54 protein-coding genes and 1 tRNA gene (1 of these 55 only partly in view) are annotated in these 56,658 nt (G+C 63.0%); 24 read left to right on the forward strand and 31 right to left on the reverse strand.

The window, feature by feature from the left end; translation table 11 throughout:
• Positions 1-480: 480 nt before the first annotated feature.
• From ACP153_RS20370 to ACP153_RS20390, 5 genes are all read right to left on the reverse strand, one after another.
• Positions 481-1,689 (reverse strand): IS91 family transposase, encoded by a 1,209-nt coding sequence (locus ACP153_RS20370; protein WP_424972062.1) that lies wholly within the window; start codon positions 1,687-1,689, stop codon positions 481-483.
• A gap of 6 nt (positions 1,690-1,695) precedes the next feature.
• The gene (locus ACP153_RS20375) at positions 1,696-2,610 is read right to left on the reverse strand and encodes a tyrosine-type recombinase/integrase (RefSeq protein WP_424972061.1); all 915 of its coding nucleotides are present in this window, start codon (positions 2,608-2,610) and stop codon (positions 1,696-1,698) included.
• A 193-nt stretch (positions 2,611-2,803) separates the two neighbouring features.
• Positions 2,804-3,925, reverse strand: a complete 1,122-nt coding sequence (locus tag ACP153_RS20380) for an AAA family ATPase (protein WP_424972854.1) — start codon at positions 3,923-3,925, stop codon at positions 2,804-2,806.
• 16 nt (positions 3,926-3,941) lie between these two features.
• Positions 3,942-4,754 carry an RNA ligase family protein gene (locus ACP153_RS20385; RefSeq protein ID WP_424972855.1) on the reverse strand — a complete coding sequence of 271 codons (813 nt, stop codon included), beginning with the start codon at positions 4,752-4,754 and terminating at the stop codon, positions 3,942-3,944.
• Between the two features lie 729 nt (positions 4,755-5,483).
• Complete coding sequence (locus tag ACP153_RS20390) at positions 5,484-5,957, reverse strand: YHS domain-containing (seleno)protein (RefSeq protein ID WP_424972856.1); 474 nt, start codon at positions 5,955-5,957, stop codon at positions 5,484-5,486.
• A 668-nt stretch (positions 5,958-6,625) separates the two neighbouring features.
• On the opposite strand from ACP153_RS20390, the gene ACP153_RS20395 reads away from it, so the two are divergent.
• The 3 genes from ACP153_RS20395 (at position 6,626) to ACP153_RS20405 (ending at position 9,095) form a co-directional block, all read left to right on the forward strand.
• Complete coding sequence (locus ACP153_RS20395; RefSeq protein WP_424972857.1) at positions 6,626-7,195, forward strand: carboxymuconolactone decarboxylase family protein; 570 nt, start codon at positions 6,626-6,628, stop codon at positions 7,193-7,195.
• Between the two features lie 110 nt (positions 7,196-7,305).
• The gene (locus ACP153_RS20400) at positions 7,306-8,310 is read left to right on the forward strand and encodes a haloalkane dehalogenase (RefSeq protein ID WP_424972858.1); all 1,005 of its coding nucleotides are present in this window, start codon (positions 7,306-7,308) and stop codon (positions 8,308-8,310) included.
• Positions 8,311-8,687: 377 nt separating this feature from the next.
• Positions 8,688-9,095, forward strand: a complete 408-nt coding sequence (locus ACP153_RS20405) for a hypothetical protein (RefSeq protein ID WP_424972859.1) — start codon at positions 8,688-8,690, stop codon at positions 9,093-9,095.
• A 141-nt stretch (positions 9,096-9,236) separates the two neighbouring features.
• Here ACP153_RS20405 and ACP153_RS20410 read toward each other — a convergent pair whose 3' ends face one another.
• From ACP153_RS20410 to ACP153_RS20425, 4 genes are all read right to left on the reverse strand, one after another.
• A complete protein-coding gene (locus tag ACP153_RS20410) occupies positions 9,237-9,785 on the reverse strand; it encodes a VOC family protein (protein WP_424972860.1) in 549 nt (182 codons plus the stop codon).
• A gap of 50 nt (positions 9,786-9,835) precedes the next feature.
• On the reverse strand, positions 9,836-10,516 hold the full coding sequence (locus ACP153_RS20415) for a glutathione S-transferase family protein (protein WP_424972861.1): 681 nt from the start codon (positions 10,514-10,516) through the stop codon (positions 9,836-9,838).
• A gap of 36 nt (positions 10,517-10,552) precedes the next feature.
• Entirely contained in the window at positions 10,553-11,101 is a 549-nt protein-coding gene (locus ACP153_RS20420; RefSeq protein ID WP_424972862.1) for a thioredoxin family protein, read from the reverse strand.
• A 114-nt stretch (positions 11,102-11,215) separates the two neighbouring features.
• Positions 11,216-11,800, reverse strand: coding sequence for a TetR/AcrR family transcriptional regulator (locus ACP153_RS20425; RefSeq protein ID WP_424972863.1), 585 nt, complete (start codon positions 11,798-11,800; stop codon positions 11,216-11,218).
• An 86-nt stretch (positions 11,801-11,886) separates the two neighbouring features.
• Between ACP153_RS20425 and ACP153_RS20430 the strand changes: the two genes are divergently transcribed.
• The 8 genes from ACP153_RS20430 (at position 11,887) to ACP153_RS20465 (ending at position 18,835) form a co-directional block, all read left to right on the forward strand.
• Positions 11,887-12,558: a haloacid dehalogenase type II gene (locus ACP153_RS20430; protein WP_424972864.1), complete on the forward strand. Its 672-nt coding sequence runs from the start codon at positions 11,887-11,889 to the stop codon at positions 12,556-12,558.
• 114 nt (positions 12,559-12,672) lie between these two features.
• On the forward strand, positions 12,673-14,238 hold the full coding sequence (locus tag ACP153_RS20435; RefSeq protein WP_424972865.1) for a winged helix-turn-helix domain-containing protein: 1,566 nt from the start codon (positions 12,673-12,675) through the stop codon (positions 14,236-14,238).
• Between the two features lie 162 nt (positions 14,239-14,400).
• Positions 14,401-14,979, forward strand: coding sequence for a hypothetical protein (locus ACP153_RS20440; RefSeq protein WP_424972866.1), 579 nt, complete (start codon positions 14,401-14,403; stop codon positions 14,977-14,979).
• On the forward strand, positions 14,979-15,647 hold the full coding sequence (locus ACP153_RS20445) for an ABC transporter ATP-binding protein (protein WP_424972867.1): 669 nt from the start codon (positions 14,979-14,981) through the stop codon (positions 15,645-15,647). Before ACP153_RS20440 ends, ACP153_RS20445 begins: the two co-directional genes overlap by 1 nt.
• Positions 15,644-16,813, forward strand: a complete 1,170-nt coding sequence (locus tag ACP153_RS20450) for an ABC transporter permease (protein ID WP_424972868.1) — start codon at positions 15,644-15,646, stop codon at positions 16,811-16,813. Before ACP153_RS20445 ends, ACP153_RS20450 begins: the two co-directional genes overlap by 4 nt.
• 17 nt (positions 16,814-16,830) lie before the next feature.
• The gene (locus tag ACP153_RS20455; protein WP_424972869.1) at positions 16,831-17,601 is read left to right on the forward strand and encodes a DUF4198 domain-containing protein; all 771 of its coding nucleotides are present in this window, start codon (positions 16,831-16,833) and stop codon (positions 17,599-17,601) included.
• Positions 17,598-17,933 carry a hypothetical protein gene (locus tag ACP153_RS20460; protein WP_424972870.1) on the forward strand — a complete coding sequence of 112 codons (336 nt, stop codon included), beginning with the start codon at positions 17,598-17,600 and terminating at the stop codon, positions 17,931-17,933. The genes ACP153_RS20455 and ACP153_RS20460 overlap by 4 nt, the downstream gene beginning before the upstream one ends.
• Positions 17,934-17,959: 26 nt before the next feature.
• Positions 17,960-18,835 (forward strand): metal ABC transporter substrate-binding protein, encoded by an 876-nt coding sequence (locus ACP153_RS20465; protein WP_424972871.1) that lies wholly within the window; start codon positions 17,960-17,962, stop codon positions 18,833-18,835.
• Positions 18,836-18,932: 97 nt separating this feature from the next.
• Here ACP153_RS20465 and ACP153_RS20470 read toward each other — a convergent pair whose 3' ends face one another.
• Positions 18,933-19,841: a LysR family transcriptional regulator gene (locus tag ACP153_RS20470; protein WP_424972872.1), complete on the reverse strand. Its 909-nt coding sequence runs from the start codon at positions 19,839-19,841 to the stop codon at positions 18,933-18,935.
• 120 nt (positions 19,842-19,961) lie between these two features.
• On the opposite strand from ACP153_RS20470, the gene ACP153_RS20475 reads away from it, so the two are divergent.
• The 5 genes from ACP153_RS20475 (at position 19,962) to ACP153_RS20495 (ending at position 24,684) form a co-directional block, all read left to right on the forward strand.
• Positions 19,962-20,264, forward strand: coding sequence for a DUF1330 domain-containing protein (locus ACP153_RS20475; protein WP_424972873.1), 303 nt, complete (start codon positions 19,962-19,964; stop codon positions 20,262-20,264).
• Between the two features lie 57 nt (positions 20,265-20,321).
• Positions 20,322-21,098 carry a CmcJ/NvfI family oxidoreductase gene (locus tag ACP153_RS20480; RefSeq protein WP_424972874.1) on the forward strand — a complete coding sequence of 259 codons (777 nt, stop codon included), beginning with the start codon at positions 20,322-20,324 and terminating at the stop codon, positions 21,096-21,098.
• Between the two features lie 229 nt (positions 21,099-21,327).
• A complete protein-coding gene (locus ACP153_RS20485) occupies positions 21,328-22,482 on the forward strand; it encodes an iron-containing alcohol dehydrogenase (protein WP_424972875.1) in 1,155 nt (384 codons plus the stop codon).
• A 105-nt stretch (positions 22,483-22,587) separates the two neighbouring features.
• Complete coding sequence (locus tag ACP153_RS20490; protein WP_424972876.1) at positions 22,588-23,019, forward strand: acyl-CoA thioesterase; 432 nt, start codon at positions 22,588-22,590, stop codon at positions 23,017-23,019.
• Between the two features lie 108 nt (positions 23,020-23,127).
• Positions 23,128-24,684 (forward strand): trimethylamine methyltransferase family protein, encoded by a 1,557-nt coding sequence (locus ACP153_RS20495; RefSeq protein WP_424972877.1) that lies wholly within the window; start codon positions 23,128-23,130, stop codon positions 24,682-24,684.
• A 72-nt stretch (positions 24,685-24,756) separates the two neighbouring features.
• On the opposite strand, the gene ACP153_RS20500 is transcribed toward ACP153_RS20495, so the two are convergent.
• The 5 genes from ACP153_RS20500 to ACP153_RS20520 all read right to left on the reverse strand — a co-directional run bounded on the left by ACP153_RS20500 (position 24,757) and on the right by ACP153_RS20520 (position 31,186).
• The gene (locus tag ACP153_RS20500; protein WP_424972878.1) at positions 24,757-26,628 is read right to left on the reverse strand and encodes a BCCT family transporter; all 1,872 of its coding nucleotides are present in this window, start codon (positions 26,626-26,628) and stop codon (positions 24,757-24,759) included.
• 85 nt (positions 26,629-26,713) lie between these two features.
• Positions 26,714-28,054, reverse strand: a complete 1,341-nt coding sequence (locus tag ACP153_RS20505; RefSeq protein ID WP_424972879.1) for an NAD(P)/FAD-dependent oxidoreductase — start codon at positions 28,052-28,054, stop codon at positions 26,714-26,716.
• Positions 28,051-29,547, reverse strand: coding sequence for an aldehyde dehydrogenase (locus ACP153_RS20510; RefSeq protein WP_424972880.1), 1,497 nt, complete (start codon positions 29,545-29,547; stop codon positions 28,051-28,053). The genes ACP153_RS20505 and ACP153_RS20510 overlap by 4 nt, the downstream gene beginning before the upstream one ends.
• On the reverse strand, positions 29,544-30,467 hold the full coding sequence (locus tag ACP153_RS20515; protein ID WP_424972881.1) for a dihydrodipicolinate synthase family protein: 924 nt from the start codon (positions 30,465-30,467) through the stop codon (positions 29,544-29,546). Before ACP153_RS20515 ends, ACP153_RS20510 begins: the two co-directional genes overlap by 4 nt.
• Before the next feature lie 8 nt (positions 30,468-30,475).
• A complete protein-coding gene (locus tag ACP153_RS20520) occupies positions 30,476-31,186 on the reverse strand; it encodes a GntR family transcriptional regulator (RefSeq protein ID WP_424972882.1) in 711 nt (236 codons plus the stop codon).
• Positions 31,187-31,308: 122 nt separating this feature from the next.
• Here ACP153_RS20520 and ACP153_RS20525 point away from each other — a divergent pair, with 122 nt between their 5' ends.
• A complete protein-coding gene (locus ACP153_RS20525; protein WP_424972883.1) occupies positions 31,309-32,262 on the forward strand; it encodes a GlxA family transcriptional regulator in 954 nt (317 codons plus the stop codon).
• A gap of 174 nt (positions 32,263-32,436) precedes the next feature.
• A complete protein-coding gene (locus ACP153_RS20530) occupies positions 32,437-33,258 on the forward strand; it encodes a DUF2189 domain-containing protein (RefSeq protein ID WP_424972884.1) in 822 nt (273 codons plus the stop codon).
• Positions 33,259-33,327: 69 nt separating this feature from the next.
• Here the strand turns inward: ACP153_RS20530 and ACP153_RS20535 are convergent.
• The 6 genes from ACP153_RS20535 to ACP153_RS20560 all read right to left on the reverse strand — a co-directional run bounded on the left by ACP153_RS20535 (position 33,328) and on the right by ACP153_RS20560 (position 38,442).
• Positions 33,328-33,402, reverse strand: a tRNA-Gln gene (locus ACP153_RS20535).
• Between the two features lie 133 nt (positions 33,403-33,535).
• A complete protein-coding gene (gene kdsA, locus ACP153_RS20540) occupies positions 33,536-34,369 on the reverse strand; it encodes a 3-deoxy-8-phosphooctulonate synthase (protein WP_424972885.1) in 834 nt (277 codons plus the stop codon).
• 16 nt (positions 34,370-34,385) lie between these two features.
• The gene (locus tag ACP153_RS20545; RefSeq protein ID WP_424972886.1) at positions 34,386-36,131 is read right to left on the reverse strand and encodes a capsule biosynthesis protein; all 1,746 of its coding nucleotides are present in this window, start codon (positions 36,129-36,131) and stop codon (positions 34,386-34,388) included.
• On the reverse strand, positions 36,109-36,768 hold the full coding sequence (locus ACP153_RS20550) for an ABC transporter ATP-binding protein (RefSeq protein WP_424972887.1): 660 nt from the start codon (positions 36,766-36,768) through the stop codon (positions 36,109-36,111). Before ACP153_RS20550 ends, ACP153_RS20545 begins: the two co-directional genes overlap by 23 nt.
• A 287-nt stretch (positions 36,769-37,055) precedes the next feature.
• Positions 37,056-38,108: a permease gene (locus tag ACP153_RS20555; protein WP_424972888.1), complete on the reverse strand. Its 1,053-nt coding sequence runs from the start codon at positions 38,106-38,108 to the stop codon at positions 37,056-37,058.
• On the reverse strand, positions 38,080-38,442 hold the full coding sequence (locus tag ACP153_RS20560) for an ArsR/SmtB family transcription factor (RefSeq protein ID WP_424972889.1): 363 nt from the start codon (positions 38,440-38,442) through the stop codon (positions 38,080-38,082). The genes ACP153_RS20555 and ACP153_RS20560 overlap by 29 nt, the downstream gene beginning before the upstream one ends.
• A 73-nt stretch (positions 38,443-38,515) precedes the next feature.
• Here ACP153_RS20560 and ACP153_RS20565 point away from each other — a divergent pair, with 73 nt between their 5' ends.
• Entirely contained in the window at positions 38,516-39,112 is a 597-nt protein-coding gene (locus tag ACP153_RS20565) for a uracil-DNA glycosylase family protein (RefSeq protein ID WP_424972890.1), read from the forward strand.
• Entirely contained in the window at positions 39,109-39,894 is a 786-nt protein-coding gene (locus tag ACP153_RS20570) for an SseB family protein (protein ID WP_424972891.1), read from the forward strand. The genes ACP153_RS20565 and ACP153_RS20570 overlap by 4 nt, the downstream gene beginning before the upstream one ends.
• Before the next feature lie 4 nt (positions 39,895-39,898).
• On the opposite strand, the gene ACP153_RS20575 is transcribed toward ACP153_RS20570, so the two are convergent.
• The 8 genes from ACP153_RS20575 to ACP153_RS20610 all read right to left on the reverse strand — a co-directional run bounded on the left by ACP153_RS20575 (position 39,899) and on the right by ACP153_RS20610 (position 49,180).
• Positions 39,899-40,837 (reverse strand): 2-hydroxyacid dehydrogenase, encoded by a 939-nt coding sequence (locus ACP153_RS20575; protein ID WP_424972892.1) that lies wholly within the window; start codon positions 40,835-40,837, stop codon positions 39,899-39,901.
• Positions 40,838-40,844: 7 nt separating this feature from the next.
• Positions 40,845-41,984, reverse strand: coding sequence for a rod shape-determining protein RodA (gene rodA / locus ACP153_RS20580; protein WP_424972893.1), 1,140 nt, complete (start codon positions 41,982-41,984; stop codon positions 40,845-40,847).
• Complete coding sequence (gene mrdA / locus ACP153_RS20585) at positions 41,981-43,924, reverse strand: penicillin-binding protein 2 (RefSeq protein ID WP_424972894.1); 1,944 nt, start codon at positions 43,922-43,924, stop codon at positions 41,981-41,983. The genes rodA and mrdA overlap by 4 nt, the downstream gene beginning before the upstream one ends.
• Positions 43,921-44,460, reverse strand: coding sequence for a rod shape-determining protein MreD (locus tag ACP153_RS20590; RefSeq protein ID WP_424972895.1), 540 nt, complete (start codon positions 44,458-44,460; stop codon positions 43,921-43,923). Before ACP153_RS20590 ends, mrdA begins: the two co-directional genes overlap by 4 nt.
• Positions 44,453-45,352 (reverse strand): rod shape-determining protein MreC, encoded by a 900-nt coding sequence (gene mreC / locus ACP153_RS20595; RefSeq protein ID WP_424965372.1) that lies wholly within the window; start codon positions 45,350-45,352, stop codon positions 44,453-44,455. Before mreC ends, ACP153_RS20590 begins: the two co-directional genes overlap by 8 nt.
• 35 nt (positions 45,353-45,387) lie before the next feature.
• Positions 45,388-46,425: a rod shape-determining protein gene (locus tag ACP153_RS20600; protein ID WP_424965371.1), complete on the reverse strand. Its 1,038-nt coding sequence runs from the start codon at positions 46,423-46,425 to the stop codon at positions 45,388-45,390.
• A 196-nt stretch (positions 46,426-46,621) separates the two neighbouring features.
• The gene (locus ACP153_RS20605; protein ID WP_424972896.1) at positions 46,622-48,199 is read right to left on the reverse strand and encodes a 2-isopropylmalate synthase; all 1,578 of its coding nucleotides are present in this window, start codon (positions 48,197-48,199) and stop codon (positions 46,622-46,624) included.
• Between the two features lie 183 nt (positions 48,200-48,382).
• Complete coding sequence (locus ACP153_RS20610; protein ID WP_424972897.1) at positions 48,383-49,180, reverse strand: hypothetical protein; 798 nt, start codon at positions 49,178-49,180, stop codon at positions 48,383-48,385.
• Positions 49,181-49,306: 126 nt separating this feature from the next.
• On the opposite strand from ACP153_RS20610, the gene ACP153_RS20615 reads away from it, so the two are divergent.
• Together ACP153_RS20615 and ACP153_RS20620 are read left to right on the forward strand one after the other, a co-directional pair.
• Positions 49,307-49,972: an SDR family oxidoreductase gene (locus ACP153_RS20615; protein WP_424972898.1), complete on the forward strand. Its 666-nt coding sequence runs from the start codon at positions 49,307-49,309 to the stop codon at positions 49,970-49,972.
• Positions 49,969-51,501, forward strand: coding sequence for a cryptochrome/photolyase family protein (locus tag ACP153_RS20620; RefSeq protein ID WP_424972899.1), 1,533 nt, complete (start codon positions 49,969-49,971; stop codon positions 51,499-51,501). Before ACP153_RS20615 ends, ACP153_RS20620 begins: the two co-directional genes overlap by 4 nt.
• Positions 51,502-51,507: 6 nt before the next feature.
• Here ACP153_RS20620 and ACP153_RS20625 read toward each other — a convergent pair whose 3' ends face one another.
• Complete coding sequence (locus ACP153_RS20625; protein ID WP_424972900.1) at positions 51,508-52,971, reverse strand: MORN repeat-containing protein; 1,464 nt, start codon at positions 52,969-52,971, stop codon at positions 51,508-51,510.
• Positions 52,972-53,177: 206 nt separating this feature from the next.
• Here ACP153_RS20625 and ACP153_RS20630 point away from each other — a divergent pair, with 206 nt between their 5' ends.
• Positions 53,178-54,851, forward strand: a complete 1,674-nt coding sequence (locus ACP153_RS20630; protein WP_424972901.1) for an NAD+ synthase — start codon at positions 53,178-53,180, stop codon at positions 54,849-54,851.
• Between the two features lie 381 nt (positions 54,852-55,232).
• Here ACP153_RS20630 and ACP153_RS20635 read toward each other — a convergent pair whose 3' ends face one another.
• Positions 55,233-55,631: a metallopeptidase family protein gene (locus tag ACP153_RS20635; RefSeq protein WP_424972902.1), complete on the reverse strand. Its 399-nt coding sequence runs from the start codon at positions 55,629-55,631 to the stop codon at positions 55,233-55,235.
• Positions 55,632-55,987: 356 nt separating this feature from the next.
• Between ACP153_RS20635 and ACP153_RS20640 the strand changes: the two genes are divergently transcribed.
• Positions 55,988-56,658 carry the 5' portion of a hypothetical protein gene (locus ACP153_RS20640; protein ID WP_424972903.1) on the forward strand. It continues 1,420 nt past the right edge of the window, so only the first 671 of its 2,091 coding nucleotides appear in the window; the start codon lies at positions 55,988-55,990; its stop codon lies beyond the right edge, outside the window.

A 56,658-nucleotide genomic window follows, 5' to 3' on the forward strand; every position in this document is an offset into this window, starting at 1 on the left:
AGAAGGCCGCAGGTCGACCACGCCGCTCAGCGCCTTCTGTTCGAGCAGAGCCAAAAGCGAACAAGCGACACAGCGCCCCTGAAGTCTCCTCCGGGCCATTCCGGCCGCCTGAGCGCCCCGCTTCCCAGGTCTGCTGTGATTCGGGTTTCTCGGACGCCGTGCGCTTTCGTTTGAGTTGCGCGGGGCGCTGCCCGGCGTCGGAGAAGCGCTCAGGCGGGAAATCGCGGGTTTGGTCTTGGTGGGTGGGTTCTATGGGGATTTGTAGGCTGGGCTGGGCTGGGCTTTGGGCTAACCCTGCCAGGCCGTAGAACGACTCCCGTCTGGCTGGGCGCGGCATTGGCCTGGCTTGTTTCTGGGCGATATGGACGGTGTTTTTCACGAGCCCTCGCCTTTTGAGATTTCGGTGACGTGATCCACACATAACTATGGTGCCGCAGGTGGCTGCAGCTGAGGTGTCGTCAGTCCTATTTGGCGCGTGTGTCATGCTGCGTCTCTTGCCGATCTCGGCGGTGCTCTGGGATGTTGCGCAGGGGCGAAGGTGTCGGTGATCATCAACCGCCCACCGCAGCAGGGGCATGGCAGCGCGAGGACCCTGGGGTGCTGATCGGTGTCGCCTCCATTTGCATCACCGGTGTCGTTTCGGCTCGGCGCTCTGGCCCCGATCAATTCTCTGATCCGGGCGATATTGGCGGCACGGTTGCCATTTCCGTAGAAGCCGTAGTGGCGGATACGGTGCTGGCCTTTGGGCAGGACGTGGATCAGGAACCGGCGGATGAATTCCTCGGTTGCGAACGTCATAGTGGTGTGTCGTCTGGGGCCGTCGACCCTGTAATCCTTCACCTTGAAGGTCACGCTTGCCGCATCGAACCGGACCAGGCGACTGTTGGATGCCGCGATGCGGTGGGTGTAGCGCGACAGGTAGGCCAGCACGGCCTTTGGTCCGGCGAAGGGTTCTTTGGCGTAAACGACCCAATCGATCTTGCGTAGCGTTTGCAGAAATGCCCCAAAGACTGCGGGATCGGCAAGTTTGGCGTGATCGCCGAAAAACTGCAGCTTTCCTGCGCTGTGCAACTTCGCCAGCCCTTCCAAAAGCAGCCGCCGGTAGAGCCGGGACAGAACCCTGACGGAGAGCAAGAAGTTCTTGCGGCAAGTGATCCACTTGGTGCCGTCCGCAGACAGACCGCCGCCCGGCACGATCATGTGGACATGCGGGTGGTGCGTCATTGCGGAGCCCCAGCTGTGCAGTACCGAAGTAATACCGACTCGAGCACCAAGGTGCTTGGGGTCGGCGGCGATTTTGATCACGGTGTCGGCGCTCGCGCGCATTAACAGATTGTAGATCTCGCGTTTGTTCTGGCGGGCGATGTCGGCAATGGGCTTTGGCAACGTGAAGACAAGATGGAAGTACCGCACCGGCAGCAGTTCAGCCTCCGGCGCGGCAAGCCAAGCCTTTGCCGCGCCGGACTGACATTCAGGACAGTGCCGATTGCGGCAGGAATTGTAAGCGATGTGCTCGTGCATGCAGTCTTCGCAGCGTGTCACATGACCGCCAAGTGCCGCTGTGCGGCAGCGTTCAACGGCGCTCGTGACCTTCATCTGATCAAGGCTGATATGGCCTATATTGGCCGCGCGCCACGCCGCACCATGGTCACGGAAGATATCCGCGACTTCCAGGCCTGCCCGTGCCAACGCGGGCTATGGCGCGCCTTTCTTGCCCCTCTTACTTTTGGCTTGGCCAAGATTGTCCAGCGGGCTCTCCACCGCCGAGATCATGCCCGTGGCAACGCTGGCATAGCGCGCCGTCGTAGTCAGCTTGGTGTGTCCGAGCAGAGCTTGGATCACGCGGATATCCACGCCACGTTCCAACAGATGGGTGGCAAACCTGTGCCTCAGAGTGTGCAATGTGACTGGCTTGGTGATGCCCGCCGCCTTTGCGGCCTGCTTGAACAGGCGCGAGATCTGGCGCGGCGACAGGAGCTTGCCGTTATACCCTGGGAAGATCACCCGGTTCGGACCCGCCACGCCCTTGTCCTGACTGGTCGGGGCTTCTTTCCACCACTCGCGCATCAGGCCAAGAATATCAGCGGGCCGCATCACATTGCGATCCTTGCGCCCTTTGGATTGCACGATCCGGGTGATCTTCTGTTCCCCATCGATATCCCCAGCCTGCAGCCTGACCACCTCGCCCGCACGCATCACGCAACCATAGGCAAGCGACAACATCACCCGCGCTTTCAAGCTCGGGGCCATGAGTAGGATCCGTTTGACCTCGTTGCGGCTCAACACCAGCGGGATCTTGACGGGCTCCTTCAGGCTGAAAATCGCCGCCACCAAATCATGCCGCCGCAGGGTTACCCGGAACAGAAACTTCACCCCTGTCATCGTGCGATTGCGCGTGCAGATGCTGGTCCCGGTCTCAATCAGATGCTGCTGGAACTCGCGCACATCATCCGGCTCAGCGGTCTCCGGAGAGCGCTCCAACCACGCCGCGAACCTCTTGCAGGCCCGCAAGTGACCGAGCTGTGACGCGGGGCCAAGATTGCGCGATGTCATATCCGCGATCATGCGTGCACGCAGCGGCGTCATGTTCGTTGTTTGCTGAATGTTCATGGGAATATCCTCTGTCAACCAAGGCAAAATCACCTCGACCAACAGCAAACTTCCAACCCCACAATCCGCGAAACAAATCCCGGCTACGCCCAACCCACGCCAAAAGCACCCCTATCGCGAAGCGTTTTAGTGCGTGGGCCCAGACCTACCGGATGCTGCGTTACGCTTGAATGTCCGCATTCGCACGGTGTTGCTATACCAGATATACCCCATGCGCTTCCCACAACTGCGGCGGCTCTATCTTTTTGGAAAGATGCGTGATCACAGCTTCGGGCACGGCATCTGGTCGATCCCTGTTCTGACGGCGCAGTTTATCTGGGCCCGGTTCGAGATAAACAATCTCCACCCGTGCACCGTAGTCGCGCAGCAACCGCAGAACCTTTGATCGGTTCTGTCGGGTCACGTTGGTCGCGTTCCAAACAAAATCACGCCCGGCTCGCAGGTGCTCTCGCGCCCGTTCATGCGCAGCCTGGATGACCTGGCCCTGATTATCGGTCGCTGAGACGCCGAGCTCGTTTCGGATCACATCAAGGCTGACGACGGGATGTTCCGGGCGGTGCTTGGCGATCCAGGTATCCTTCCCTGACCCAGGGAGGCCGGACATGACGCTAACCGTACATGAGAACACCTCATGAGCCGCGTAGTGCGGGTCTCGGTCTTCCAGTTCGAAGAAAGCAACGCGGCTTTCATCATTTGCGAACGCGAAAGGGTGATCCCAACAGTTGGCCTCCTGAAACGTCAATGCGGCGAGGCTCACACTCTCCAAGATGGATTGCTGGTCTTCACATTTGCGGCCCTTGGCGTCGGCCTTGGCATGAAGGCAAAGGTGATCCGGCCTGCACCGCCATGATGTCTCGATGGCCAAGCGTTGGGGATCAGGCCGTTCGATCAACCAGAATGGAAGCTGGTGGTGGGCAATGAGCCCGCACAGAGCTTCACGCCAGGCAAACGGAGACCCCGCATACCACAGTAGTTCCCGCGCAATGGATGCGCCTAGACGGGAATGACCACGGGAAGATATGCGTCCGTCCTCCTCATGCTTTGTGACGGCAGGCTTGCCGACATCATGCAAGACGGCGGCCCAGAATAAGCTAGTCCGGTCCACATCTGGAAGACCTTGCCAGTCTGGGTCCGCCACCAGAGCCTCGACCACCATTCTTGTGTGCGTCCCGACATCGCCCTCAGCATGATGGATTGGGTCCTGCGGGCAGGTGTCGAGGGTAGCAAGCTCCGGCCAAAGCGACCAAATCTCTCCCCAATCCACCTGCCAGAATGGACTGGAGGGGACCAAGGTCAGCAGGTTTTCATGGGTCACACTGTGTGGGCCAGGCCTACGCATCATAGGCCCCTTCCACACCCAATGTAGGGGCGAAGATATCGACGCCATCAGCCAAGTCATTCGGCAGGATAGGACGGTCGTGCCAATGCCCGTCAGCCGCTTCAATCGCCTGTAGGAAGTCAGCCCGCACGAACTTGAAGCGGTCCTCCACGTGGTCGGTGTTTTCCTGCTTGAGATACAGCCCTTCGGCCAGGTCACTGTCCTCTGTCTGCTGGTCAACCATGTCGGGTCGGCTGCCGGACCGCTCTGCTGCAACTGCCAATGCATCCCGCCAGCCTTCCGATTTGAACGGTGAGGGGCGGGTCAGGCCGACCAGTTGGTCAACGGACCTGATTTCGCCCACATGGACAATCGGCACCGGCATGATCGGCAATCCGGTCAGTAAGGCCCTGCGGGCGGCCGTGCTGAGAAACTGGCCCGAGTCCCGGTCCAGCACATCAAACTCCATGAAGTAATGGGGCAGCCGGTCATAGAACACAGTGTGTTTGGCATACATCCATTCGCCATACATGACGAAACGATGGCCCAGCACCGGGTGCAGGACATGTGCATGGGCCGCAGCCCACGTCTTGAGCAGGGCAAAGTGGCGTTCCCGGCCACCGCCGGTCAGATAATGCCCGCGGCTTTGCAGCAGCAATTCGCCATTCGCATCAAAAGAAACGGCGGAGTTCGCCCCGTCGAGCTTTTCTTCAACAATCAGGGGCTGGTCGGAAAGCTCTTTGATTGGTTTGTCATCCGCCATATCGCCCACCTGAAGGCGCGAGCCTTCAATGTGCCGCGTCCGCGGGTATTTCCGGATATTCATTACAGTCTCACGATGTATCGAGTGGTCACACAAAAACACCCGGTAGAATCTACCAAGGTGTGGGTTTATTTATGTGCGCTGCGATTACATCGGATTTCCGTGGGGCTCGGGGTTGAGACAGGCGACGCGTTTAACGTTGACAAGCGCAAAAATCAACAGCGGACATTCAAAGTCGCTTTCGAATTGTCCGCTTTGCGCCGCAGACCAGACCTTCGATCAAGCTCGACCCATGCCAACGCGGGGATCGCCCGGTGTAAAAGACTGCACTACACCGACTGTGAAATAGATCGAACTGGAGCTATGGACCGATCTGCCAACTCAAGTGCTTATTTCAACTTGAATACAGTGGATTTACAAACTGAGTGGTGAACCGTGGTGCCGCGAGTCAAAGCCTCGGGTGGGGTGCTTTGTGATCAAGAGGCATTCTTTTCGTAAAAAAAGCTATCGATTTTGGTCGCTTCATCGCACCACCTCCAACAAAGAATTGGTCTATGGGTCTCGAAATCCTTTGGATTGAGGGTGTGGCTGCGCTGTGGGTCTTGTGTGCTTCGTTGACGCTCATCGCGCAGAGCAGTTCAGCGTCGTAGCTGGGCCTGCGATTTACCAAAGGTCGTCTGTGAGGCTTTTACGCAATGTCGTTGAACTCAACTGATTGAAGGAGCGAGGACGGTCGCTCAAACGCAGAGAGCGCGCCGTGGGCGCGCCCTCTTTGTGGATCCAGCGGTCTGCTTAGAGTTCGTCAGCAGGGGTGCTTTCGATTTTGGTCCACTTGGTTTCAGCCGTGTTGATGGTGCCCGGCTTGTCCTTCTTGAACAGGTTATGCGCGCCGTCGGAGGAGTTGAGGTAAAGCGTTCCGTCCACGATCGCGAAGAGATCGGGCTGCGTCGGGATCTTCTTGCCCTTGCTGGCGCCCACGGTGCACCAACCGCCGAAGGCCGGGGCGAATTTGGCCGGATCTGCCATGAAGGCCGTCTTGTTTTCCTCGGAAGAGAACTTGTAGAGCGCGCCGTCATGCTCAAGCTTCCACTCTGCGGAGCCTTGCACGGCCATGCCTTTGGTGTGGTAGGCGACGGGATCGTACCCGTTGATCGCGATACCCTTATCGGAATCGGAGATATAAACTTCGTCCGCTGCGAAGGCGCCGGTGGTGGCGACAAGTGCTGCGAGAATGGCGGCTGCTCCGCCTTTGAGAAGAGTGTTCATGTGATGCTCCCAATTGATGGACTTGGATGTTCGCCGCGCTGGCTGTGACTGTTTCCGGCACTGACACCATGAAAGCTGTCGCTCTGACCGCGCATTCTCAAGGGTTGGGCGGTCACGTCTGAGTCACGGATTCGACACTTCGCGTGAGCCAGATTCGGCGCGATAAGTATCTGAGAGAATTTGGAATTCCTTGTTCGAGCGTGGAGGTCGGTGTGTGCCGAACGCGCCAAGTCACGATGGTTGAACACTGGGTTCGGATCCGTGATGGGAAAGGCGGTCAAACAGGGGTTTGTGGTCCCTGAAAGATTGGGGCGCTTGCGCCAAGACTCGCTCTCATCCCCGGTTCTTGAGGCCAGGTTTGCCTCGAGGCGTGTCCAGGGATCCCGGTTGTCCTGAGCTGTGTGTCGCCTTGGCCCCGAAGGCGATAGCCGCGGGGCGCCACCCCCGCTTTGAGTGGGTCTTTGATCCCTGTATTTTGCCTTGATCGGGTTGCATAGATCCACTTGGGGCGATGCGTCTCGCATTCCTGACCCCAAAATACTCAGAATTATCAGTCCTCTAAAAGTGCAGCCCCAGATTTTCCGAAGAAGGTGTTGACCGTTCGATATAGACTGCATGTCCAGTATATACCGAACGGTTTAAACAATCCAAGGAAGCGAGACCAACCCATGTCCACCTTTGAAACACACACTTTCGATACGGCTCCGAAGGCCTCCAAGCCTCTTATCCAGGGCGCGCTGAACGCCTATGGGTTCGTGCCGAACCTGCTGGGAACGATGGCCGAAGCCCCCGCCATGCTTGAGGGCTACATGACGCTGGCCGGCATCTTCGACAAAACCGCTCTGACCGAGACCGAGCGTCAGATCATCCTGATGACCAACAACCGCCTGAACGGGTGCCACTATTGCATGGCGGCGCACACCTCCCTGTCCCAGATGGGCGGCGTCCCTGCCGATGTGATTGATGCGCTGCGCAACGACACTCCCATCGCCGACAGCAAACTCGAAGCCCTGCGCCAGTTCGCAATCACCATCAATGAAAGCCGCGGCTGGCCCACCGAAGCGCAGGTCAGCAGCTTCATCGCCGCGGGTTACAGCCGCCAGACTGTGATCGAGGTGATCCTCGGTACCGCGCTCAAGGTGATGTCGAACTACCCCAACCACGTTGCGGAAACCGAGGTCGATGCGGCCTTTGCCGCCAATGCCTGGACGCCCTCTGCGGCCCACGCGGCAGAGTAATTCCCCTGCGGATCGCGAGGCTCCTCCCGCTCGCGCTCCGCACCGACCGGGCGGGTCCGTGTTCCTCCCTCCACGGACCCGCCAAGACCCAACCCCTCAAGGACCGAACCATGAAACTCTCTTCTTCTTTCCTGACGAGCGCTGCGGCTGAGGCCTTCGTAATCCTGCCGCTGGTCAGCTTCGCGCAAGACGCCAACCCCTATGGCGGCTTCAAGGTGCCGCCCTTGCAGGTCTCGTCAGAGTTCCCCTATGACCACAAGTTCATCGAGTTCCTCGGGTCCCAAATGGCCTATGTGGATGAAGGGGAGGGGGACCCGATCCTCTTTCTGCACGGCCAGCCGACCTCGTCCTATCTTTGGCGGAACGTCATGCCGTTCGTCGAAGGCGATGGCAGGATCATCGCGCCCGACAATATCGGCTTCGGCAAGTCCGATCAGCCCGAGCTCGATTACACCTTCGGTGACCACTACGCCTATTTCGAGGCGTTCGTAACCGCGCTGGAGCTCGAGAACATCACGCTCGTGGTGCATGACTGGGGCTCTGGTCTGGGCCTGCACTACGCCGCGCAAAACCCCGACAAGATCAAGGGGATCGTGACGATGGAGTCCATCCTCGCACCCCTGATCCCGGCCGCAAGCTATGAGGCGATGCCCGAGGATCTGGCGAATTTCTTCCGGACGGTGCGTGACCCTGAAACCGGTCGGAAACTCCTGATCGAGGACAACTTCTTTGTGGAAGGCGCGTTGCCGGGCTTCATTGTGCGCCCCTTGGCCGAAGAGGCGCTCGACGTCTACCGCGCCCCGTTCCTGACCGAGGCGTCGCGCATTCAGGTCAACCAATGGCCGAATGAGATGCCCATTGGTGGCGACCCTGCTGCGACGACCGAAATCGTGGCGAACTACAACGCGTTTCTGGAAGGCACCGACATCCCCTGGCTGTTCCTCTACGCGACGCCGGGTGCCCTGAACACGCCCGAGGTGGCCGATTACTGGGCCGCGCGCGCGCAGAACATCGAGACGGTCTATATCGGCCATGGTCTGCACTACGTTCAGGAAGACAGCCCCTATGCCATTGGCCGGGCGATCTCTGACTGGATGCGCCGGAACATCGACTGATCGACCGGGTCTCGCGGGTCACATGGCGCGCGGGACCCGCCCCTCGCACCGCATCTGCCCCCAGCATCGGAGACTGTCATGAGCTGCATCGAAGCTCTTCTTGTCACCAAAGGTCATGTCCTTGAGCGCGAGCCGTTCTTTCGGATGATCGACGCGCTGACGCGCCCGGATGCCGAGACACACATCACCTGGACACATGTGGAGCAACCTGCGGTCGAGGCCCTCCTCGATGTCGAGCGGGCCGCGCGCTACGACACCATCGTCTGGTACGACATGCCCGGTGTGACCTTCACCCAGGGGGAGCCGCCTTTTCCCCAAAATGACCGACCGAGGCCTACAAGCAGGGGTTCCTGTCGCTGCTCGACGCGGGCTAGCCGATGGTCTTTCTGCACCACACGATCGCCTCTTGGCCCAGTTGGCCCGAATATGCCGAGCTGATCGGGGGGCGCTTTCATTTTCTGCCGGGCGAGCTGGATGGCCGGTCCTATCCAGGCTCAGGTTACCGGTTCAACGTGCGGCAAACCGTGACGGTTGAGAGCCCGGGCCCTCCCATCGTGGATGGGATCGCGCCGGTCTTCGACCTTCGGGATGAGGCCTATCTGATGCCGGTCTTGGGGGATCGCGTGAGGCCCCTCTTGCGCAGCAACTACGATTTCGTTGCGGAGAATTTCCACCATGGGGGCGTCGATTTCAAAACCCATCCGCGCGGCTCGAACCTTGTGGGCTGGACCAAGATGGCGCGGAATACGCCGATTGCCTATCTCGCCCATGGTCATGGGCCGTAGGTCTATACGGATCCGAACTATATCCGCCTGATCGCGAATGCGGTGAAATGGGCGGCCTCGGACACGCCGCACATCTGAATGTGGAACTGCCCCCGAAACCACCGGGGGCATTCGCGTGCCTGACTGCCCACCGTGCTTAGTCTAGCTGGCAACCTCGATGACGGGGTGCGATCCGTCCCAATCCGCAGCCGCGTTTTGCACCCTGCGAATACGCCCTGCATGGATCGGATCGCCCGCATCGGACGTCTCGAAAGTCACGGGCGTATCTGCGGTCCGGGTCGCCCAATAGCTCAACCTGATCCCGCTTTTGGCCAGCACGCCCTGCTGGGCGATCTGCAGCCCCTCTGCGCTGAGGCGGGCTGCGCGGGTGTCATAGTCCACCTTGGTCACCCAGGACGAGACGTGGTGAAAGCCCGTTGCAGCTTCCTCACGTGACGCATCCAGATAGAGACTGGCCAGGTCGTCATGCTGTTCAATCAGCTCCACCTGAAGCGTGTCGGAAACAGCCAGGGCGATCGAGATGACGGGGGACGGCAGGTCGCGTCCCTCAAACTGGTACGTCGCAAACCGAAGGCGCCGCATCACGCAGAACGGACCGACGCCCAGGGTTTCAGCCCAGTGCTGCATTGCGGAGTCGATATCGGGAACCACAAAGGCCAGTTGGCGGATCTCGCCAAAGCGGATGCTCATGCCGCACTTCTCGGGGTTCGGAGGGGTCCTATCGCGGGGCCACCCGCCGCTTACTTCTGGATCATGTTCTCATTGCCATGGGTGTCGCCGCCCTTGGTCGCCGGTTGCAAATGGACGTCTGTGTAATGTGGCACCTGATAGCCACGCTGCATTGCGGGGCGGGCCTCCACCTGATCCAGCCAGCGCTGCAGATTGGGCAGATCCTCGATCTCGACACCGGCCCAATTGTGAATGCGCGCCCAGGACCAGTTGGCGATGTCGGCAATGGAGAAGTCCCCGGCGAGGTACTCATGCTCGGCCAGACGGGTGTCGAGCACCGTCAGCAGACGCTTCGTTTCGTTCTGATAGCGGTCGATGGCGGCCGGGATCTTCTGCGGGAAGTAGCGGTAGAAGACATTCGCCTGACCCTGCATCGGGCCGAGACCGCCCATCTGGAACATCAGCCATTGCAGCACCTCCGAACGCCCCTTGGGGTCCTTCGGGAGGAGGCGTTCGGTCTTCTCCGCCAGATAGATCATGATCGCACCGGACTCGAAGACGGTGAACCCGTCGGCCTCATGATCCACGATGGCCGGGATGCGTCCATTGGGGTTGATGGCCAGGAAGTCCGGCTCTTTTTGGATATTCGTGGTGATGTCGATGGGCTTGACGGTGTAGTCGAGGCCCAGCTCTTCCAGAGTGGCGGAGGCCTTCCAGCCATTCGGGGTCGTCCAGGTGTAGAGGTCAATCATTGCTTCGATCCAATTACTGGGAGGGGGAGGGCGCCGTCACCGGCTCCACTTGATCGAGCAACCCATGCTCGGGATTTGCTTTGCGGGTCCCTGACCCGTCTCCGCGATCTGCCGCGCGGCGTTCAGCAATTCCGGCACCCGTTTCGCCGGCTTGCCCATGGCGGCGCTGTCGAGACGCCCGCGGTACTGCAATGTCCCTTCCTTGTTCAGGCCAAAGAAATCCGGGGTGCAGACCGCCCCAAAGGCTTTGCCGACGGCCTGATCGTGGTCGACCAGATAGAGGAACGGAAAATCGTAGTGCTTGGCGAAGTGCTTCATGTTCTCAGGGCTGTCCTGAGACACGACGCGGTAGTCATTCGACATCACCGCCACAAAGCCGATGCCTTCCTCCATCAGGGTTCTGGCATCCTGCGCCAGCCGGTCGGCAATGGCCTGCACGTAGGGGCAGTGATTGCAGATGAAGGCAATCATCAGCCCTTTCTCGCCGAGATGCTTGGACATGGTGAAGGGGGTGCCGTCAGGATCTGACAGCGTGAAGTCCGGGGCCTTCCAGCCAAAGTCACAGTCGGGGGTATCGAGCAGCATGTGTCATCCTTCCGGTGTGGGTCGGTGCGCGCCGAGACGACTCAGGTCGTCCGGAGCGCTTCATACCGGAAGAATGCCCTGTTTAAACCGATCGGTCAACACTATGGAAGCTGGCTAGGCCGCGATGCTCGCAATCGCTTCTTTCTTGATGGTGTTCAGGCTCGAATGAGAAAACACGCCCCGGGCCAGAACCCGCAGACCGACAATCTGCGACAGCAAGGACTTCGCCGTCTCGCTTGGGTCGAGATCGGCAAGGATGCTGCCTTTCGCCTGACCTGCGACGATGCTGCGTTCCAGAAATGCCTCCATATCCGTGAAGGATTGAGAGATGATCTCGCGCACATCCTCCGTATGGTTCGGCAGTTCGAGCGCGGTGTTCACCAGAAAGCACCCCCGTTTTTCATCATCAGCAAGGCTTTCTGCCACCAAAGCTTCGAACAGCATGGTGATTGAATCGAGCGGGTCATCCATCTGTTCGAGCTTCCTGAGCGTTGCCTGCTGATTGTCGCGGTTGTATTTCGAGACGGCGCTGAGGAAGAGCTCATGCTTGCCGCCATAGGCGTTGTAGAGGCTGCCCTTGTTGATGTTCATCGCCTTCGTCAGATCGGTGATCGACGTGGCCTCGTAGCCCTTCGACCAGAACGCCCGCATGGCGTCGCCGAGGGCGACATCGGTATCGAAATCTTTCTTCCAGGGCATAGGGCACCTCGTTACTAGCCCCTACTATCTAGACTTTCTATACCGGTCGGTCAATATTCGGTCGGAAGAGCCTTGGGAGAAGAATGATGAAGCCAGCCACACTCGCCTTTGATGTCTACGGGACGCTGATCAACCCGCTCGCCATGGCCGCGCCCTTGGCCGAGATTGCCGGCGACAAGGCTGGCGCGCTTGCAAAGCTTTGGCGCGAAACACAACTGGCTTACTCCTTTCGTCGGGCCGCGATGGGGGCCTATGCGCCCTTCTCTCAGGTGACGGAGGAGGCGTTGGACTATGCCTTGGACGCGATTGGCATTCAGGCAACCTCAGCGGAAAAGGCCGCATTGCTCGCGCAATACACGCGCCTGCCCGCCTTTGACGAAGTGCCGGAGGCGCTCGCGGCATTGGCCAAGATCGGGCACAAGATGCACGCCTTCTCCAACGGGACGCTCGAGGATATCGGAACCCTGATGGACACGGCTGGCTTGTCCACATTTCTGGGCGACCCGGTGAGCGTTGCGGGGGTGCAGAGTTTCAAGCCAGATCCGCGCGTCTATGCCTTGTTCGAAGAAAAGACTGCCGCCGAGGCCCGGAGCGTCTGGCTCCTCTCCAGCAATCCGTTCGACATCATCGGCGCGGGGCAGGCCGGGTGGAACACCATCTGGGTGCAGCGCAGCCCGGAGATCCCCTTTGACCCCTGGGGAAAGCGGCCCACCCATATCGTGTCAGACCTGAGCGAGGTTGCAGCCCTGATCGGCTAGGGCATCCAACGCGCCAGTCTCGGCCGCAATCTCATGTCCAAGGGCGCGCCGACGCAGGGCGCGGACATGATAGCGACCTAGAAACCGCCGCCGCAGCAATGGTAGTTTCCAACAATGGTCTTCGTTTTTGACAGTTTCGAGCTCGATGAACCCCGCATGGAACTGCGGCGCGATGGTATGGTCGTGCATCTGGAGCCAAAAACGTTCGAGCTTTTGCGGTTCCTTGTTGCCAATGGGGACAGGGTCGTCTCGAAGGACGAGATCTTTGAGGCTATCTGGCCGGATGTGTTTGTCACCGAAGCCTCCCTCAGCGCTGCGATCAAGAACAGCCGCAAGGCGCTTGGCGATACGGGGGAGGCGCAGCGCCTTATCCGCACCGTGCGAGGGCACGGCTATCGCTTTGTTGGGGAGTTGACGGCCTCGCCAGACCCCATGCCAGCGCGCGCGATCGCCGAGCCACCTCCGGATCCGCAAGTCGCGCCGACAGAGGGTGGCCAACCGGTCATCGCGGTGCTGCCGTTTCACCTGATCGAGACGGATCCGCGGCATGGCGCCATCGCGGACGGGATCGCGGCGGAGCTGATCACCTCGATCTCCCGCCTGCGCGTCTTCAAGACGATTGCGCGCGGTTCCAGCTTCCGCTTTCGCGAGACCTCCCCCGATTTTATCGAGATCCGCACCGCTCTGGGCGCAGGCTACGTGCTGTGCGGCTCCGTGGAGCTCTTTGGCGCGCGCCTGACCATCTCCGTCGAATTGGTGGAGACCGCCAGCAGCGCGGTCATCTGGGCGGAGACCTATACAAGCGCGTTGGACGGTGTCTTCGGCATTCGCGAAGACATTGTCCGGGAAGCCTGCAATGCCGTCGAAACTCATGTACCCCGGGCCGAGGCGGAACGGCTGAGCCGGGTGCCGACCTCCAATCTGGACGCCTGGGGCCATTATCACCTCGGGATGAGCAATGCGTTCCGCTTTCGCGGCCGGAATGTCGCTCTCGCCCGGCACAACATGGAGAGCGCGGTCGCGCTCGATCCGGAATTCGCGCGCGCCCAGAGTGCGCTGGCCTATCTGCATCTGGAGGAGGTCAATCTTTTCCTCAGCGAGGATCGGTCGAACACCCGGAAGAAGAGCCTCGCGCTCGCGGAAAAGGGTATCGAAATCGACCCCCATGATCCGTTCTGCAATCTCGTATTGGGGCGCGCGAATTGGGTGTCCGGTGACATTGATGCGGCCACTGGCTGGCTCGACAGATCCGTGAAGCTCAACCGCAACTATGCCTTCGGGCATTATGATCTCGGCAAGCTCAGCGCCATTCAGTGCCATGGCGATGTGGCCGACAAGCTGGCCTCCACCGCCTTGTCCCTGAGCCCACTGGACCCCCATGTCCCAGGGATGCTGAGCACCCGGGCCTTGGCGGCCTTTGTTCAGGATGATGGCGCCAAGACCCTCGACTTTGCCGATGCCTCGCTGCGCAGTCCGAACCCGAACCCCTATGTCACCGTCATGGCCGCGGGCCTCTTCGCGGCTTATGGAGAGATGGACCGGGCGCAGCACGCGGTCCGTAAAACCGAAAGCTTCCGGAGCGGCTTTGAGCTGAAGCATTTCTGGAGCCTGTTCACCCTGGCCGACCAGAAACGGCAGGCGGTGCTCGCCCGTGCCTTTGACCGGATCGGCATGATCTAGCGTGTGGGCCCGCGAAGGGGGCGCCAGCCTGGAACAGCCCCGCGGGCCTTCGGACGGGCGCGCCATAGATCCCCCGCGCCCCTGCGCGGACCGCTTGCACTTTTAAGTCATCTCGAACAGGTTAACCGGACGTCTGTCCGTCTGATTGTGAGTTCGTGATCCGTGATGCGCGCCTATGCGATTGTAGCTGTTGTTCTGGGGGGCATCCTTGCGCTGGGCGCGGCGTTGTTCCTGCAAGAGCGTGCGAAAATCGCAGAGACAGAGGCGTTCTCGGCCCCCGGGCTTGATCCACTCACGATCGAGGCCGCGCGCGAAGAGTTCTGGCGCCTGACGCCCGCGCTGCTGCTCGTCGTCTACGAGGCGTTTGGCGAGACGCAGGAGGACGCGATCTATGACACGCTGGCCCGCGTCACCCATGGGGAAGCTCTCGAATACCTCTATCTCGAGCGTGTCGGCGCCATGAAGGGCGGCGGTCTTGAGGAGGTCGATCAGACGATCCACGAGATCAAGCTCCTGAACACGCAAGTCTCGCGCGTCGAGACCGCGCTTGAGATCGATGCCGCCTGGCAGGTGATCGGAACCGTTGGCCATGCGGAGCATCTGCATGTGCGCGGCAATACCTACAGCGCTGATCTCACGGTATCGCCGGTGGAGGGCGCTTGGCGGATCACCGATTTCGAGCTCCTTGAGGTCAGTCGCGAGGCCGCGGGCGAGGTTTTTGCCGCCCCGCAGACAAACTGATGGTGCGGATCGAGGATCTCACCTTCGGCTATGGCGCCGACGGGTTTCGGTTGCGAGTGCCCGAATTCTCGCTGGAAGATGGGGCGCGGGTCGCCGTGGTCGGCCCGAGTGGCAGTGGCAAGACGACACTTCTGAACCTGATCGCGGGGATCCTGACGCCGGAGACGGGGCGCATCGATGTGGCGGGTTCCGAGATCTCGCGTCTGTCGGATGCGGCGCGCCGCCGGTTTCGCGCGAGCCAGATCGGGTTCGTGTTTCAGGATTTCGCGCTGCTCGAGTATCTCTCGGCGCGCCAGAACATCTATTACCCTTATCGGATCACGCCCGCCCTGACCCTCGATGTCGAGGCGCGGGACCGGGCCGAAGCGCTCGCCGCCGCCTGCGGGATCGGGGACAAGCTCGACCGGCATCCCTCGGCCCTCAGTCAGGGGGAGCAGCAGCGCGTCGCGATCTGCCGGGCGCTCGTGACGCAACCGAAGCTGATCCTGTCTGACGAGGCGACGGGCAATCTCGACCCCGAGAGTAAGGCGCGCATTCTGGATCTGCTCTTTGACCGGGCGGCGGAGGCGGGGGCGGCGGTCCTCGCGGTGACCCATGACCACGAGTTGCTGCCGCGCTTCGAACGGGTGCTGGATTTCGCGCAGTTCCGCGAAGGCGCAGGGTCATGAACGCGCTCTATCTGGCCTTCGCCTACCTGCGTTTTCATTGGGCACGCAGCCTCGTGCTGGTTCTGGTCGCGGCGCTGATCATGTTCGTGCCGGTGGCGACGCAGACCCTGCTGTCGACCAGCGAACGTGCCCTGATCGCGCGGGGCGAGGCAACCCCGCTCTTGCTGGGCAGCCGGGGCTCGCAGCTCGATCTGACCATGGCCGCGCTCTATTTCTCCGAGGAGAGGCCGGAACCCGTGGCCATGCGCGAGGTCGAAACCGTCTGGGAGAGTGGCCTTGGCATCCCGATCCCGGTGCATACGGCGTTCTCCTCCAGCGGGTTTCGCATCGTGGGGACGACACTCGACTATTTCGAGTTCCGCGAACTGACGCCTGTCCGGGGGCGGGGGCTCTCGCTTCTGGGGGATGCGGTGATCGGGGCGGAGGTCGCGACCGCGCTGGGCAAAGACGTGGGCGATACGCTCGTCTCGGCGCCTGAGAACCTCTTTGATCTTGATGGGGTCTATCCGCTGGAAATGCCGATTGTCGGCGTGCTCGCGCCCACGAACACACCCGATGATCAGGCGATATTCGTGGACATCAAAACCGCTTGGGTCATCCAGGGCATCGGGCATGGCCATGAGGATGTGGTCACGGCGGCTGACATCGCGGCGGGGACCGATGCGCTCGCCAATGCGGCGGTCGTGCAGTACCAGCGCATCACCGAAGACAATATCGAGAGCTTCCATTTCCACGGCGATCAGAACGGTTTTCCGGCCTCGGCGGTGATCGTTGTGCCCAATGACACGAGGTCCAGCACCATTCTGCGGGGCCGGTATCTCGACGGCGAGAGCCCCATCCAGCTCATCGAGCCCGCAGGGGTGATCCAGGGGCTCGTCGACCGGATTTTTCGCATCAAGGCGCTGCTCGATCTCGTCACGGCGATCATCGCGGTGGCAGCCGTCGCGGCGGTTGGGCTTGCTGTCTTTCTGAGCTTCCGGCTGCGGGCCCGGGAAATAGCAACTGCCGTGAAATTGGGCGCCCAGAAGGGCATGGTTTTGCGCCTCTTGGCGGCGGAAACCGTTACGCTACTGTTGGTCTCAGGAAGTATTGCTGCCTTGGGTGCCGCCATCGTAACGCGCAATGCAGAGGCCTGGGTGGGCTGGCTGCTGGCCCTTGGGTCGTAGAAAAAACAGGAGGTTTCATGAAACGTCATAGTCTCGCCGCGTCGCTTGTCGCGCTCGTCACCGCTGCACCGGCTGTGGCCCATTACGGCATGATCATTCCGAGCGATCCGATGATCTCACAGGAGGATGGACGCAGCGTGGCGCTGACCATGTCCTTCTCTCACCCGTTCGAGTTGGACGGCATGGTGCTGGAGACGCCGGTGGCGTTCTCGGTCACCCATGAGGGGGCAAAGACCGACCTTCTGGGCAGCCTAATGGATGCCACGGTGATGGGGAAGCAGGGCTACACGCTCGACTACCCGCTGGAGCGCCCGGGCACCTATATCTTCGCCATGGAGCCACAGCCCTATTGGGAGCCCGCGGAAGACGCCTTCATCATCCACTACACCAAGACCTATGTGACGGCTTATGGCGATGACGAGGGCTGGGATACGGAGCTTGGCCTGAAGACCGAGATTGTGCCCCTGTCGAAGCCCTTCGGCCTGTGGGAGCACAATGTGTTCCAGGGGATCGTCAAGATGGACGGGGTCGCCGTGCCCTATGCCGAGGTCGAGGTGGAGTTCTTCAACGAGGCTGCGGGCGCGACCGCACCCGACGATCTGATGATCACCCAGACCGTGAAGGCCGATGCGGCCGGTGTCTTCACCTATGCGCCGCCTTCCGATGGCTGGTGGGGCTTCGCAGCGCTCAACACCGCGGATTACACCCTGCCTCAGGATGGCGAGGAAAAAGCCGTGGAGCTGGGCGCGGTGATCTGGGTGCATTTCGAAGACTGGACCGGTCAGTGATCCGCACCCTTGCCCTGTGCTTCTGTGCGATCGCCACGCCCTTCGGAGTGGCGGCGCACCAGCTCGTGGTTTTCGCCTCGGTGGATTGTAAAGCCGTCACGGTCGAGGCGAAGTTTTCCAATGGCCGCGTGACCCAGAAGGGCGATGTGCGCGTGCTGGATGGTGCGAATAACCTGCTCACGACCTTGCAGCTTCAAAGCGACGGAACCGCGACTGTCCCGCTCGACAGCGTGGACCATTCCGCTGGCTTGCTGATCGAAGTCGATACGGGCAGCCACGACAGTTACTGGATCGTCACGCCCGAGGATATCGCGCGGAAATGCGGGAGTTGAGCGTGTTGCGGCGGTTTGTACATGGATTGACCCTCGGCCTGGCCCTGCTGGTGGCCTCTGCGGCTACGGCTCAGGACCGGCCGCGCGTGGTCGCGGTCAATCAGGTGCTCCATGACTTCGCGGCGCAGCTGCTGGACGGCGCGGCGGAGGTCGTCTTCCCGGTGCCCGAGGGTGTGGACCCCTCTTTCTGGCGCCCCTCCATCGCGGATATCAGCCAAATCCAGTCCGCTGATCTGATCCTCCTGAACGGCGCCGGTTTCGCCAGCTGGATCGATCGCGTGTCGCTGCCACGCTCCCGCCTCGTGAACACCAGCGCGGGGATCAGGGACCGGTTCATCGTGACCGAAAGCATCACCCATAGCCATGGGGACGGTGGCGAACATTCCCATGAGGGGCTCGCGTCCTACACCTGGCTGGATCCGACGCTCGCCAGTGCTCAGGCCGAGGCGATTGCCGCCGCACTTGCCATCCGCGGCCTCGCCAAACCGGAGGAGGTCTATCCGCGGCTGGCCGAGCTCACGGCGGAGCTGACAGCGCTCGACACCATGGCGCGCGAGGCCCTGAGCGCAGCACAGGGCGCCACCATCGTCGCGACCCACCCACGGTATCAATATCTTGCCCGGCGCTATGACTTGTTGATCACGTCGCTGGAATGGGAGGCAGGCGCGATGCCGACGCCAGACGACCTGGCGGAGCTGGAACGTCTGGCCCCTCAGGACGGTGGCGTCCTGATCTGGGAGGCCGAGCCCCCGCGCGCGGCGATCGACGCGACGGACGCGCTTGGCTTGCGCAGTGTTGTTTTCGCGCCTTGGGCGCGCGCGGGTGGGGATGGCAGCTTTGTGGACGCTTACTCCAACGCCGTGCAGGCCATTGCCGGTGCGGCGGGTGAAGGGCCCAACTGAGCATCTCTGCAGCGGCATCAGGCTCTGACCCTTGGTGAAAGAGCCTGCGCGCCCATCGCGATACGGGTCTCTGGCGGATCCGCTCGGCGCTGGGCGCTCAACCCGCCTCCCAAGGCGGACGGCGCCCGATCCGCTCCAGCAGAAAGTCCATGAAGGCGCGGACCTTGGGCGACAGGACATTCGCCTGCGGATAGATCAGCCAGAGCCCGGTTTCCTCGGCGAGCGCATAGTCCGGCAGAACGCGCACAAGCCGCCCGGCCTTGAGGTCTTCATAGATGCTCCAGAGCGCGTTGGCCGCGATCCCGGCGCCCGCCATCGTGGCCAGCCGGTGGCTTTGCCCATCATCGAAGATCATCTGGCAATTGGCGCCGCTCGTGTCAAAGAGCGCCTCCTGTCCCTGCGCAGTGATCAGCCCCCTTGGCTTGCGGTCGCGAAAGGCGATAACCGCGTGCTGGGCCAGATCCTCCGGGGTCTCGGGGGTGCCGTGCTGCGCGAGGTAGTCCGGCGCGGCAGCCAGTACCCGCAGATCGGCGGCCAGCTTGCGCCCCTTCAGCGTGGTATCGGCCAGCGCCGCAGCGCGCAGGGCCAGATCAAAACTGCCTTCGATCAGGTTGAACTGTGAATCCGAGAATTTCAGGTCGAGCGCGAGCCGCGGATGCCGGGACAGGAAGTCCGGCAAGAGCGGCACGATATAGGTTTGAGCAAAGCTGCTCGGCGCGGCAAAGCGCAAGGTCCCGGTGATCTCGGAACTGCCCTGACCCAAGGCCGCGCGGCCCGCATTCTCCTGGGCGAGGATCTCCTGCGCGAAGGGCAGAAACTCAGCTCCTTCTGTTGAAAGCGCCACCTTGCGCGTGGAGCGATGCAGCAGATCCGCGCCCAGGGTCTTCTCGAGCTTGGCGAGTTTGGCCGTCGCCACCGCCGGCGCCATGCCGAGATCCCGCCCGGCTGCGCTGATGTTCAGCTTTTCCGCGGCCAACACAAAGAGGCGGAGGGCAACTGTGTCCATTATTTCCAAAACCTGAATTCAGAAGCGCTATTCGGAGCGTTTATTTAGGGAATGCCAGTTGGCATGTCTAGTCGTGACCGAACACCCCTGATCGAACATGCTCAAGAAAGGGCACATGCCATGGCTTATTACTCTGTTCTCGCCGTCACCCCCAGCACCGATGCCTGGATCCCGGATTACCTGCCGACCGCCAACAAGCTGGTGGCCAAGCATGGGGGCAAGTACCTCGCCCGGACCGCAGATCATGAGCAGGTGGAAGGGTCCGATGCACCCGCCGCGCTGCGGATCATTCTGGAATGGCCTTCCAAGGAAGCGGCGGTCAATTTCATGAATGACCCGGAATACAAGCCCCATTTAGAGGCGCGCACGGCAGGCTCCGAGAGCTTCCATTTCCTGATCGACGCCAAGGACGATCTGGCCTGATCACGGGCCTCGGCCCGCTCCCATGCGGGCCGGGCTCTCACGCTTCTGGAGACGGATATGCAGACCGGCACAGTGAACTACCATTTCAAGACCGATGCCCGGCAGGCCTATGTCATCGACGCGGGCGGTGTGACGGGGGAGCTCGTCTCGCCGCCCCATGACGTGCGCCGGATCTCGGTGCGGGACATCAAAGCCAAGGAGGCGGAGGTCAGCTTTGCCAGAGACGGCGTGGCGTTCCGCGAAGCACCTTCCGTCGAGCAGGTATTTGGCGAAGATCGCGCCTGGGTCGCGGGTTATGACCAGGAGCTGACGCACCTGCTCGCCGCAGAGTTGGGGGCGCGGGAATGTGTGATCTTCGACCACACCGTGCGGGAGGATGATCCCGACGCCACCCGCCGTCCGGCCCGGAATGTGCATAGCGATTACAGCCCCCAGGGGGCGCAGCAGCGCCTGATCGATGTGTTGGGCGCAGAGCGAGCGGCGGAATGGCGCAAGGGGCGCTTCGGCTTCGTCAATGTCTGGCGACCGGTGGGCCAGCCGATCAATTCCGCCCCGTTGGGCTTCGTGCGCCCCGCCTCCACCACCCCGGAGGACTGGATCCTGATCGACCTGATCTACCCGGATCGGCGCGGGCATATCATGGGGCTGGTGGCCAGCGACGCGCATGAATGGGTCTACGCGTCGAAAATGACCCCGAACGAGGTCGCGATCTTCAACATCTATGACAGTGCGGGCTTGCCCTCGGTCGGTCACAGCGCCATCGATCTGGTGGAAGATCCCTCGGCCCACACCATCCGCAAGAGTATCGAGTCCAGAACTCTGGTGCGGTACTGAACGGGTCGCGCGTGCATTCGAACTCGAGGTGTTTTTGATGAGCGGAGGGGGGCTGCCAGTTTTGGCGAGGCTTCTCTAGGGGGGTGCGCCCGACGCGGCCCCCCCTGCATCTGGAGATTGCCGAAGCTGTGGATTGGTCTCGATTATCCCGTACCCAGTGGATTAGGCTGAAATCAGGACGCTGACCGCTCTGTTGCGCGCGGTCTCATTGCCAATCCAGGGGGCCGCCATGACATCCTTTCGTTTTCAAACCACCCGCTCCGTCCTGTCGGAGGTTGGCGCCACGGGCCAGATCGGCGCGATCCTTGCCGCGCGGGGCTGCCGCAAGGTGGCTTTCGTCACCGATGAAATGATCCTCAAGCTCGGGCTTGCCGACGCCGCGCTGGATGGGTTCAAAGCCGCGGGGCTGGAGGTCTGGATCTTCTCCGAGGTCAAGCCGGATCCGCCCGAAGCGATGATCCTCGACGCGGTCGCCCAGGCCCGCGCGCAGGATGTGGATTGCGTGGTCTCCGTGGGCGGTGGGTCCTCGCTGGATACGGCCAAGCTGATCTCGATCCTGCTCAACACCGACCAGCCACTCGGCGAGATGTATGGGGTGGATCTGGTGCGCGGGGACCGGCTGCCGCTCATCCTCGCCCCGACCACGGCGGGCACCGGGTCCGAGGTGACGCCGATCTCCATCGTGACCACCGGAACCAACGAGAAGAAGGGCGTCGTCGCCCCGCAGCTTCTGCCCGATTGGGCGATCCTCGATGCGGAGCTGACCGTAGGCCTGCCCGCTGCGGTGACCGCAGCCACGGGGATCGATGCGATGGTCCACGCGATCGAGGCCTTCACGTCAAAGCGGCTGAAGAATGTCGTCTCTGACTGCTTGGCCAAGCAGGCGCTGGAGCTTTTGGGGGCCAATATCCGCACCGCCTGTACGACCCCGGGCGATCGCGCGGCGCGGAGCGATATGTTGCTGGGCTCCATGCTCGCCGGGATGGCCTTCACCAACGCGCCCGTGGCCGCAGTCCATGCGTTGGCCTATCCGCTGGGCGGGCATTTCCACGTGCCGCACGGGCTCTCCAACGCGTTGGTTCTGCCATATGTGCTGGAGTTCAACATGCCGGAGGCCGCGCCCTTGTATGCAGAGCTCGCGCCGATCATTTTCCCCGAGCTTGCGGGCAAAACCGCGACCGCCCGGGCCGAGGGCATGGTCGCCGGACTCAAGGCGCTTGGACCGGAGCTGGGCATGCAGAGCAAGCTGTCGGAGGTGGGCGTGAGCCACAATCACCTGCCGATGCTGGCCGAGGACGCCATGAAACAGGAACGCCTGCTGATCAACAATCCGCGCGAGATGACCCTAGAGGCCGCGCAGTCAATCTACGCCCAAGCCTTGTAGTGCCGTGGGGCGCTCCCAAAGGTTTGACGCGGCGCCCCCTATCCGCGCCGGGGCTGCCTTTGCTAGGCTCGGGGTCACCCTGAACAGAGCCCTGTGAGCAAGACAATGACCGACGAGACCCCCCTTGAACGCGCACGCAAGCGCAGCCTGCATGGACGCCAGCAGGATGAAGGGGTGCTCGTCATCCGCTCCGTCGCCATGCCCGCCGACACCAACCCGGCGGGGGATGTCTTTGGCGGCTGGATCATGTCGCAGATGGATCTGGCGGCGGGAAACATGGCGGGACGTGTCTCCCAGGGGCGGGGCGCGACCGTCGCCGTGGAGGCGATGCAGTTCCTCCATCCGGTGAAGGTCGGGGATGAGGTAACGCTCTATGCCACGCTCAAGGAAGTGGGGCGGACCTCCATGCGGATCCATGTGGATGTCTGGGCGCGGCCCCGTTTCGGCAAGGAGGCCACCAAGGTGACCGCCGCAGATTTTGTCTTTGTCGCTCTGGATGAGGACGGAAAGCCGCGAAAGCTGCCCGACGCCTCGTGACATGTCGCGACCCTCGTGTCGCTTTCTGCAAGGATTCTTCGCATCCCTGAACGTCGCCCCCGGGCGCGCTTCCTAGGCTCGAGCCGCGTGGAACAGAGGACGCGGATCATGAGCATACAGTCGAAACCAGGCCGGAGCCGCGCGGGCGGGCGGGCGGCGCGGCGCAGCCTGCGGGCGGCGCGGGACTTCCGGATGCTGCCGGGGCTAACCCGGAACATTCCGATCTGCGAGGTGATGGACGGCGAAGGGGTCGAGAAGATCGACGCCGCCTCCATGGACATTCTCGAGACGGTCGGCGTGCAGTTCCGCGATCCAATCGCGCTGGAGGATTGGCGCAAGGCCGGGGCGAAGGTCGAGGACGAGATGGTCTATCTCGACCGGGGGCTGGTGCGGGACTTGATTGCGACCATTCCGGCGGACTTCACCTATTCGGCCCGCAATCCGGAGAACAACCTGAGGCTCGGTGGACCCCACGCGATGTTCGTGCCGATGACCGGCGCGCCCTATATCCGCGATCTGGACAATATCCGGCGCAACCCGACACTCGAGGATCTCGCGAATTTCCACAAGCTGAGCCATATGCTGCCGGCGATGCACTCGACGGCGCATCACATCGTCGAGCCCTATGATCACCCGATCAGCCACCGGCATCTGCGCATCACCTATTCCTCGATGAAGCATTCGGACAAGACCTTCATGGGCATGACGACCAGCCCGAAGAATGCCGAGGATGTCATGGAGATGTGCGCGATCCTCTTTGGCGAGAGCTTCATGGAGCAGCACCCGGTCACCACGGGCAACTGCAACGGTAATTCGCCACTTGTGTGGGACGAAACCATGCTCGGGGCCATGCGCGCGTTCTGCCGGCGGAACCAGCCGGTGCTCTGCTCGCCTTTCGTGCTGGGCGGGGCGAACACGCCCGCCAGCGTGCCGGCGACGGTGGCGCAGCTCAATGCCGAGGCGCTTTCGGCGCTGGCCTATACCCAAGTGATCCGGCGCGGCTGCCCGGCGATCTATGGGCACTACCTGTCGACCGTGTCGATGAAATCCGGGGCGCCCATGGCGGGCACGCCCGAGATCAGCCTGATGAACTTCATGATCGGCCAGATGGCGCGCCATTACGGCGTGCCCTGGCGGACCTCGAACACATTGGGCGGGGCCAAGACCTTTGACGCGCAGGCGGGCTACGAGTCTGCGACGACCCTGTCGGCGGTGATGCATGCGGGGGCCAACTACATCTGGCATTCCGCGGGCTGGAACGAGGCGGGGATGCACTGCTCCATGGCCAAGTTCGTCGTGGATGCCGAGCAATGCGCCATGGCCTACAAGATGGCCCAGGGCGTGACATGGGATGATTTCGATGCCGCCACCGCAGCGATCCGCGATGTGGGGCCGGGCGGGCATTATCTCGGCCATGCCCATACGCAGGAGAACTTCCAGACGGCGTTCTTCATGCCGGAGCTTTTCGACAATAACGCGATTGAGCAATGGGCTGCCGAGGGCTCGGTGGAGATCACCGAACGGGCCCTTGCGGTCGCGCGTGGTCTTCTGGCGGACTACCAAGAGCCGGTTCTGGACGTGGCCAAGAACGAGGAGCTTCTGGAGTTCGTCGCCCGTCGCGAGCGTGAGATCCCGGCAGCGGATGCACTCAATCAGGATCACTGAGGCGCGCACCCGCGCGTCTCTGGACATGAAAAAGGGGCCCTTGGGCCCCTTTCTCGTGGATTGGTCAGAGGTTCATTCCGCCGCGCTGGAAGCGGCCTTGTGATCCATCTCATGATTGTCAGTCAGCTGGATCGAGCCTTCCTTGATCCGGAGCCCATCGCGATAGACCGCCTTGCCGAGGGACAGGCACATCAGCACCATGACCATGGTGAAGGGCAGGGCGCCGATGATCATGGCACTGCGCAGGGAATCGAGCGGATCGGCGGAGGCCCCCACCTTGCCCGCGATGATCAGCGCGCCGATCACCGAGGTCAGGATCACGCCCCAGATGATGCGATGCAGGATCCCGGTCTGCTGCTCGCCGCCGGACATGATCGTGTTCATCACGAGGATGCCTGAGTCTGCCGAAGTCACGAGGAAGGTCAGGATCAGCACGACGCACATCACCACCATCGCATTGAAGAAGCCGCCCGACAGGATGTTCTCCAGCGCGGCAAAAAGCTTGGCGGTGGTGGAGGCGTCCACGATGGACGGGTCCGCGAGGCCCGCGACCTCGATATCCACGGCTGTGCCGCCGAGGATGGTCATCCAGGCGAAACAAACGAAAGCCGGGGCAAAGACGCAGCCGAGGATGAATTCCCGCACGGAGCGACCCCGCGAGATGCGCGCAAGGAAGAGCCCCACGAAGGGCGAGAAGGAGATCCACCAGGCCCAGTAGAAGGTCGTCCACCCTGCCTGCCAGTTGAAGAGACGGCCTTGCGTACCAGCCTCATAGGCGGCGGCAACAGTTTCCGGCGGCAGCTCGGCCGCGGCTCCGGTCAAGCCTTCCTGAAACCCGGCGAGACTGCCCCAGGCATTGGTTGCCCCACCATAGAGATCCGCCGCCAGAGGGGCGGCATCGGCCGGCAGGTTGGCCGCGAAGCTGTCCTCGCCGAGCGGGCTATAGGCCTCGAAAGAGAGGGCCAGGAAGTTGATCACATAATCGATGAAGGCCGTCACATAGGTCGACATCGCAAAGAGGAAGGAGCCGAAGATCACGAAGGTCCCCAGCAGGCAGAGCGACAGGACCATGTTGAGGTTCGACAGGTATTTCACACCCCGTCCCACGCCTGATACCGCCGACAGGATCGACAGCCCCATGATCACCACCAGTGCCACCAGCAGACCTGCAAGGCTCGGCACCATGGCACCATCCACCTCGGACATCAGCCAGTCCATCTTTGTGACCGTGAACATGCCGTCGACGAACTGCGACACGCCAAACCCGATGGTCACCGAGACCCCCAGGATCGTCGCCACAACGCCCAGCACATCCACCAGATGCCCGACAAACCCGTTCGCAAAGCGCCCCAGGATCGGCGTCAGGGCCGAGCGGATCGTCAGGGGCATGTCACGGGTATAGGCGTAATAGGCCAGCGACAGACCGGTCACCACATAGATCGCCCAGGCATGGAAACCGTAATGCAGGAAGGTGTAGCGGAACGCGCTCTCAACCGCGTCCTCGGTCCCCCCGGCGACCTCCCCGGCCACCACGACCGGGTTCGATGTCCAGAGCCCCATGGGCTCCGCCGTGGCATAGACCATGAGCCCCACGCCCAGACCCGCGCCGAACATCATCGAAAACCACGAGAAGGTGCTGAATTCCGGCGCCTCCCCCGGTTTGCCCAGCTTGCGCCGCCCGACGCTGGGGATCAGCGCGATACCGGCCAGAAAGAAGAAAAAGAGACCCACAACGATGATGTAGAACGTGTTGAATCCCTCCAGAAGCGTCCAGTTCACGCTGGAGAGCGTGGTATTGGCGCTGAGCGGAAAGAGCAGTGCCCAGAGGACGAGCGCCACCATGATGGACTTGCTGCCGACGGCGATGGCCAGACTGTGGCCCTCATAGAAGCCCTGTGGCTGTGTGTTGATGTCCACTTCCGTGAACGGCGGTTTTACTGACATATCACTTGGTCCCTCTCTGTTTTGCTTTTTCTTTCGTTCCAGCCAGCCACGCGGGCCAGTCATTCACGTCAATCATTCACCCCGATCACTCACGCCGCGCGCGCCACTCCTTCCAGCGCAGGACCGCATTCGCGCCGATCTCCTGCAGGGGCTGTGGGGGCAGGGCTTTTGGACGGGCCTCTGTGGTGAAATGCCGGGTGATTGCGGTCTCAGTACCCGCGGCGAGTTCGGCGGCGCCGATGCCGGTCAGGGTGCCGCGGGTCGTACCGAGCCCGTTCTGGGCGCAGCCGGAAAAAAGGCCCGGCTCCAACTCGCGCATCACCGCGACCCCGTTCCGGGTCAGGCAGAGATGCCCGGCCCAGCTGTGTTCCATCCGCATGCCCGCAAGCGCCGGGAAGCGGGCGTCGAATTTCTGCTGCATGACCCGCCGGGCGCGGTTCAGATCGCCGGGTTTGGTCTCCCGGTCCGGGCGCAAGACGGCGCAGGTCCGGGTCACGATCCGGTTGCCACCCTGGGCGGTGTCGATCCTGCGCACGGTCGTGCCCATGGGGTCCGAGGGGGTGACGCCCCAACGGCTCTGACCGCCGAGCGCGCGCAGGGCGTCGGCGTCGAGCTCTGGTGTCATGGTGGCGAAGAGAAAGATCTGCATCAGCCGACCGGCCTCAAAGCCGAAGCTTTCCAGATGGCCATTGACCGTCAGGATCACGCGGGCCGCGCTGACCGAGCCTTTCGGTGTGCGCACAATCCAGTCCGGGCCCTGCCGTGTGGCCGAGATCACCGGGCTTTGCTCATGGAGGCGCACCCCCTGCCGGGAGACCCCTGCCGCCAGCCCGCGGATGTAACCCGCTGGCTGGAGCATGACCGTGCCCGGGGTATAGAGCCCGGCTTGATAATAGGAGGAGCCCGTCAGCTCGGCCATCTGCGTGGCATCGAGCCGTTCGGACGTCTCCCCGAGCGTGGCGAGATGTGCCGCATAAGTCTCGTTGAACGCATGGGCCGCGTCGCTGGCGGCGCCGTTCACCTTCCCGGCGCGATCGAAATAGGCGCAATTGATCTGATACTCGCGCACCGCCTCGGCGGCGAACTCGATCGCATGGCGGTTGAGCGCGATCAGCGCCCGGTCATCGCCATCACCCGCATAATCCTCGGAAGCGAGGTTATGGGGGAGGTCGATCATAAAGCCGGAATTGCGCCCGGCGGCCCCTTCGGCGATCCCGCCCGCCTCGAGCAGGGTGATCTTTGCCTCGGGTTCCAGCTGCCGCAGGCGCCGTGCGGCCGAAAGCCCGGCAAACCCGGCCCCGATGATCACCACATCCGCCGTGCTCTTGCCTTCCAGCGGGGCATAATCCGGGCTCGGCCCGAGCAGCACGTTCCAGGCTGCGGGTCCCTGCGTCTTGGGACGGCATGTGACCCGCAGCGCCGTCATCCCACGACCTCCTCCGTCGTGTCGGAGAGGTCGACCCAGATCGTCTTGATCCGGGTGTATTGGTCATGGGCATGGATGCCGTTATCCCGCCCGCCAAAGCCCGAGGATTTGAAGCCGCCAAACGGGGTGGAGATATCCCCCTCGCCATAGCAGTTCACCGTGACCGTCCCGGCCTGGATCGCCCGGGCGCCGCGCAGGGCGCGTTTGATATTGCTGGTGAAGAGCGATGCGGCGAGCCCGTATTCGGTGTCATTGGCCAGCGCGAGCGCCTGATCCGCGGTCTCGACCGTGATCACCGACAGGACGGGGCCAAAGATCTCCTCCCGGGCCTGCTTTGCCTCCGGCGCAACAGCCAGAAGGGTCGGCTCCACAAAGCCATCCTCGGCCTTGCCCCCGGACAGGATCTGCGCGTCCGTACCCAGATAGGAGCAGACCTTGGAGTAGTGCTCGGGCGAAACCAGCGCGCCGATACGGGTCTCGGGGTTCAGCGGGTCGCCCATGGGCCAGTCGCGCAGATGCGCCATGATCCGAGCCAGAAGCGCGTCGCGCACCCCGGCCTGCACGATCAAGCGCGAGGTGGCAGAGCAATTCTCCCCCATGTTCCAGAAGGCCCCGTTGACTACATGGGCGGCCACGCGGTCGAGCTCTTCCGCATCGTCCAGCACCACGGCCGGGTTCTTGCCTCCGAGCTCCAGCGTCACCTCCTTGAGGTTCGACTCCGCCGCGTAGCGCAGGAAACGGCGCCCCGTCTCGGTCGAGCCCGTGAAGCTCAATGCGTCCACATCCATATGCCGGCCGAGGGGTTCGCCCACCTCGGGGCCGGTGCCCGTGACCACGTTCAGAACCCCGCGGGGCAGGCCAGCCTCCATCGCGAGCTCCGCGAGACGCAGGGCGGTGAGCGAAGTCTCTTCGGCGGGTTTGACCACGACCGAACAGCCCGCCGCGAGGGCCGGACCGATCTTCCAGGCCAGCATCAGGAGCGGGAAGTTCCAAGGCAGCACCAGCCCCACCACGCCCACCGGCTCACGCAGGACAAGGGCGATATGATCCTCCGAGGCGGGTGCGACCTGATCATAGATCTTGTCGATCAGCTCCGCATGCCAGATCAGGCAGGAAATCGCCTCGGGCACATCCACGGTCTCGCAATCGAAGATCGTCTTGCCGCTATCGAGGCTCTCCATCACGGCGAGTTCCCGGGCGTTCCGGGTCATCAGTTTGGCCAGTCGAATCAACACGGCCTTGCGCGCCGCCGGGCTTTGCCGCGACCAGCGGCCCTCGGCAAAAGCATCCCGCGCCTTTGCCACCGCGACATCCACATCCGCCGCGCCGCAGGCCGCAATCTCGGCCAGGGTGTCGCCGGTTGCGGGGTTGACGCTCGGAAAGGTCGCGCCGGAGGCCGCAGGGCGGAAACGGCCATCGATAAACGCCTGGTTCGGCAGGGAAAGCTCCGCAGCGATCGCCTTGTACTCTTCGGTTGTCAGTAACCCGGTCATTCCGCGGCCCTCACCTGCGATGTCGCCTCAATCTCGGCGACGGTCCGTTTCAAGACACGAACCACCTGTTCCAGCTCGCGCTTGTCATCCTTGGTCAGGGGGCGCAGGGGAGGGCGCGGCGGGCCCGCATGATTGCCCATCATCTCGCAGCCATGCTTGACGCATTGGATGAACTTGCCGCCCTGTTCGAGCACCCGCATCAGCGGCATCATTGCCGACATGATCCGTCGCCCCTTGTCGAAATCCCCCTCGCGGGTGCAGGCCCGCCAGAGGGCGATATGCTCGCGCGGCAGGAAGTTTGATCCGGCGCAGACCCAGCTGCGCGCGCCCCAGGCGAAGAATTCCAGCGCCTGGTCATCCATCCCGCAGGACATCTGGATATGGGGGTAGTCCCGGGCCAGCAGGTGGACCCGGTTGATATCGCCGGAGCTTTCCTTGATCGCGCAGATATTGCGGCTGCGTCCGACCCGGTCGAGAAACTCCTCGCCCATCTCGACGCCCATCCGACCGGGATAATTGTAGAGCATGATCGGCAGATCCGCCGCCCGGTCGATGGCCAGCGTGTTGAGCGCGTTCTCCCGTTCCGTGGGGACAGCGTAGGGCGGGGTGCCCACGAGCAGCGCTGCCGCGCCGATCCGGGCGGCATGTTCGGCCATGGTGATGGAATCGGGTAGACGGATCGCAACCGTCCCGATGATCAGCGGCACGCGGTCGCCGATGACATCCTTGACGAAGGCGGCCAGTTCGAGCCGCTCCTCCATGCTCTGGGCATAGTACTCCCCGGTAGAGCCGCCATTGATCAGCCCATGAACGCCCGCATCGATCAGGGTCTCGATTTGCGCGGCCAGCGCGTCATGCTGGATCTGCCCATCCGCCCCGTGGGGCGTGATCAGAGGCGTGTAAATGCCATCGAACTGCATGGCAGGTCTCACACCGGGTCGACGCCCGGCGGGCGGCCCAGGGGCATGGCCATGCTCGACGGGGTGACAAAGCTCTCGATGGCCGAGCGCGACAGCTCCCAATGGTCGATGGCAAGCTGGGCGGCCCCGGATGCGTCCCCGCGCTCGATCAGCTCGATGAACATGTCATGCTGATCGGCGGCGGTGTTGCGCTCTTCGGCCATGGCGTGGTTGCGCGGATTGTAGAAGGACATGCCGATCCGCGTGTGATCGATCAGCAGACGCCGCAGGCTGGGGGTCAGGAACTCGTTATCCGCCATGTCACCGATCACCGCGTGAAACTGCTGGTTCATCAGGGCCCGCTCGGCCACATCACCGCTCTGGATCGCTTTGCGGAACTGGCGCTGGGTCTCCTTCAACAGCAGGATCTGCGCCGGCGTGGCGTTCTCGGCAGCGAGTTGTGAGACGGCCGCATAGACCATGGGGGCCGCCATGAAAAAGTTCCGCAGCGTCTTGTGGGTCATGGGCGCGACCTGGGCCCCGCGGTTCTTGTGGAGCACCAGATACCCTTCGCCCGCGAGCTTGTTGAGCGTCTCGCGCAGGGGCGGGCGGGAAATCCCATAGGCCTTGGCCAGCTCGGATTCGTCCAGATAAGAGCCCGGCTCAAACCCCTGGGTCAGGACCTGCCGCCGGATATCCTCAAGGCAGACCGCCTTCGCGCTGATCGTTTGCTCACCCAAATGCCTGACCCTTCTGTTGCGCCCTCCGAGTCGCTGTCGACTCGTGTTGGGGCACATTCACCGATAAAATATCTATTGTCTACAGTTTGTATTATATGCTCAGATGAGCGAGCGAGGATCCCATGTCAGATGAAACACGCTTTGTTTTCGCGCTCGTTGAGGATTTCACCCATGTGGCCTTTGCCTGTGCGGTGGACCCGCTGCGCATTGCCAACCTGGTCTCGGGCAAGCCGCTCTATTCCTGGTCCTATGCCTCGCTGGACGGTGAAACCGCGCGCAGTTCCGATGGCACCGTGTTGCAAACGCACCATCGCTTTGACGCTCTGCCGCCTTGCGAGCATCTTTTCGTGCTCTCCGGTCTGAATGTGCAGAGCAGCGACACCCAGGTGTTGCGCGCCTCGCTCCGCCGGGTGGATCGGCACAGTCGTACCCAGATCGGCGGGCTCTGTTCCGGGGCCTGGATCCTTGCCGAAACCGGGTTCCTGAACGGGCGGGAGGCCGCGCTCCATTGGGAGTATCACGACAGTTTCATGGAAGAGTTCCCTGAGGTGCATCTGGTGCGGAATGTCTTTGTGCCGGATGATCGCCATATGACAGCGTCCGGGGGGACGGCGACGGCTGATCTGCTCCTGCATCTGATCGCGGAGCAGCATGGTGCGGACCTGTCGGCGGAGGTGGCTGATCAGCTGGTCTATAACGCAGTGCGCGAGGCGACGGCGAGCCAGAAGGCCTCGCTTCAATCGCGTCACGCCATGCGCAACACCCATCTGGCATCGGCCATCAAGATCATGCAGGAGAGTATTTCCGAGCCCGTGTCACCGGCCCTGATCGCCGAAGAGATCGGGATTTCCGCGCGGCAGCTCGAGCGGCTGTTCGGGAAGTACCTCAATACCTCCCCCAAGAAGTACTACATGGAGCTGCGCCTCGAGCGCGCCCGCAAGCTGCTGGTGCAGACCGAAATGTCGATCACCGAGATCGCCTTCGTCTGCGGATATGAAAGCACGGGCCATTTCTCGCGCACCTATCGCATCGCCTTCGGCGTCACCCCCATGATGCAGCGGGGCACGCTGTCCTGACGGGTAAGAATCAGCCCATTCTGCTTTGGATTTAACCGGATGGGGCGCAAGGGCTGACCCACTCAATCCTTGCCCGAGCGCTCCAAGTTTTGCAGGCTCAAAGCAGAGGAGGCAGGGCTGGCGCGCATCCGCGGATGGCCCAATCGCAAGATGTCAATCTGTGGGAGGCGTTTCATGGCATCCAAGACAGCAGACACGACGATATCATCCGAGAACGGGTCTTCGGCACCCCGGGCGCGTCCCGTCGTCAACACAGTGACGGTTGAAGATATCCGACTTTCCCTCAAGGACGGGGTCGCCGATTTTCTGGCGCGCCCGGTGATGAGCGGTTTTTTCGGGCTCTTCTACGCAGTGTTCGGCATCCTGTTCGTCTGGTGTCTGGTCTGGTTGGGCAAAACCTGGATGATCATTCCGGCAGTGATCGGGTTTCCGCTTGTGGCGCCATTCGCCTGCGCCGGGCTCTATGACATGTCACGCCGACGGCAAAGGCAGAAGGATTTCGGTTGGGCGGATATCCTCATGGTCATGGCGCAGCAGCGCAAACGAGAGATGGGCTGGATGGCCTTTGTCACCCTGTTCATCTTCTGGGTCTGGATGTACCAGTTCCGGACCGTGCTGGTGATCGTGCTTCAGGATGCGTCTTTCTCGGATCTCGACGGGTTTTTCGCCACCGTGTTCTTCACGCCCGAAGGCTGGACCTTTCTGGCGATCGGCACCTGTATTGGTGCCTTCCTGTCGGTGGTTCTGTTCTCGGTGACAGTGGTCGCGATGCCGATGCTGTTGGACCGCGAGATCGATTTCGTGACCGCCATGCTCACCTCCATCCGTTCGGTCACCGAAAACCCTCGCGTGATGCTCATCTGGGCGGTGTTGATTTTGGTCACGATGCTGGTTTCGCTGATCCCAGCTTTTCTCGCCTTGATCATCACCTTGCCGATCCTTGGTCATACGACCTGGCATCTCTACCAGAGAGCCGTGTCATGGGATGAACCATAGCCCTAGGGCGCCGGAGAACACACGGTCGCTCGCGGGCGCAAATTCATCTGTGGTCCTGGAAAGGGAAGGTGGCTGGGGTGGTAGGATTCGAACCTACGGTACACGGTACCAAAAACCGCTGCCTTACCGCTTGGCTACACCCCAACAGTGCGCGTGGAAATACGACTCCTATCCGGCCAGTGCAAGAGCCGATTGCGTTTTTTTCCGTGCGGTTCAAACGCGACGCGTCGCGGTGCGGGCTCGCGGCATCATCTGTCCTTCGGAGCAGGCCGAAATGCTAGAGACGGACCGGATTGGCCTTCGCCAGCGCGTCAAAGGCCATGAGTGTCTCGATCAGCTGACCCATCTCGCTCAACGGGATCATATTGGGGCCATCTGACGGAGCGGTGTCCGGCGTCGGATGGGTTTCGATGAAGGTCGCTGCGATCCCCAGAGAGACGGCCGCGCGGGCCATGACAGGGGCGAATTCGCGCTGTCCGCCGGAGGCGCCGCCAAGTCCGCCGGGCTGTTGCACGGAATGGGTGGCATCCATGACCACGGGATAGCCGGTTTTCATCATCTGGGGCAGGCTGCGCATATCCGCCACCAACGCGTTATAGCCAAAGGACACGCCACGCTCGGTGAGCAGGATCTTCTCGTTGCCGGTGCTTTCGACCTTGGCCACGACATTCTCCATGTCCCATGGCGCGAGGAATTGCCCTTTTTTCACGTTGATCGCCGCGCCCGTCTTGCCCGCCGCGAGTAGCAGGTCAGTTTGGCGGCACAGGAAAGCAGGGATTTGCAGCACATCGACGGCCTCGGCGGCCACTGCGCATTGGCTCACTTCGTGGACATCGGTCAGGACCGGCACATCGAGCGTTGCGCGAATCTGCGAGAGCGCGTCGAGGCCTTGCTCGAGACCCATGCCGCGCCGTCCCGATGCCGAGGTTCGGTTCGCTTTGTCATAGGAGGCCTTGAAGATGTATTGGGCACCTGCCTTGGCACAAATTTCCTTCAGGGTCCCACCGATCTCAAGACCCTGATCAAGGCTTTCCAACTGGCAGGGGCCGGAGATCACCGTGAGCGGAGCGTCGTTGCCCACGGTCAACGACCCGATTGCGATGGTTTTCATGTTGGCCCAACCTTGTTTATCCAGAAACCTGTTCCCGAAGGATTGACGCGGTGAGCGAGACCAGAAGGTAGAGACCAGCGAAGACGAGGAAGGCGAGGAAAGTATTCTCGAGCGACCGCGGATAGCTGGCTTCGTCCGGTGCAATCGGGCTCACGCTGGTCGAGAGATACCGTACTTGCCGGTTGGCCTCAATACGGGCCATTTCCAACTGCTGAAGCGACTGGCTGAGCATCAGTTGCCTTGTCTGCAGATCCGCCTCGGCGATTACCAGTTCGCCAGAGATCCGCGCCAGAGATGCGCCTTCATTGCCGCCCTGGGTCATCTGGCTGCGCAGGTCCCTGATCAGCGCGTCAAGACGCTGCACATTACCTTCCAAAATGGATACACGGCTCGGGTTCGGCTGCGCGTTTTCCAGAAGCTCCTGCAGGCGCAGTTTTTCGGTATTCATCTCGACCTCAAGGGCAGAGATTTGGGACATGAGGCTGGTCACCTCCAGATCCGCGCTCAGCACACCTCGGGCCTGCTGCAGGTCGAGCACACGGGTCTGGGCGTCGCGCACCATCGCTTCGGCGTCTTCATAGCTTTCGCGCGCGCCCTGCATCTGATCCGCGCGCAGGCGTTGGGTCAGATGGTCGACCTGCTCTTCCGCGTAGGAAAGCAGCGCTTCGGAGAATGCCTTGCTGGTTTCCGGATCCGCGGCAATCACCTCCATGCGAACAATGCCTTCGGTCGGATCGAAGCTGATCTTCACGCGTTTCTTGTAGATCGCGAAGGCGTCTTCATAACTGGCGTTGGGCTCCAATCGCTGCAGGGGATCAATGCTCTCAGAGGCGAAATGGGTGCGGAAACCCAAATCTTCGTCCAGGCGCAGCATGGCCTCGCGCGAGGTCAGGTAGCTTTGAACGGCAACCGCATCTTGCGTGGTCGCGAGCATGGTGCCCGAGAACATGCCACCCAATCCACCGGCACCGGCGGAGGGCTCAGCCTGCTGGATCACGAACTCCGAATGGGTGGCGAACATTGGTGTCGCCACCTTGAAGAAGTAGTACCCGGCAAGGAAGGTTGGCAGGAACACGAAGAGCATGACGCGGGCCGCGAGCAACAGGAATCGCTTCCGGCGACGGCTGACAATCTCCTGCTGGATCTTGCGCACTTCGCGCGCGACATCCGCCTCGGTATGGACCTGAGGCGAGGGCACTTCGGTATTCGGGATCGTGTCGGGCAGTTGAACCCGGTTCGGGTCCCGCGCCAGATCAAGGATGGTTTCTCGCGTGAAAGGGTCGATCCCCTTCTTGCGCAGCATGCGCACCGCCTCGAGATCATTTGCAGGTTCCAGACCATGACGGTTCGCCACGCGCCGGGCGATGCGCAATTGCCGCCCGGTCAGACCTTCGGCCAGGATCGCAGCATCGCTGTCCGGATCCAGCTTCTTGCCCTTGCCACCGGACTTGCCCGCCGCTTTGCCTTTCGCGGGCTTCTTCTCAGGGCTCTCAGCGGTTTTGACAGGCGTATCCTCCGACGGCGTATCCGCCTCAGGCTCAGCCGTCTCCGTCCCGCGAATGGCATCCTTCATGCTCGGCTTCAGCGCGACCCGTCGCGAAGACTTCGCGTCCGCAGACCGCATCGCGGCATCCATTTCGCTATCGGCGCGGGCCTCGGCGCCCGGATCGACCGCGACCTCAGGACGCTCGGGCGTATCGAGGGACGCGGCGACATCCTCGCGGCGGATGCGGTACTTCTTAGCTGTGGGCTTCGTAGTCATAGAGCCTCTTTGCCTCTTCGAGCGTATCGAACATGTGGAGTTTGCCATTCTGGAGCACGGCTGCAGAGCGGCAGAATTTTTCGAGTGTGCTGGCCTGGTGGGAGACGATCACGACCGTTGCCTTCTCCAGACGTTGTTTCAGCACCACGGCGGCCCGTTTGTTGAACCCCACATCGGTGGAAGCGGGCATCCCCTCGTCAATCAGATAGAAATCGAAATCGAGCGCGAGCATCAGTGAGAAGCAGAAGCGCGCGCGCATCCCCGCGCTGTAGGTTCCCACCGGCATGTCGAAATACTCTTCGATACCAGAGAGATAGCGGCAGAACGCCTCAACATAATCCGCGTCCATATGGTAGAGCGTTGCGATGTAGCGTGCATTTTCCCGTCCCGAATGCTTGCCAGTGACACCGCCCATGAAGCCAAGGGGAAAGGAGATCCGCCCATTGCGGACAACGGTGCCCTCATCGGGCTGTTCGAGCCCCGCCATCATATTGATCAGGGTCGTTTTCCCGGTACCGTTCTGGGCGAGAATGCCCATGGAACGGCCGAGATCCACCCGGAACGACGCCTGGTCGAGGATGACCTTGCGGCTTTTTCCGGTCCAGAAGGACTTACTGACCTGATCGAATTCGATCACGAGGGGGCTCCGACTTTGGGTTTGTCGTATCGATATCGGCAACAGTTTAATGAATGTTCCAGATGTTCCAGAAATTTACCTTCAATGCCATCTATATTGCGCAGAGGAGGAAATTCGGCAGGGATCCGGGGTGTTGCGGTGACTGCATTGCGTGGCTCGGTCGCAAAAACACCGCCCCGTGGAGGGCGGTATTGCAGGACCTTGAGCGGGGTTTTGTCCCCTGGCCACAGACGCTTTTGTTTCCAATTCGCGGTTCGCGGTTCGCGGTGCGCGGCTGGCGCAGACCCTCAGGCGATCATGTTCCAGATCGAGCCGGCAAGGATGGCCCCGGTCACGGCAAAGATTAGGTAAGAGGCGAAGACCCGCGGTTTGACCAGCGCCCAGACCGCGACAGCGGCGGGCACGCAGCTGACGCCGCCTGCGATCACAAAGGACATCGCTGCCCCCGGCGCCATGCCTTGCTCCAGAAGGCCGGAGACCAGCGGCACCGCTGCGTAGCCGTTCAGGTAGGCGGGCGCGCCGACGATGCTGGCGATCAGGATCGGGCCAAAGCCCTCGCCGCCGAGCAGGGTCGCGATCAGCTCCGGCGGTACATAGCGCAGCATCAGCGATTCCAGCACATAGGCCAGCAGCAGCCATTTCCCGAGGAACAGCGTGTTCTCGACAGCAACCTCGCGAAACTCCTGGCGGCGCGGGGCATCACGCCAGAAGGCCCAGACGGGACGACCCTGAAGGGCTGCCGGGCCGCTGCGGCTGCAGCAGCTGCGCGTGGGCGCAGCTTTCAACGGGTCCGCGTAGAGGGCAGTGCCCGCCAGGGCCTTGACCGAGAAGCCGCCCATCATGCCCAAAGCAACCGCCGCCACGGTCTTGGCCAACGCGAATTCGAAGCCGAGCGCGCCGGATGTGATGAAGAACATGGCCGGATCCATGAGCGGCGAGGCAAGCCAGAAGGCCATCACCGCGCTGAGCGGCGCGCCGACCGCGAGCAGGGCGGCGACAAAGGGAATGACCTCGCAGGAACAGAAGGGGGAGAGGCCGCCAAAGGCCGCCGCCATCAGGATCATCCGGGTTTCGTTGCCCTGAAAGGCCTTGGCCAGCATGCTCGTGGCCCCGGCGGCCCGCAGATAGGCGACGCTGCCAATGGCGAAAAGGATGAAGACGAGGGTCTGGCCAAAGGACGACAGCGTGTTTTCGACCACGGGGCGCAGCGCGGTTCTATCCAACAGCGCAACCGCAACCAGAGACACTAGAATCAGGCTGAGCGCCGGGTCCGGGCGAGGCAGACGTCGGCGCGGGGTCGGGCTCTGTGCCTCAGGAGGCTGTGTCGTGGTCTCGGTCATGTTCCTGGTCCGTAGAGATATCCGCGCAACATTGCGCAAGCAGGTAATCCGATAGGGCTTCGACGCGGCCATAGGCTACCCTGCAGCGCATGATCCGCCCCTCGCGCGTTTGGGTGACGACGCCAGCCTGGATCAGGGTCTTGACGTGGTGGGTCAGGGTGGAGCCGGTCACGCCCGCCCGTTCCCCCAGCACACCGATGGGCAGTCCCTCGGGACCGGCTCTCACAAGCATTTCCAGCACGCCGAGCCGCTGGGGCGCGCCGAGGGCAGCAAATGCGGCGGCGGCATCCACTCGGTTGGGGGCGGGTCGGGGTGAAGCCTCTGATACTTTCATGATTCTATAATACTAGAAATGTAGAAATATTCAACCCCCTTGGCCCAAAGCCCATCCTGCCCCATCTTGTGGCATGACCGAGTCCCAAGTGACGGAGGAGTTGCGCCGCTGTACCCTCTGTGCCGAGCGTTTTGCGGCAACCGCCTCGGGGCATAACCCCCGACCTGTGATCTGGTTCCATCCGGACGCGCGCATTCTGGTTGCCGGGCAAGCGCCGGGCTTGCGCGTGCATCTGTCGGGCAAACCTTTCACGGACCCATCCGGCGACCGCCTGCGTGACTGGATGGGCGTGTCGGAAACTGAGTTCTATGATCTCAGCAAAGTTGCGATCGTGCCCATGGCCTTCTGTTTTCCCGGCTATGACGCCAAATCTTCGGACCTGCCACCGCCCAAGATTTGCGCCAAGACCTGGCGCGCGCAAGTGCTCGACAGCCTGCCTAAGGTCCGACTGACCCTGTTGATCGGAGGCTATGCCCAAAGCTGGCATCTGGGGGCCGCAGCCAAGGGCGGGGTCACGCGCACCGTGGCGCAATGGCGCGACTTTGCGCCCGAGGTTTTCCCCTTGCCGCACCCCTCCTGGCGCAATACCGCTTGGCTCAAGAAAAACCCCTGGTTCGAGGCGGAGGTTCTGCCCGCCCTCAGAACCCGCCTGGCAGAGGTGCTTGCATGACCGATCTCAGCCCGCTCGACCATGCCCATGCGGCGATGGAGGCGGCCCCGGAGGATGACGCGGCGCGGCTCCGCTTCTATGAGCGGCTCGCGGACGCGGAACTGTTCATGCTGCTCTCGGCAGAGGCGGACGGGGATCAGGTCGCGCCGCAGCTTTTCCCGGTGGAGGGCGACAATTACGTGCTGGTGTTCGACCGTGAAGATCGGCTCACCCGTTTTGCTGAGGGGGCTGCCGAATATGCGGGTCTCTCGGGGCGGACCGTGGTGCAATTGCTGAGCGAGCAGGGGCTCGGGCTGGGCGTCAATCTCGATGTGGCGCCTTCGGCGACGCTGCTGCCGCCCGCTGCCGTGGCCTGGCTGGCCGAGACGGTCGGCGAGGACCCGGAGGAGGTTGCCGCCACCCCCGAGGAGATCCTGCCCCCCGGGGGTCTGCCGGAGGCTGTTCTGACGGCGCTCGACACCAAACTCGCGACCAGTGCCGGGCTCGCCCGGACCGCCTATCTCGCCGGTGTCCGCTATGAGGGCGGGCGCACGGGCCACCTGCTGGGCTTTCTGGGAACGGTGCCCGGGGCGGAACCCGCGTTGGCAGCCGCTGCGCGCGAGGCGTTGGTCTTTTCCGGGATCGAAGCGGGCGCGCTCGATGTGGGGTTCCTGCGGGACAGTGATCCGGTGGCGGGCGCCTTGGCGCGCCACGGTTTGCGCTTCGATCTGCCCGATGCCGAAAGCTATACTGGCCCCGCGGCCCCGGGCATGGATCCTGAACGCCCACCGCGCCTGAAATAGCGGATCAGTATCCGGCGGAGCGATCCACGAGATGGAGCAACGCCTCCCCCGCCTCGGCTCGGCGGATATTCTCGACCACCACGCGGCTCGCGGTGCTGGGCCGGGTTTCCGAGGCGATATGGGGCGTGACCGTCACCTGCGGATGGGCCCAATAGGGATGCTCCGGAGGCAGAGGCTCGGTGCGGAAGACATCGAGCGTGGCATGCCCGACTTGCCCAGTGTCCAGCGCGGCCAGCAGCGCGTCATCATCGATCAACCCGCCCCGTCCGGGATTCAGGACAACCGCGCCTTTGGCAAGTTGGGTGAGCGCGTCGGTGCTCAGAATCCCATCCGTGGCCGGGGTGTAAGGGAGGAGGAGAATGACGATCTCCGCCCCCTCCAAGGCCTTGGGCAGGTCATCGCCATGGAAGCTCTCAACACCCGGGAGGGATTTCGGACGGCGCGACCAGCCCCGCACCTGGAAGTTCAACCCGACCAGGGACGCACAGACCGCCGCCCCCAGCGCGCCGAGCCCCAGAACGGTCACGCGCCGGTCCCGGGCGAGCGGCGGTATGAACTCGAAATGCCGCCAGATGCCATCCTGAGCGGCGAGCATCTGATCCATCCCCAGATGGTGGCGCAGGACATGACCCGTGCACCACTCAACCATCCCCTCGGTCAGCCCGGTATCGACCATCCGCGTCAGCGGGATCGTCAGTGTCGGATTGCCGACCACCTCCTCCACACCGGCCCAAAGGTTCTGCACCATGCGGGCGCGGGTGAAGGGGGTGAAATCCTCCACCGGGCCATTGGGCGCGAAGATGATGTAGTCCACACCGCCCGGGTCGCTCAAATCGCAATCGAGCCGCGCCTCGATCTCGGCTTCCGCCAAGGCGGCGCGCAAAGGGGCCTCATATTGGGCCCAGCGTTGATCATTGGCCGCGAAGAGAATGCGAGGGGGCATGGGCAGTCTACCTGGGTCGGTGGATATGGGCGCTCTGGACGAGGCCGAAGGCGACGAGCAGCACGAGCATGGCCGAGCCGCCATAGCTGACCAGCGGCAGCGGGACGCCCACCACCGGGGCGAGGCCCATCACCATGGCCATGTTCACGGCAAAGAAGAAAAAGAAGGTCGCCGCAACGCCGATGATCAACAGGCTCGAGAACCGGTCCCGCGTTCGCAGGGCAGACACCAGACAGAAGGCGATGATCAGCCCGTAAAGCGCCAGCAGGGAGATGCCGCCGATAAACCCGAACTCCTCGGCGAGCGTCGTGAAGATGAAATCCGTGTGTTTCTCGGGCAGGAAGTTCAGACGGCTCTGAGTGCCTTCCATGAAACCCTTGCCCGTGACCCCGCCGGAGCCCAGGGCGATCTTCGATTGGGTGATGTGATAGCCCGCGCCGAGCGGGTCGTTTTCGGGGTTCAGGAAGGTGTCGATGCGTCGGTACTGGTAGTCCTTCAGGAGCTGCCATTCCGTCCCGCGCGAGAAGATCACTGCCGCCACAAGGCCGACCCCCGCGCAGATCACCACCGCGAAATAGAGCCAATGGACCCCGGCCGCGAACATCACCACGCCGCCGCCCGCGGTCAGCAGGATCGAGGTGCCGAGATCGGGCTGCTTCAACACCAGCGCCACGGGCACCATGATCGCGATCAGCGGCAGGATCACCCAGAGCGGCCGCGAAGTCTTTTTGACGTCGAGCACATCGTAATAGGTCGCCAGCAGCATGATCAGGGTGATCTTCATCAGCTCCGAAGGCTGCAGCCGCATGAAGCCCAGATCGATCCAGCGCTGGGCGCCCATGCCCACGACCCCGAAGAACTCCACCGCCAAGAGCAGTACGAGAGAGACGAGATAGGCCAGCACCGAGAGGTTGCGCCAGACATAGATCGGGACAAAGGCCACCACGAACATGAGCGTCATGCCGAGGGCAAAGCGCTTCATCTGCGGCTCCACCCAGGGGGTCATGGAGCCGCCCGCCACGGAATAGAGCATCAGAAAGCCGAAACAGGCCACCGCGATCAGCAGCAGAATCAGGCCCCAGTTGAGATGCAGCGCCTTGGCAAAACCCGAGGGGACGCGCTGGATCTGGGACTCAAGATAGCTCATGCGCGGCTGCGCCCTTCCGTCGGCTCAAGGCGTGGGCGCAGCTCCAGCGCGCGCTGACGCTCCTCGATCAGGTTGTGCTGATGGGCAGGATAGGCGCTGAGCGGCGGGAGCCCGTCATAGAGCGCCTGCAACAGGACATCGCGCGCGATCGGGGCCGCGGCCTTGGAGCCGCCGCCGCCATGTTCGACCACGACCGACACCGCATAGCGCGGTGCATCGAACGGGGCATAGCCCACGAACAGCGCATGGTCGCGCCGGTTCCAGGGCAGATCCGCGTTGCGGAACACCCCGCGCGCCCGTTCCTCGGCGGTGATGTTGCGGACCTGGCTGGTGCCGGTCTTGCCCGCGATGCGGTAGGCCTTCTCGGTCACGCGGCTGCCATAGGCCGTGCCCTTACGCAGGTTGCTCACCTCGTACATGGAGCGTTGGATCACCTCGAGATACCGACGGCGGATGCCGAGCGACGGCGCCTCGGGCACGGGGACAGGCGCGTTGTCGACCTTGCGCACGAGGCGGGGCATGATCTCGCGCCCCGTGGCGAGCCGCGCGGTCATCACCGCCAATTGCAGGGGCGAGGTCAGCACGAAGCCCTGACCGATACAGGCGTTGAGCGTATCGCCCACCAGCCAGTCCTCGCCGCGATTGGCGCTCTTCCATGCCTTGTCGGGGATCAGCCCCTCGGCCACGGCGGACATGGGCAGATCGAACCGCTGCCCGAGGCCAAAGCGGCGGGCCATCTCGGCGATCTTCTCGATCCCGACGCGCTGGGCGACGTCGTAGTAATAGACGTCACAGCTCTCGCGCAGGCTGTCGACCAGGTTCATCCAGCCATGGCCGCCGCGTTTCCAGCAGTGGAAGCGCCGCCGCCCGAGCTCTGTATAGCCGCCGCACCAGACCCGTTCCTCGGTGTCGATCACCCCGGCTTCGAGCGCGGCGAGCGCCGTGATCATCTTGAAGGTCGAGCCGGGCGGATAGGTGCCCTGAACGGTCTTGTCGGCCAGCGGGCGGTATTCGTCATTCAGCAGCGCGCGATAATCCGGCCCCGAGATCCCGCGCACGAATTTGTTCGGGTCAAAGCTCGGCGCCGAAGCGATGGCGCGGATATCCCCATCGGCCATGTCGAGCACCACGACCGCAGCACTCTCGCCCGCGAGGCGCGCCTCGGTGAAATTCTGCAGGGCGTGATCCAGGGTCAGCTGCACATTCGCACCGGAATTGCCCGCGTCCCGGCGCAACTCGCGCATCACGCGGCCCGCGGCGTTGACCTCGATCTGACGGGTGCCGGCGGAGCCGCGCAGGCTGCGCTCGAGCTTAGCCTCGACACCGGTCTTGCCGATCTGGAAGCGCGGGATCTGCAGCAGGGGGTCGTCATCCTGCAGCCGCTCAAGATCGTAATCGCTGACCGGGCCCACATAGCCGATGGAATGGGCGAAATCCTGGTCCAGCGGATAGATGCGGCTCAGACCGACCTCGGTCGTGATCCCGGGCAGGGCGGGGGCGTTCACGCCGATTTCGGAGAACTGCTCCCATGTCAGCCGGTCCGCGATGGTCACAGGCACAAAGGGCGAGCGGCGGCTCATTTCGCGGCGGGCACGGACAAGATCCTCTTCGGGCAGGGGCACGATATCGGTCAGCGTCTTGAGCACCGCATCCACATCGCCCGCATCCTCGCGCACGATCACCACCCGGTAATTCGGCGCGTTCCCGGCCAGCAACACGCCGTTGCGGTCATAGATCAGGCCCCGCGCCGGGGGCAGGAGGCGGATGTTGATCCGGTTTTCCTCGGCGAGGAACTGGAACTGCTCGGCCTGCTCAACCTGCAGCTCGCGCATCCGCAAGGCCAGCACGCCGAGCACTCCGGTCTGCAACCCACCGATAATCAGCCCGCGCCGCGTGATCGTGCGGACGCTGAGCTTGCTGTCTTTCTCGGATCGTTTCACTGGCGCATCCCCCGGATCCGCGGGCCATCGGTGGTGAGCGGGCGCACCCCAAGGACAAAGACACTGACTGCGACGACAAGCGGATAGATCGCGAGGGTCGTCGCCAGATGCAACAGATGCGCACCAAGGCTCGGTTGGGGCACGAAGGCCACGGCGAGCAGTACGCGCTCGGCCACCATCATCGCGGTGATCGTCCCCGCCACCATGCCGTATTCCAGAAGGAAGGGGATCTCCCCCTCCCGGTAGGCCTGGCGCCGGATCACCTCGGATCCGGCAAGGACCAGAAGCGCCCAAAGCCCGGGCGGGCGTTGGAACAGGAAATCCTCAAGCAGGACCGCCGCCACGACGAAGAGCACGGGCAGCACATCCGGCCGCCGCAGCACCCAGGCCAGCGTCACGCAGAGCACGAGATCCGGGCCCGGAAAGCGCGGCGCCTCGACCCGCAGGGGCAAAAGCGCCGTGATCAGCACCACGGCCACGATCAGGGCGAAGATACCGCGCAGGCTCCAGCGGCGGAGATCGAGCGCGCTATCCATCGGCCAAAGCCTCGAGTGCGGCGAGAGGCGGGGTGACGATGCCGTCAATCGGGGCGGCCTCGGGCAGGGGCGGGGTCGGCTGGCTGCGCAGCACGCGCAGGAATTTCAGCCGCTCATAATCCGCCGAGAGCCGCAGGCGGAACCGCCCATCCGTAGCGCGCGCCACCTGCCCGGCCAGAAGATCCGCGGGAAAGAGCCCACCATCGCCCGACGTTACGACCCGGTCGCCGGGGCGGACTTGCTCCGGCGCCTCGATGAAATCGATCAGCGGCGTGCCCGAATTGTCCCCCACCAGCATCGCACGCTGGCCCGACGGCTGCAGGATCACGGGCACACGGCTCGACGGGTCGGTCAGCAGCAGCACCCGCGCCACGGACTCGCCCGTCCCGGCGATCCGCCCCACAAGGCCCAGCCCGTCCATGGTCGCCCAGCCATCCTGCACCCCGTCCTCGGCGCCCACATTCAGGATCACCGAGCGCCGGAAGGGCGAGCCGCTATCGGCCATGACCACGCCGGTGATGAAGGTCAGCTCCGGCTCGATCCGCACGGTGTTGAGATCCTTGAGCTGGGCGTTCTCCTGCTCCAGCTGCAGAGCGGCCTCGCGCCAGGCTTTCATCTGCTGGAGCTCGCGGCGCAGCTCCTCGTTTTGCTCATAGAGGCGGGCATAGGACTGGAAGTCCTCGGCCATGCGCGACAGCCCGGTGATCGGCGCCATGGCCCAGTCAAGCCCGGGCACGACCCGCTCGACAATATCCATGCGGATCCGTTCGACCCGTGGGCTGTCGATACGCCAGAGCAGGAAGAGACCGAGCAGCCCCACAACGAGACAGCCGACCAGCACACGGCGGATCGGCTTGAAATAACTGTCGTCGTCGTTGCGGTATCGTGCCAAGGCTCCTCCTCAGCGGGCGCTGCCGCCGGGTTGCGTTAGCTTTCGTAGTCGATCGCGTGGCGCAGTTGCTTTTCGTATTCGAGCGCCTTGCCTGTGCCCAAGGCTACACAATTCAGCGACTCGTCGGCAATAGAAATGGGCAGACCCGTCTGCTCGCGCAGGGCAAGATCCAGCTCACCCAGAAGCGCGCCACCCCCGGTCAGCATGACACCGCGATCCACGATGTCCGCGGCGAGATCCGGCGGCGTCGCTTCGAGCGCGGTCATCACCGCCTCGCAGATCTGCTGGACCGGTTCGGCCAGGGCCTCGGCCACCTGGGCCTGGTTGAGCTCGGCCTCTTTCGGCACCCCGTTCAAAAGGTCGCGCCCGCGGATATGGATTGTCGCCCCGCGCCCGTCATCGGGCATGCGCGACGTTCCGATGGAGGTCTTGATGCGCTCCGCCGTTGCCTCCCCAATGAGGAGGTTCTGCTGGCGGCGCAGATAATTGATGATCGCCTCATCCATGCGGTCGCCGCCCACACGGACCGAGCGCGCGTAAACGATATCGCCGAGGCTGAGCACGGCGACTTCGGTCGTCCCGCCACCGATATCCACAACCATGGATCCGGTCGGATCGGTGATCGGCATCCCCGCACCGATGGCCGCCGCAATCGGCTCGGCGATCAGGCCCGCGCGGCGCGCACCGGCCTTGAGCACGGAATCGCGGATCGCGCGTTTCTCAACCGGGGTCGCGCCATGGGGCACGCAGACGATGATCTTGGGCTTCGAGAAGAATGTCCGGCGGTGCACCTTGCGGATGAAATGCTTGATCATCTCTTCGGCCACGTCGAAATCCGCGATCACACCCTCGCGCATGGGGCGGATGGCCTCGATGGACCCGGGCGTCCGGCCCAGCATCATCTTGGCGTCTTCGCCCACGGCCAGAACCTGCTTCTTGCCGTCCTTCACATGATAGGCCACCACGGAGGGCTCATTCAGGATGATGCCCTTGCCTTTGACATAGACCAGCGTGTTCGCTGTCCCGAGGTCGATCGCCATATCCGTTGAAAAGAGCGAAAAGCCACCTGCCATTGCCCGCCTACCCCACGTCTAGAATCCTTGGCACAGACTCGGGCGCGCCGAGGTGCACGTCTTAATGACCGCTGCACCGCAGCGGGTAAAGACCCATTCCCCCAGCCTATGGCAGCTTTCCGCCATCAGGCCAAGGCGGGGATGCAGGGTCTTGACGGGGGCCGGGAGGGCCCGCCGCCGCGTTTTATCCGCCCGGTCAGCTCACATCCTTATAGGAGACCTCGCGCCGGTCGCTGCCTTCGGGCGTCTTTTCGCGCCGCACCAGGAGCCGGTTCAGGGCCTGCACATAGGCTTTGGCCGAGGCCACAACCGTGTCCGTATCCGCCGCCTGACCGGAGACGATGCGCCCCTCCTCCTCCAGCCGGACGGTAACCGTGGCCTGGGCGTCGGTGCCCTCGGTGACTGCATGCACCTGATAAAGCTGCAGCCGCGCCCCATGGGGGAACAACGTCTTGACCGCGTTGAAGGTCGCATCCACCGGGCCGTCGCCCTGTGCGGTGGTCTGGGTGTCGGTGCCATCCACGGTCAGGGTCAGGTCCGCCGATTGTGGCGCTTCGGTCCCGCAGATCACGCGCAGGAACTTGACCTGCAGACGCTCCCGCGCAGGGTCGGTGCTGGCCTCGCCCATCAGGGCGACCAGATCCTCGTCATAGACCTCTTTCTTGCGGTCGGCCAAAGCCTTGAAGCGGACAAAGACATCCTTGAGCTGGTTGTCGCCCAGCTCATAACCCAGATCGGACAGCTTGGCGCGCAGGGCCGCGCGGCCGGAATGCTTGCCCATGACCAGATTGGTCTCGCTGAGGCCGATATCCTCGGGGCGCATGATCTCGAAGGTCTCGGCGTTCTTCAACATGCCGTCCTGGTGGATGCCGCTCTCATGGGCGAAGGCGTTCTTGCCGACAATCGCTTTGTTGAACTGCACTGCAAAGCCCGAGACCGAGGCGACCCGGCGCGAGATGTTCATGATCTTCTGGGTGTCGATGCCGGTTTGGTAGGGCATGATGTCGTTGCGCACGCGCAGGGCCATGACGACCTCTTCCAGCGCGGTATTGCCTGCACGCTCGCCCAAGCCGTTGATCGTGCATTCGATCTGGCGCGCGCCCGCATCCACGGCGGCCAAGGCGTTGGCGGTCGCCATGCCCAGATCGTTATGGCAATGGGTGGCGAACGTCACGTCCCCCGCGCCAGGGATGTCACCGATCAGTCGCGCGATCAGGTCCGCGCTCTCCCGCGGGGCGGTATAGCCCACGGTGTCGGGGATGTTGATCGTGGTGGCGCCTGCCTTGATCGCGATCTCGATCACCCGGCAGAGATAGTCATACTCCGTGCGCGTGGCGTCCATGGGCGACCATTGGATATTGTCGCAGAGGTTGCGCGCATGGGTGACCGTGTCGTGGATCCGGTCCGCCATCTCGTCCATGGTCAGGTTCGGAATGGCGCGGTGCAGGGGCGAAGTGCCGATAAAGGTGTGGATCCGGGGCTGGCGGGCATGGCGCACGGCTTCCCAGCAGCGGTCGATATCCTTGAAATTCGCCCGGGCCAGCCCGCAGATCACCGAATTCTGGGCGTTCTTGGCAATCGCGCTCACCGCGGCGAAGTCGCCATCGGAGGCGATTGGGAAACCCGCCTCGATGATATCGACGCCCATCTCGTCGAGCAGACCGGCAATCTCCAGCTTCTCGTCATGGGTCATGGTCGCGCCCGGGCTTTGCTCGCCGTCGCGCAAGGTCGTGTCGAAAATCAACACGCGGTCCTGTTTCGTCTTGTCGGTCATGGGATGTCTCTTGGATTAGCCGTTTATGTCTGTCGCGAATGGCGCGGCGGATACCTCTGAGCGGTCGCGCCGAACGGCACGCTCAGAGGCGGCTAAGAAGGAGGAGACGTGCAGCATCGCGCGCGCCGATCAGGGCGCGCGGCAAAATCGTGTCAGAGGCGGATTGCAGCGTCATGGGCCCCTTTATACGGGCGGCTCCGCGAATTCCAAGCTGGAAATCATGCAGGCCGATGGCAGCGGTTCACCGAAGGACCCGATATCGGTCGGGCTGTAATCGAAGACGGCGATCAGCCCGCCCTCGTCAAAGGCCACATAGATCTGCGTGCCTTCGGCGTTGATCGACACACCCTCTGCGTCATTGCCCGCAAATTGCAGGGAGGTCACGGAGCGCAGCACGCCATCGGAGTTGAACTCAAAAAGGCTATCCGAGGCATCCGCGTCATCGACGACGAGGATCGTCCCATGGACCGGATCCTGGGTGATGCCCTGCGGTTCCATGAGCTGCGGGCTTTGCATATAGCCGATCAGCCGGCGCACGGTGGTGCCATCCTGCCGGATCTGCACGATCTCGGCCGCGGTGTCATCGGCGACCCAGTAATCCGAGCTGGTATTGTCCACATAGAGCCCGTCCGTGTCGCGCAGGGTCAGGGACAGGCGGAACGCCTCGCCCAGAGCCTTTCCTTCGCGAGAGACCCGTTGATAAAGGCCCGATCCATCGGAAATCAGCAGGTGATCCCCCTCGACCGCGACCGCATCGACACGGTGCAAGGGCGCTTCGAAGCTGCGCACCTCGTTGCCCCAGAGGTCGATCAGCCGGACTGTACCGGTTTCGTTGGCGACCCAGAGGCCACAGAAATTGCGATCATAGGCGAGGCCCGAGGGGCCGTCGGACGGGAAACTTCTCAGAAGATGTAGCTCAATCGCGGACGCAGGAGCCCCAAGCAGCAGGGATGCGAGCGCGGCAATGAATAGTCTGGTCATTCGTCAGTCTCACTCTACATTACCTCCCTCAGCCGTGCGAAAAGGCTAACCCTAAAACCTTAATAAAAGCCCTCGGCAGATTGCCGCTGCGACCTAAGTGTCACGCCCATGACAAGGAGAGCAGCTATGGCGCCGCGCGCTTTGATCCTCGGGAGCTCGGGCGGACTCGGCACGGCTCTCGCGGAAAATCTCGGAAAAACACACGAAATCATTGGCTTGTCACGGAGTGGCACGGGGCTCGACGTCACGGACGCTGCAGCGGTCGATGCCCAGCTCGGCGCGCTGGAGGGGGTGTTCGACCGGGTAATTGTGGCGACCGGTGCTCTCGAAGTCGCCGGCTCTGCGCCGGAAAAGTCCCTGCGCGACCTCACGCCGCAGGCCCTTTTGGACCAGTTTTCTGTCAACGCGATGGGCCCGGCGCTGGTCTTGCGGCACGCGCAAAGGCTGCTGCCGAAGGACCGGCCATCGGTCTTTGCGGTGCTCTCCGCGCGGGTGGGTTCGATCGGGGATAACCGGCTCGGAGGGTGGTACAGCTACCGCGCGGCGAAGGCGGCGGTGAACCAGCTTGTTCACACGGCAGCCATTGAAATCGCGCGTACGCATCGGGTGGCGGCGGTGGTCTCGCTCCATCCGGGCACGGTCGCGACGCCGTTCACCGCCAAGTATCTCGGCCGCCACCCTGCGGTCCCTCCGGCGGAAGCGGCGGCCAATCTCGTGCGGGTCGTGGACGGGCTCAGCGCCGCAGATACGGGCCGGTTCTTCGACTGGTCCGGGGCGGAGGTGCCGTGGTGAGCGCGCCGCGTCTGATCCTGATCCTCGGCGATCAGCTCTCGCCTGATATCGCGGCGCTCTCCGAGGCGGACCCTGCACGCGATGTGGTGGTGATGGCGGAGGTGCAGAATGAGGCCTCTTACGTGCCGCATCACCCCAAGAAAATCGCCTTTCTCTTTGCAGCCATGCGGAAGTTCGCGGCGCGCCTGCGGGAGCAGGGCTGGACCGTCACCTATACAACTCTGGATGATCCGGAGAACACACACTCCATTCCCGGTGAGCTCCTGCGCCGGGCCGCGCAGGTCGGTGCGACGGAGGTCATCGCCACGGAGCCCGGCGAATGGCGTCTGATCGCGGCGCTGGAGGATTGTCCGCTGCCGGTTCACCAGATGCCCGACACAAGGTTTCTCGCCAGCCATGCGGAGTTCGATGCCTGGGCGGAGGGGCGCAAGCAGCTCCGGATGGAGTATTTCTACCGCGAGATGCGGCGCAAAACCGGCTACCTGATGGAGGGCGACAAGCCCGAGGGCGGCAAGTGGAACTACGATCACGACAACCGCAAGCCCGCGCCGGAGGATGTCGCCTTTGAAGGACCTCTCCGCTTCACCCCCGACGCGATCACCGAAGAAGTGCTCGATCTGGTCGCGGCGCTGTTTGGCGAGAACTTCGGCACCCTGCGGCCGTTCTGGTTCGCGACCGACGGGGATCAGGCGCAGGAGGCGCTCGACCACTTCATTCAGCACGCTCTGCCGAAATTCGGCGACTATCAGGATGCGATGCTGTCGGAAAACCGGTTCCTCTACCACGCGGTGATCTCGCAATATATCAATGCGGGTCTGCTGGATTGGCGCGCCGCCTGTGACGCGGCGGAGGCGGCCTATCGCACGGGGCACGCGCCGCTCAACGCGGTGGAGGGGTTCATTCGCCAGATCATCGGCTGGCGGGAATACATGCGCGGGATCTATTTCTGGGAGGGGCCGGACTATACCCAGCGGAACGCGCTGGGCCATGATCGAGCCTTGCCGTCCTTCTACTGGGATGCCGACACCGACATGCATTGCCTTTCGCAGGCCGTCGCCCAGACCCGGGATGAGGCCTATGCCCACCACATCCAGCGGCTCATGGTGACCGGGAATTTCGCCCTCCTTGCCGGGATCAACCCGGCTGAGGTGCATGAATGGTATCTCGCGGTTTATGCGGATGCCTATGAATGGGTCGAGGCGCCGAACGTCATCGGGATGAGCCAGTTCGCCGATGGCGGGGTGCTGGGCTCGAAGCCTTATGTCTCCAGCGGCGCCTATATCGACCGCATGTCGAATTACTGCAAAAGCTGCGCCTACAAGGTGAAGCAGAAGACGGGGGAGGGGGCCTGCCCGTTCAACCTGCTCTACTGGCAGTTCCTGATCCGGCACCGCGAGAGTTTCGCAAACAATCCGCGGATGGCGCAGATGTATCGAACGTTCGACCGGATGGACGAGACGCGCCGCGAGACCGTGCTCGCCGAGGCCGAGGGCCTGCTCGCCCGGCTCGACCGGGGGGAGCGGATCTAGGCGGAGTTACTCGGTCGGCGTTGCGTCGTCATCCTGCGCCTCGGGCGTGGTCCCGCCATTGCGCAGGAGCGCGCCATTCTGCCACTCGCCGGATTCGACCTGTCCGCCCACATAGGTCAGCGTGCCCTGGCCGGAGCGTTTGCCGCCCTCAAATGTGCCCACATAGACATCGCCATTGGCATAGGTCGCGCGGCCAAACCCGTTGATCTCGCCGCCGGTCCAGTTGCCCTCGTAGCGGAACCCGTCCGCCAGAACGACCACGCCCTCGCCTTCGCGCATTCCGCCCTGGAACGCGCCGCTATAGACCGAGCCATCGGGATAGGTGGCCGTGCCTTCGCCCTCTTTCTCGCCGGCCACCCAATCGCCCGTATAGCTGTAGCCATTGGGGTAGGTGATCGTGCCGGTCCCATCGGTGAGCGCGTTGCGGAATTGCCCTTCATAGACGATGCCATTGGCGTAGCGCGCGACCCCGTCGCCCTCGATCACGCCCGCCACCCAGGTGCCCGCATAGGTCGAGCCGTCCGGATAGGTGATCTCCCCCGCGCCATGGGGCTTTTCATCCACGAAGCTGCCCACATAACGGGAGCCATCGGGATAGACGACGCTGCCCTCGCCCTCGATCTTGCCCGCTACCCAATTTCCTTCGTAGCGATAGCCATCGGGGCCTTCAAAGACGCCCTGCCCGTTGCGCTGGTCGTCGGCGAAGCTGCCCGTATAGCGCAGCCCGCTGGCATAGATCATGGTGCCTTCGCCCTGCAGCAACCCGTTGACCAGGGTGCCTTCGTAGATGTCCCCATTGGGCTGGATCAGACGGCCCTGACCGTTGAACTGGCCATCGAGCCATGCGCCGTCATAGTCGAGCCCGTCGGGTCGGGTCAGCCGCCCGGAGCCCGTACGCTCCCCCGCGACCACATCGCCCTCATAGACCGCCCCATCCGCATAGGTGATGCGCGCACGGCCCTGCATGGCGCCATCGACCCATTCGCCGTCATAGATATAGCCATCCGCGGCCTCCATCCGGCCCTGACCGTGCTGACGTCCGTTCAGAAAGGATCCGGTATAAAGCGCTCCATCGGCATAGCTCGCCGTGCCCTCGCCCGTCATCCGGCCATCGACCCAGGCCCCTTCAAACGTGGCGCCATCGGGATAGGTGATGCGGCCCTGACCCTCGGGCTTGCCCTTCACAAAGCTGCCCACATAGACCGAGCCGTTGGGAAAGCGCGCCTCGCCCTGCCCCCGGATCTCGCCACGGGCCCATTCGCCCGTATAGACATAGCCATTTGGGAGCGTGTAGGTGCCCACCCCATCCTGCAGCCCGTCCACGAAGGTCCCCTCATAGATCCCACCATCATCGAACTGCTTCACGATGGCGCCGTCCTGTGCGCTGACCGGGTTGACCAGGGCGATCGCGAGGCTGGCGCTGAGCGCGATCCGGCGCAGGGGGAGGAGGGGCAGAGGGGTCTGTGGCATCGGTCGCATCCTGTCGGGTCTCGCACCGCGAAATGCGGCAGGTCTCTCGTTGGGCAAAAGGCTACTGGACCGCCCGGCAGGGAGCAATGGGCTAGGCGGAGGCCCGCGCCTGCGCAGCGAGCCTTTCGCCCGGCGGTGGACCTGCTACAAACGCCCCAATGGCGAAGCAGGGCTTCGCTTTCCGAACAGACCCCGAGGCGCTCCAGATGACCCAGACCTTTCGCCTGACCCTGGCCCAGTTGAACCCCACGCTCGGGGCGCTGGAGGACAATGCCGCCAAGGCCCTGGAGGCTTGGGAGGCGGGCAAGACCGCCGGGGCGCAATTCGTGGCCTTGCCGGAGATGTTCCTGACCGGCTACCAGACCCAGGATCTGGTCATGCGCCCGGCCTTTGCGGCGGATGCGGAACGGGTGCTCGCCGCTCTGGCGCAGGATTGCGCCGATGGACCGGCTCTGGGTATTGGCTGCCCCCATCTCGATGGCGGCAAGCTCTACAACACTTACGCCATTCTCGAAGGCGGGCGCGTGGTGGCGCGGGTGCTCAAGCATCACCTGCCCAATGCGGATGTGTTCGATGAGGAGCGGCTCTTTACCTCGGGCCCGGTCAGCGGCCCCTACCGGATCGGACCGCTTCGCATCGGGACTCCGATCTGTGAGGATGCCTGGTATCCGGATGTGACCGAGACCCTTGCGGAATCAGCTGCCGAGATCCTGCTCGTGCCCAATGGTTCGCCCTATCATCGGAACAAGCATGATACGCGCCTGAACCTGATGGTCGCGCGGGTGATCGAGACGGGTCTGCCGCTGATCTATCTGAACATGGTGGGTGGGCAGGATGACCAGATGTTCGATGGGGCGAGCTTTGCCTTGAACCCCCATGGCGCCCTGGCCCTGCAGATGCCCTCCATGGACGAGGCCATCACCCATCTGGATTTGGACGAGACGCCCGAGGGATGGCGGATCCGTGATGGCGAGAAGGCCATGCTGCCCGATGAATGGGAATCCGACTACCGGGTGATGGTTGAGAGCCTGCGCGACTACCTGCGCAAATCGGGTTTCGGCAAGGTGCTCCTGGGTCTGTCCGGCGGGATCGATAGCGCGATCGTGGCAACGATCGCGGCCGACGCGATCGGACCGGAAAACGTGCGCTGCGTGATGCTGCCGTCGGAGTATACTTCCGACCATTCGCTGGAGGATGCGGCGGGCGTGGCCGAGCGTCTCGGTTGCCCGCTCGATACCTTGCCCATTGCCGGGCCGCGGGCGGCGGTCTCGGAGGCGTTGGCGCCGTTTTTCAATGGGACCGCGCCGGGGATTGCCGAGGAGAACGTGCAGTCGCGTCTGCGCGGGTTACTCCTCATGGCGCTGAGCAACAAGTTCGGGGAGATGCTCCTGACCACGGGCAACAAGTCCGAGGTCGCCGTGGGCTATGCCACGATTTATGGCGACATGGCAGGGGGTTACAACCCGATCAAGGATCTCTACAAGACCCGCGTCTTCGAGACCTGCCGCTGGCGGAATGAGAACCACCGCGACTGGATGCTGGCGCCTGCTGGCGAGGTGATCCCGCAGCGGGTGATCGACAAAGCGCCCTCGGCGGAGCTGCGCGAGGATCAGAAAGATGAGGACAGCCTGCCGCCCTATGGCATCCTCGACGCGATCCTCGAAGGGCTGATCGACCGGGAGGCCTCGGTGGCGGATCTGGTGGCCGAGGGGTTCGAGCTTGAGACGGTCAAAAAGGTCGAGCACCTGATTTTCATCAGTGAATACAAGCGGTTCCAATCTGCACCCGGCGCGCGCCTGACGGAGCGGGCCTTCTGGCTCGACCGCCGCTACCCGATCGTGAACCGCTGGCGCGACACCTCGGCGACCCGCAACCACTGAACCGCGAACAGGTTGAAAGCGCGCGTCGGCGCGATGCGGCCAGAGGGGCGTCGAGGCACTATCATGGCGGGATGCTGGTTTTCCTTGGCTTGGGTGCAGAGGTAGGGCTTAGGATCCCGCAGAAGGCTTTGGACACCCGCTGGCATCGAGACTTTCCATGTCTCAGAAAGGCATCCAAGGGGTCGGTGACCCGTTGGGGTATGCCGGTTCCGATCCGTTGGCGGAGCTGCATCCGCCACAGCCGATCCCTGTGCTGCCTGCCCGAAACGGATGGCTGTCAGGTGGGGTCAGACGGCCGTCGGCACCCTGTCTGCGCCCTGTCGGACATGTGTCGGGCAAGTGTCGGGCACGGGCGCGCGTTGACCCCCAAATCGCGCAACACTACTCCCACCAACGGTCGATAGCGGCGATGTCGTCATCGGACCAACCGAAGTGATGGGCGAACTCATGCACGGTCACATGGGCGATCAGATCAGGGAGGCGCACGCCATCCCGCGCGCGCCACTCGGCAAGGATCGGCTGGCGAAAGAGCCAGACCGTGTCCGGCTGCATGGGCTGGTCAAAGACCGACTTCTCGGTGAGTGGCACCCCGTCATAAAGGCCCGTGAGATCGAGTGGGTCCCCAATGTCGAGATCCGCGAGCATCCACTCCTGCGGCATCTCTTCGATGACGATGGAGACCTCCGCTGCCAGCGTCGCGAAGGGCGCAGGAAACGCTGCCACGGTGGCACGGGCAATGCCGAGAAACGCAGTCAGATCTGTGTCAGGGGTTTGAGCCATCACCTCGTTTTATGGCGAGGATATCGATCGAACTGAAGGGGCACGCGCGCATCCGGACAAGACGTTGGTCCCGTGTAATCCAGATTATTGGGCGCAAATCGGAAACAATACATACAGGATTGATGTGATTGGATGCCCGGTGGCGCATTCCAGTGCGGTTCGATGCCCTTGGGATAGCGCTCCGGCAAACCGCCGGTCTAGGCTAGGGTATTCTGCCATCCGTTTGCGATGATCACGAAGCACTGACACTGGATGGAAGGCGCGACGGACCACCGAACGGATGCAAATCGATTTGCTGACGGAGGTCCCCAATGAGCGCGAAATTCAGACTGCCTGGTGTCGGACTTGTCCCTGAAATGACCCCTGTCTGGCTGACCAATGGCGGCTATGCGCTTGGGTTCTCTCTCAATGGTGTTGCCATGGTGCAGTTCTTCGACAGTTCGGGCAGCCCTCAGACCCCTGCCGTTCCTGTGCTCACCGGAAGGGGCAGCACAGTCGAGGAGATGGTCGCGCTCCCGACCGGAGGGTTGATCGCGGTGGTCGCAAACCAGGAAGGGCAAGCCTATGGGCAGGTGGTCAACACGGATGGCTCTCTGACGGGCGGCCCGTTTCCCACGGCGATTGGCCGGGATCCAGAGATGGTCATCCTGGAAGGGCTGAATCATGTGGTGGTCGCGAGCGCGGGCGGCGATGACGCGTTTGACGACGTGTATCTGCGGGTCATGGAGCCCAATTCGGTCATCATCAACGATCTCGACCGTGTGAACACGGAGGTCCGCAATACGCAGAATGAGCATTCGGTCGCCGCGCTCAGCGATGGCGGGTTCATCGTCGTGTATGCGTCAAAAACAGTCAGCGGAGCGCCGCGCGGGATCGTTGCGCAAGAGTTCGACTCTGTTGGCAACAAAGTCGGCGCTGAATTCGAGATCTCACCGGTCGACAGTTTTGATGCCAATGATCGGTTCCCGCAGGTCGCGGCCTTGCCTGATGGCGGCTATGTGGTGACCTGGATGCGGTTTGCGGGTGA

The sequence above is a fragment of the Dinoroseobacter sp. S76 genome (genome assembly GCF_049801095.1).
Taxonomy (GTDB): Bacteria; Pseudomonadota; Alphaproteobacteria; order Rhodobacterales; family Rhodobacteraceae; genus Dinoroseobacter.

Bases quoted from the DNA above. Each gene is read 5' to 3' on its own strand.
- ACP153_RS20375 (WP_424972061.1), bottom strand. From the start codon at position 2,610: ATGAACATTCAGCAAACAACGAACATGACGCCGCTGCGTGCACGCATG.
- ACP153_RS20385 (WP_424972855.1), bottom strand. From the start codon at position 4,754: ATGAATATCCGGAAATACCCGCGGACGCGGCACATTGAAGGCTCGCGC.
- ACP153_RS20390 (WP_424972856.1), bottom strand. From the start codon at position 5,957: ATGAACACTCTTCTCAAAGGCGGAGCAGCCGCCATTCTCGCAGCACTT.
- ACP153_RS20395 (WP_424972857.1), top strand. From the start codon at position 6,626: ATGTCCACCTTTGAAACACACACTTTCGATACGGCTCCGAAGGCCTCC.
- ACP153_RS20400 (WP_424972858.1), top strand. From the start codon at position 7,306: ATGAAACTCTCTTCTTCTTTCCTGACGAGCGCTGCGGCTGAGGCCTTC.
- ACP153_RS20405 (WP_424972859.1), top strand. From the start codon at position 8,688: ATGGTCTTTCTGCACCACACGATCGCCTCTTGGCCCAGTTGGCCCGAA.
- ACP153_RS20410 (WP_424972860.1), bottom strand. From the start codon at position 9,785: ATGAGCATCCGCTTTGGCGAGATCCGCCAACTGGCCTTTGTGGTTCCC.
- ACP153_RS20415 (WP_424972861.1), bottom strand. From the start codon at position 10,516: ATGATTGACCTCTACACCTGGACGACCCCGAATGGCTGGAAGGCCTCC.
- ACP153_RS20420 (WP_424972862.1), bottom strand. From the start codon at position 11,101: ATGCTGCTCGATACCCCCGACTGTGACTTTGGCTGGAAGGCCCCGGAC.
- ACP153_RS20425 (WP_424972863.1), bottom strand. From the start codon at position 11,800: ATGCCCTGGAAGAAAGATTTCGATACCGATGTCGCCCTCGGCGACGCC.
- ACP153_RS20430 (WP_424972864.1), top strand. From the start codon at position 11,887: ATGAAGCCAGCCACACTCGCCTTTGATGTCTACGGGACGCTGATCAAC.
- ACP153_RS20435 (WP_424972865.1), top strand. From the start codon at position 12,673: ATGGTCTTCGTTTTTGACAGTTTCGAGCTCGATGAACCCCGCATGGAA.
- ACP153_RS20445 (WP_424972867.1), top strand. From the start codon at position 14,979: ATGGTGCGGATCGAGGATCTCACCTTCGGCTATGGCGCCGACGGGTTT.
- ACP153_RS20450 (WP_424972868.1), top strand. From the start codon at position 15,644: ATGAACGCGCTCTATCTGGCCTTCGCCTACCTGCGTTTTCATTGGGCA.
- ACP153_RS20455 (WP_424972869.1), top strand. From the start codon at position 16,831: ATGAAACGTCATAGTCTCGCCGCGTCGCTTGTCGCGCTCGTCACCGCT.
- ACP153_RS20470 (WP_424972872.1), bottom strand. From the start codon at position 19,841: ATGGACACAGTTGCCCTCCGCCTCTTTGTGTTGGCCGCGGAAAAGCTG.
- ACP153_RS20475 (WP_424972873.1), top strand. From the start codon at position 19,962: ATGGCTTATTACTCTGTTCTCGCCGTCACCCCCAGCACCGATGCCTGG.
- ACP153_RS20480 (WP_424972874.1), top strand. From the start codon at position 20,322: ATGCAGACCGGCACAGTGAACTACCATTTCAAGACCGATGCCCGGCAG.
- ACP153_RS20485 (WP_424972875.1), top strand. From the start codon at position 21,328: ATGACATCCTTTCGTTTTCAAACCACCCGCTCCGTCCTGTCGGAGGTT.
- ACP153_RS20490 (WP_424972876.1), top strand. From the start codon at position 22,588: ATGACCGACGAGACCCCCCTTGAACGCGCACGCAAGCGCAGCCTGCAT.
- ACP153_RS20495 (WP_424972877.1), top strand. From the start codon at position 23,128: ATGAGCATACAGTCGAAACCAGGCCGGAGCCGCGCGGGCGGGCGGGCG.
- ACP153_RS20500 (WP_424972878.1), bottom strand. From the start codon at position 26,628: ATGTCAGTAAAACCGCCGTTCACGGAAGTGGACATCAACACACAGCCA.
- ACP153_RS20505 (WP_424972879.1), bottom strand. From the start codon at position 28,054: ATGACGGCGCTGCGGGTCACATGCCGTCCCAAGACGCAGGGACCCGCA.
- ACP153_RS20510 (WP_424972880.1), bottom strand. From the start codon at position 29,547: ATGACCGGGTTACTGACAACCGAAGAGTACAAGGCGATCGCTGCGGAG.
- ACP153_RS20515 (WP_424972881.1), bottom strand. From the start codon at position 30,467: ATGCAGTTCGATGGCATTTACACGCCTCTGATCACGCCCCACGGGGCG.
- ACP153_RS20525 (WP_424972883.1), top strand. From the start codon at position 31,309: ATGTCAGATGAAACACGCTTTGTTTTCGCGCTCGTTGAGGATTTCACC.
- ACP153_RS20530 (WP_424972884.1), top strand. From the start codon at position 32,437: ATGGCATCCAAGACAGCAGACACGACGATATCATCCGAGAACGGGTCT.
- kdsA (WP_424972885.1), bottom strand. From the start codon at position 34,369: ATGAAAACCATCGCAATCGGGTCGTTGACCGTGGGCAACGACGCTCCG.
- ACP153_RS20545 (WP_424972886.1), bottom strand. From the start codon at position 36,131: ATGACTACGAAGCCCACAGCTAAGAAGTACCGCATCCGCCGCGAGGAT.
- ACP153_RS20555 (WP_424972888.1), bottom strand. From the start codon at position 38,108: ATGACCGAGACCACGACACAGCCTCCTGAGGCACAGAGCCCGACCCCG.
- ACP153_RS20560 (WP_424972889.1), bottom strand. From the start codon at position 38,442: ATGAAAGTATCAGAGGCTTCACCCCGACCCGCCCCCAACCGAGTGGAT.
- ACP153_RS20565 (WP_424972890.1), top strand. From the start codon at position 38,516: ATGACCGAGTCCCAAGTGACGGAGGAGTTGCGCCGCTGTACCCTCTGT.
- ACP153_RS20570 (WP_424972891.1), top strand. From the start codon at position 39,109: ATGACCGATCTCAGCCCGCTCGACCATGCCCATGCGGCGATGGAGGCG.
- ACP153_RS20575 (WP_424972892.1), bottom strand. From the start codon at position 40,837: ATGCCCCCTCGCATTCTCTTCGCGGCCAATGATCAACGCTGGGCCCAA.
- rodA (WP_424972893.1), bottom strand. From the start codon at position 41,984: ATGAGCTATCTTGAGTCCCAGATCCAGCGCGTCCCCTCGGGTTTTGCC.
- ACP153_RS20590 (WP_424972895.1), bottom strand. From the start codon at position 44,460: ATGGATAGCGCGCTCGATCTCCGCCGCTGGAGCCTGCGCGGTATCTTC.
- ACP153_RS20600 (WP_424965371.1), bottom strand. From the start codon at position 46,425: ATGGCAGGTGGCTTTTCGCTCTTTTCAACGGATATGGCGATCGACCTC.
- ACP153_RS20605 (WP_424972896.1), bottom strand. From the start codon at position 48,199: ATGACCGACAAGACGAAACAGGACCGCGTGTTGATTTTCGACACGACC.
- ACP153_RS20610 (WP_424972897.1), bottom strand. From the start codon at position 49,180: ATGACCAGACTATTCATTGCCGCGCTCGCATCCCTGCTGCTTGGGGCT.
- ACP153_RS20615 (WP_424972898.1), top strand. From the start codon at position 49,307: ATGGCGCCGCGCGCTTTGATCCTCGGGAGCTCGGGCGGACTCGGCACG.
- ACP153_RS20625 (WP_424972900.1), bottom strand. From the start codon at position 52,971: ATGCCACAGACCCCTCTGCCCCTCCTCCCCCTGCGCCGGATCGCGCTC.
- ACP153_RS20630 (WP_424972901.1), top strand. From the start codon at position 53,178: ATGACCCAGACCTTTCGCCTGACCCTGGCCCAGTTGAACCCCACGCTC.
- ACP153_RS20635 (WP_424972902.1), bottom strand. From the start codon at position 55,631: ATGGCTCAAACCCCTGACACAGATCTGACTGCGTTTCTCGGCATTGCC.